This is a genomic window from Brevibacillus sp. JNUCC-41 (assembly GCF_014844095.1).
GTDB classification, from domain to species: Bacteria; Bacillota; Bacilli; order Bacillales; family DSM-1321; genus Peribacillus; species Peribacillus aracenensis.
Window position 1 is genome coordinate 1,614,803 of the sequence record NZ_CP062163.1, and the last position, 57,671, is coordinate 1,672,473.

Sequence of the window (57,671 nt, forward strand, 5' to 3'; positions counted from 1 at the left end):
ACGGCGAATCCAGCAACCGCTGCGAGCACGGAGAATTTCCCCCAGCCCCCTTTAGCGGGTGCATCATTTTCCTGGTGCTTTGTCAGCATAATTCCGAATAGCATCACGATCGTGATTGCCCCTGAATAAATAAGGATTTGGACAATGGCGACAAACTCGGCTGAAAGCAACATATAAATGCCTGCAATGCCCAAGAAAGTAAAAACAAGTGCAATTACCATGTGCACCACTTTTGTTAACGTAATCAGCAGCACCCCGCCCAATATCGCGACGAGTGCCAAACCAATAAAGGCAATTAATTCACCCGACAAGCTCATACTTTATTCACCTTCCGGATATTTTCATCATTTTCATCCAGCCATTCCAGATTTTTAAATAGATGATCACGGCTATACTCGGCCAGCTCGAATTGGTTCGTCATCACGATCGCTTCTGTAGGGCAGACCTCCGTACATAAATCACATAAAATGCAAATCTCGAAATTGATGTCATACGTATCGATGATTTTCCCTTTTTTCGATGGGTCCGGATGTTTCTTACCAGTTAATTGAATACAATCCGTTGGACAAATCGTCACGCATTGATTGCATACAATACACTTTTCAGGATAGAATTTTTGGATTCCTCGGAATCGGTCAGGGAGCGGAAGCGGCTCATTAGGGTAGTCATAGGTCACTTTTTTCCTCGTCAAGTTCTTTAATGTATAGGTTAAACCTTTTGCTAAACCAAGCATATAAATCCCTCGCTTTCCGACCAGCTTATGTTTCTAAAAAAAGTTAATCAATTCTTTTATTAGTGCCGTCAAAAATATATTTGCTAATGCAACCGGAAGCAGTACCTTCCATCCGAATTCCATCAATTGGTCGGCCCTTATACGAGGAAAGGTTACACGAATCCAGACCAATACATAGAATACGGCACTGAACTTCAGACCGAACCAGATGGCATCCGGAATAAAATCCAAAAACGGAATAGAATTCCATCCCCCTAAAAATAATACAGTGGTTAGAGTTGCCATTGCAAACATATACACATATTCGGATAACATGAAGAAGGCCCATCGAAATCCAGAGTATTCAACATGATAGCCTGCAACAAGTTCGGATTCCGCTTCCGGAAGGTCAAAAGGAACCCTGTTCAACTCGGCAACCGCTGCAATAAAAAACACGATAAACGCAATCGGCTGAAGAAAAATGAACCAAACCTTTTCCTGGGCTGCAACTATATCATTCAAGTTTAAACTTCCTGTTAGAAGAACGATTCCGACTAGCGACATCACCAAGGGGATCTCATAAGATATCATTTGCGCGGCTGCCCTCATTCCGCCAATCAAAGAATATTTATTATTGGATGCCCAACCCGCAGTGACGATTCCGATGGTCGATATACCGGAAATCGCAATATAATAAAGCAGTCCGACACCTATATCCGCAAATTGAAAGGCATTGGTGAACGGCAAGGTGGCAAGGACCATGAAAGCAGGAGCAAAAGCAATTACCGGGGCTAAAATATATAACGGCTTATCAGCTTTTTTTGGTATCGTATCTTCCTTGATCAGGAGTTTCAAAACGTCAGCAACCGTCTGCAAGAGACCCCATTTCCCCCCAATTTGGTTTGGGCCGACACGCATTTGCATGAATCCCATGATTTTTCGCTCTGAAAGGATTCCATAGGTTACAAACCCTAATACGACGAACAGGAGCAGGACTGCCAGACCAAAAAAAATGCCAAAATTCAGTAGGCTTGGAGCGGAGTGGAGAAGATCCTTGATCATTTATCCATCAACCTCCCCTAAAACGATATCGATTGCACCTAATATCGTTATCAAGTTCGCCATATTTTCCCCTTCCAATAATTTCGGTAGAATTTGCAGATTATAAAATGAAGGTCTGCGAAATTTCAAACGGTATGGCTCCTTTTTCCCTTCACTCGCGATATAACAGCCTATTTCTCCTCTTGGCGATTCAATTCGGACAAATGCTTCACCCTTGGGAACCTTTATTATTTTAGGAACCTTAGCAAGGATCGGCCCTTCTGGAAATTGCTCAACCGCCTGCTCGATGATTTTCAGTGATTGTTCGATTTCCTCCATTCTACAGTGATAGCGTGAAAACGCATCACCCTCTTCCCTTGTAGGAACATCGAATGTGAACCTGTCGTAAATGGAATATGGCTCATTTTTTCGTAAATCCCATTTCACACCTGTACACCTTAAATTGGCACCGCTAAGCGAATACTGCAGGGCTTCCTCCTTCGTATAGATGCCCACCCCTTTAACCCGATTAACAAAGATTTCATTCCCTGTCACAAGCTCATGGTAACCGGCAAGCTGCTCCCTCATATAAGGGACAAACTCGGCAACCTTCGCAATCCAGTCTTCAGGAGCATCCCATTTCACACCTCCGACACGCATATAATTGAATGTAAGGCGTGCCCCTGACAATTCAGTCAATAAATTAACGATCATTTCACGTTCTCTAAATGCGTAAAGGAAAGGGCTCGTCGCACCTATATCCAGCAAGTATGTACCCCACCAGACAAGGTGGCTTGCCACTCTGCCCAATTCCATTGCGATAACCCGCAAATATTCTGCCCTTTCGGGGATTTCCACCCCCATCATTGTCTCAACTGCATGGCAAAGCACATAATTATTTGTCATTGCCGCCAGATAATCGAGCCGATCGGTATATGGGATTATTTGTGTATATTGCAGATTTTCCGCTAGTTTTTCCGTACCGCGATGCAAATACCCAATGACAGGTGTTGCCTCTTTTATAATTTCACCGTCAATCTTGATGACAAGCCGAAAAACACCATGTGTACTCGGATGCTGCGGCCCGACATTGAGAAGCATTTCTTCGGTCCTTAACATTGGGCTTACACCTCCACATCATAAGGCTGGTAATCTTTTCTAAGGGGGTACCCTTTCCATTCTTCACCAAGCAAAATCCGCTTTAAATCAGGGTGTTCATAAAAGTTAATACCTAATAAATCATACGCCTCACATTCTGGCCAATTTGCTCCTGCCCATAATGGGACCAATGATGGAATAACAGGGGAATCCCTATCAAGTTTCACCTTCAAGGCAACTGATTGGTTCATTTTGAATGAATGTAAATGTACATAGATTTCCATATGGGTTTCAAAGTCCGTACCATGAAGTTCAGATAAATACGAAAAGTTAAGCTGTTCATCGTAGCGCAGAAATTTTGCTATTGAGAAATATGTATCCTGACTGGCCACTAAAGTGGGTACATCTTTTGATAATCTATTAATATAGTGCTCTAATAATGCCCCTTGTCCTATATGGCTCTCAATAGCAGAAACAATTTGATCGAGTTTCGACTGATTTGGGGAAAGTTCGCTAGGGGTGTTAATTTCCTCGCTTTCCTTTACAGCAGTCCTGTTCTTCGCAGCCGCCGCTTTCGCTTTGGCAGCGGCGGCTGCCTTCGCCTTGGCCGCAGCTGCCGCCTTTTGCTTCGCTTTATCCATTTCGCCTTCCGGCTTTTCCTCCGCCTCTTCTTTCGCCTGTTTTCGGGCCATTGCTGCTGCCTTCGCCTTAGCCGCAGCTGCCGCCTTTTGCTTCGCTTTATCCATTTCGCCTTCCGGCTTTTCCTCCGCCTCTTCTTTCGCCTGTTTTCGGGCCATTGCCGCTGCCTTCGCCTTGGCCGCGGCCTCCGCCTTTTGCTTCGCTATATCCTTTTCGCCTTCCGGCTTTTCCTCCGCTTCTTCTTCTTTCGCCTTTTTTCGGGCCATTGCTTCAGCCTTCGCCTTGGCCGCGGCCTCCGCTTTTTGCTTCGCTTTATCCTTTTCACCTTCCGGCTTTTCCGCCGTTTCTTCTTTCGCCTTTTTTCGGGCCATTGCTTCAGCCTTCGCCTTGGCCGCGGCCTCCGCTTTTTGCTTCGCTTTATCCTTTTCGCCTTCAGGCTTTTCCGCCGTTTCTTCTTTCGCCTTTTTTCGGGCCATTGCTTCAGCCTTCGCCTTGGCCGCGGCCTCCGCTTTTTGCTTCGCTATATCCTTTTCGCCTTCAGGCTTTTCCGCCGCTTCTTCTTTCGCCTTTTTTCGGGCCATTGCTTCAGCCTTCGCCTTGGCCGCGGCCACCGCTTTTTGCTTTGCCAAGTCCTCCTTTTCACTCATCTATATCACCCGCTTTCCGGTTTTCGCTTCGTAACGGATTTTTTCTTTTAATTTATTGATCCCATAAATAAGTGCAGCTGGATTGGGGGGACAACCCGGTATATATACATCGACAGGTACAATTTGATCTACCCCCTTGACCACTGAGTAAGAGTGAACATAAGGTCCACCAGCAGTTGCACAGGATCCCATTGCAATAACCCATTTCGGTTCTGGCATTTGTTCGTATAATCTACTTATTATTGGCGCCATTTTTTTCGTTACCGTTCCTGAAACAATCATGACATCCGATTGTCTGGGTGATGTCCGAAAAAATGAACCAAAGCGGTCCAAATCATAATGGGAGGAACCGACACCCATCATTTCAATTGCACAACATGCCAAACCGAAAGTCATTGGCCAGAGTGAGTTACTTCTAGCCCAGCCTTTTATTTGCTCAAGTGTGGATAAAAAAATGCTATGGCGTATTTCTTCCATTTCTTTGGGGGTAAGTTCATCCAGCTTCAATTCCACTTTAACACCTTCTTTTTCCAAGCGTAAATTAGCCCAAGCATTAGGATCAGGACAAAAAACAGCATTTCAATCAATGCAAACAGTCCGAGTTCATCATAGGCAACCGCCCATGGGTAAAGAAAAACCGTTTCTACATCAAATATGACGAACATCAATCCGAATAGATAATACCTGACATTGAATTGAACCCTTGAATCCTGAAAAGGCTCGATCCCACTTTCATACGTCGTATATTTCATATCTGTCGGCTTATAAGGCCTTAGCAGTCTACCAAGAAATAAAGCGATCACAGGTAGTAAAATGCCGAGACAAAGGAAAACAAATACAATTAAATAATTATTTTGGTAAATATGCAGCTGTCCCATGTTCATCTCCCTTTATGGATAAATCATGTTAAATGGGTACGATTCAAATTTGCTTGTCTTCTTTTTGGATAGCGTTTTAAATATTATGCAGGGTAACACTCTTTTAGAAGCAACGTGAAAGGAGGGGATATGAAGTAATAAATGTAAGCGTATACATTATAACATTAGGATAAAATCATGTCGACGAGTTAAGGTTTAAAATGGAAAATACTTTACTCTATAATTCGACCTTTTTTTACTAATTCCTATATTAAATGCCAATAATCCTCAAAAACCTTTTGAATAAAAAAACACCTGATCTTACCACGAATGGTTTGATCAGGTGTTTTCATAAATTAAAGTTATCGCATTTCTGCAATTTGGATTCGGTTGATGGCACGTTTAAGCGCTAAGTCAGCTCTTTTGGCATCATTTGATCCATCATTGTTCTGCAATCTTTGTTCAGCACGGGCTTTTGCTGCTTGAGCGCGTGCAAGATCGATAGTTTCAGCTCTTTCAGCAGATTGAGCCAAAATGGTTACCACATCAGGGCGAACTTCCAAGAAGCCACCATTTACAGCTACATAGTCTGTGTTGCTTCCATTCTTAAGACGGACAGCACCAATGGTAAGCGGGGCTACAGTTGGAACGTGTCCAGCCATGATTCCCAGCTCACCGCTTTTAGCTTTAGTGCTTACCATTTCAACTTCTGCATCATATACTGGGCCATCGGGAGTAACAACATTGACTTTAATGGTCTTCATTTCATTCCCTCCTAGGTCCCTTTAATTAAGCCATTTCTTTTGCTTTAGCAACAACTTCTTCGATGCGGCCAACTAGACGGAAAGCATCTTCAGGAAGTTCGTCATATTTTCCAGCTAGGATATCTTTGAATCCTTGGACTGTCTCTTTAACTGGTACATAAGATCCTTTTTGACCAGTAAATTGTTCAGCCACGTGGAAGTTTTGTGACAAGAAGTTTTGAATTCTACGAGCACGGGCAACGATTACTTTTTCGTCTTCGCTTAACTCGTCCATACCCAAGATCGCAATAATATCTTGAAGTTCTTTATATTTCTGTAAAGTTGATTGAACTTGACGGGCCACTTCATAGTGCTCAGCTCCAACGACTTCTGGGCTAAGAGCACGAGAAGAAGATGCCAATGGATCAACTGCTGGATAGATACCCATTTCAGAAAGCTTACGCTCAAGGTTAGTTGTTGCATCCAAGTGAGCGAAAGTTGTAGCTGGAGCCGGATCCGTATAGTCATCGGCAGGTACATAGATCGCTTGAATAGATGTAACAGAACCTTTATTAGTTGAAGTGATACGTTCTTGTAATTGACCCATTTCTGTAGCAAGCGTTGGTTGGTAACCTACCGCTGAAGGCATACGGCCTAGAAGGGCAGAAACCTCTGAACCTGCTTGAGTGAAACGGAAGATGTTATCGATGAAGAAAAGAACGTCTTGTCCTTGTTCGTCACGGAAATATTCAGCCATTGTCAAACCACTTAGAGCTACACGCATACGTGCACCTGGTGGCTCGTTCATTTGTCCGAATACCATCGCTGTTTTCTTAATAACACCAGAATCAGTCATCTCGTAGAAAAGGTCATTTCCTTCCCGAGTACGCTCACCTACACCAGCGAATACAGAGATACCGCCGTGCTCTTGTGCGATGTTATTAATAAGTTCTTGGATAAGTACAGTTTTACCTACACCAGCACCACCAAAGAGACCGATTTTACCACCTTTGATGTAAGGAGCAAGTAAATCTACTACTTTAATACCAGTTTCAAGAATTTCAACTGTTGTTGATAAGTCCTCAAAAGTTGGTGCTTGTCTGTGAATTGGATCACGACGCACCTCTGCTGTAAGTGGTTCAAATAGGTCAATGTTTTCCCCTAATACGTTGAAAACGCGGCCTAGAGTCACTTCACCTACAGGAACGGAAATTGGAGCTCCTGTATCAACAGTCTCTGCACCACGAGTTAAACCATCAGTGGAAGACATTGCTACAGTACGAACTGTATTATCACCTAGTTGAAGGGCCACTTCAAGAGTTAGTCCTGTACCAGACGCTGTATTTTCGATTCTTAACGCGTTATAGATCTTAGGAAGTTGTCCGTCTTCGAATTTCACGTCAACAACCGGACCCATAACTTGAGTAACGCGTCCTATATTCATCGTTTTCCCTCCTAACGTTGCTTATAACGACTATCGAGATTATGGAACGGCCAAGCTTCGTCCGGGCTGACCGTCCCCTTTTATGATTTTATTCTAAAGCTGCTGCACCGCCGACAATTTCCGTGATTTCTTGAGTAATTGCGGCCTGACGTGCACGGTTATATTGCAATGAAAGCGAGTCGATCAATTCTTTCGCATTATCGGTTGCATTTTTCATTGCAGTCATACGTGCAGAGTGCTCACTCGCTTTACCATCTAATAAAGCACCATAAATTAAACTTTCTGCGTACTGAGGTAGTAATACCTCAAGAATTTCTTCTGCATTCGGTTCGAATTCATAAGAAGTCAATGCTGCATTGGAAGTATTAAAGTCAGCTAAAGGAAGGACTTGCGTTTCCGTTACATCCTGCTGGATTGGGCTGACATAATGGTTATAGTACATATAAAGCTCATCACACAGTTCATTTAGATACAAATTCACTGTTGATTTAGCAAGGGAGCTAATGTCAGCGAAAGACGGCTGATCAGGAACCCCAGTTACTTCAAGCTCTACGTGCATATTACGGCTGACAAAGAAATCACGGCCAACCCTTCCGATTGCGATAATGACGAACTCATCATTGGATTTATGGCGTTCAAGAATAGTTTTATGAACGTGGCGAAGGATGCTACTGTTGTATGCTCCTGCCAATCCGCGGTCCGATGTTATTACCAGGTAACCGGTTTTCTTCACTGGACGTGAGACAAGCATTGGATGAGATGCACCCGTACTTCCGTTCGCAATACTTGATACTACTTCTTGAATTTTTTCCATATATGGAACATATGCCTTAGCATTAGCTTCAGCACGGTTCATTTTAGAAGCAGATACCATCTGCATCGCTTTTGTAATTTGACTCGTCTTTTTCGTTGAAGTAATCCGAGACTTAATATCGCGTAAAGAGGCCATTCATTCTCACCACCCTTTATAAATTAGTTAGACCTTATTATTCAGAAATAACGAAGTTCTTTTTGAACTCGTTAATTGCAGCAACGATAGCAGCGTCTTCAGGAAGACCTTTAGTTGTGCGAATGTGATCTAATAATTCCGGATGAGAACGATCTAGGAACACATAGTATTCTTCTTCAAAACGAAGGATATCCGATACTGGAATATCATCTAGATGACCTTTAGTCAATGCATAGAAAATCATGACTTGTTTTTCAACTTTAATTGGTTTATTTAGATCTTGCTTAAGAACTTCAACTGTACGAGCACCACGGTTAAGTTTTGCTTGAGTAGCAGCATCAAGATCAGAACCGAATTGAGAGAAAGCTTCCAATTCACGATAAGAAGCTAAGTCCAGACGTAATGTACCCGCAACTTTTTTCATTGCTTTAATTTGTGCAGATCCACCAACACGGGATACGGAAAGACCAGCGTTAATCGCAGGACGTACACCTGAGAAGAACAAATCGGATTGTAAGAAGATTTGTCCGTCTGTGATGGAAATAACGTTTGTTGGAATGTAAGCAGAGATATCGCCTGCTTGTGTTTCAACAAATGGAAGCGCAGTAATTGAACCGGCACCTAAAGTGTCATTCAATTTAGCTGCACGCTCAAGTAAGCGGGAGTGCAAGTAGAATACATCCCCAGGGAATGCTTCACGACCTGGAGGACGGCGAAGAAGCAAGGAAAGTTCACGGTATGCTGATGCTTGTTTAGAAAGATCATCATATACCACTAAAACGTGCTTGCCAGCGAACATGAACTCTTCACCCATAGTCACACCAGCATATGGAGCTAGATATAAAAGTGGTGCTGGTTGAGAAGCTGATGCAGATACAACAATTGTGTAATCTAGTGCACCATTTTTACGTAGTGTCTCAACTGTTCCACGAACTGTTGATTCTTTTTGACCAATAGCAACATAAATACAGATCATGTCTTGGTCAGCTTGGTTAAGGATTGTATCGATCGCAACTGATGTTTTACCAGTTTGACGGTCACCAATGATTAACTCACGTTGTCCGCGTCCGATTGGCACTAGAGCATCGATCGCTTTAATCCCTGTTTGTAATGGTTCATGAACAGATTTACGGTCCATAACACCTGTTGCAGGGCTTTCGATTGGACGAGTTTTTGTTGTGGCGATTGGACCAAGACCATCTAATGGTTGTCCTAGCGGATTCACGACACGTCCGATTAATTCTTCTCCAACTGGCACTTCCATGATACGGCCAGTACGGCGTACTTCACTGCCTTCTTGAATGTCTCTGAATGGTCCAAGAATAACAACACCTACGTTATTTTGCTCAAGGTTTTGTGCCAATCCCATTGAACCATTAGAAAATTCTAAGAGCTCCCCAGCCATTGCATTATCTAAACCATGAACGCGAGCGATACCATCACCAACAGTGATTACTGTACCTACATCGCTTACTTTAATTTCCGACTGATAGTTTTCAATCTGCTTTTTAATCAGCGCACTGATTTCTTCAGCTTTGATGCTCATGAATTTCACCCCTATCTGTGAATATTAACCTAATAGTTGTTTGCTAAGGCGATCAAGCTTCCCGCTTATCGTGCCGTCATAAATACGGTTACCGATTTGAAGTTTGATGCCGCCAAGAATATTGCTATCCGTAACATTAGTGATACGCAAATTACGTTTGCCGATTTTTGCAGCAAAAGCTGAAGACACAGCTTCCGCTTCAGCTTCAGTTAAAGGATTAACTGTATAAACAGTCGCATCCGCTACTGAATTTTCTTCATTCGCAAGTTCAATGAACTCTTGTGCCATAGCAGTCACTTCACCTGTTCGATGACGTTCCACCATTAACATTACAGTATTTTGAACCGAAGACGAAAGACTTGCAAATGCATTTGCAAGCAATGTATTTTTTGCATCGCTAGTCATTTTAGGATGAGCCAAGAAGTTCAATAGCTCTTTATCATTTGTGAAAACTTCATTCACTATGCGAAGCTCTTCTTCAAGTTGGTTAATGAGATTTTGCTCTTTCGCAATTTGGAAAAGAGCTACAGCATAACGTCCTGCTACAGTTATATCGCTCATTTACCTTCTCCTGCCTCTTGAATATATTCATTGATTAGTTTTTCTTGATCAGCTGATGAAAGTTCTTTCTCAATCACCTTAGAGGCGATCATAACAGATAATGAAGCTACTTGCTCGCGTAAGGCGGCAACTGCTTTTTCTCTCTCTTGAACGATTTCACGTTTTGCTGATTCTTTAACACGCTCAGCCTCTGCACGCGCTTGTTTAATGATATCTTCGCGTTGTGCTTCGCCTTGCTGCTTAGCATTCTCTATAAGTTGTCCCGCTTCAGTACGAGATTGTTTTACGATTTCACGCTGTTCTTCTAAATATTTCAGTGCTTCTTTTCTACTAACTTCAGCTGCTTCAATTTCATTCGCAACATGCTCTTCACGTTCTTTCATGATGCCCATTAGCGGACCCCATGCAAACTTCTTAAGCAACGCTAACAAAATAATAAAGATTACAAGCTGGTATATGATATCCCCACCATTAAATGCTTGACCAAGAACATAATTGCTTGTTAACACGCTCGGTTCACTCCCTTCATGAGATTCACTATTGAAGTTCTGTATTTTCGATTGACAGTATCACTGTCATAAATGTCATTTAACACAGAGCAATGGCGAAGGTTCTCCTTGGATCATCTTCGCCATTATTGAACTTTTTCAAGTTATCTTATTTACCCATTACAATAAACGCGATAACTACAGCGATGATTGGAAGTGCCTCAACTAACGCAATACCAACGAACATTGTAGTTTGAAGCATACCACGAGCTTCTGGCTGACGAGCCATTCCTTCAATTGTACGCCCTACGATAAGACCATTACCAATACCCGCACCTAGTGCACCTAATCCAACTGCGATAGCAGCAGCTATAAGACCTAAAGAACCTGTCATGATAAATTTCCTCCTTGAAATGTTGTTTTATTTTTTCATCAATATAATGTTCATAATGAACAATATTTATAATTAATGGTCGTCACTTACTTTATGGGAAAGATAAACCATCGTTAACATAGTAAAGATAAAAGCTTGAATGGAGCCGACAAAGATACTAAATCCTTCCCAAGCTAACATTGGTAATGCAGCAGTGGCTGCACCCACAACACCACTTGTTCCTAGTCCAGCAAGTAAAGTTAGTAGTAACTCACCCGCATAAATATTCCCGTAAAGCCGCAATCCTAGAGTTAACGTATTAGCGAACTCCTCAATAATCTTTAACGGAAACAAGAAACCCATTGGTTGGACATAAGTCTTGGCATAATTTTTCATGCCTCTCATCTTGATACCATAATAATGAGTTAAACCCAATACCATAACTGCCAAGGTTAAAGTTATTGCTGGATCAGATGTAGGTGATTTCCACCAAAGTTCATGTCCTATTACAATTGAGAACGGCAATCCTAACATGTTTGAAACAAATACGTACAAAATTAATGTCATTCCCAACATAAGGAACTGACCACCCGTACGCCAATCCATATTGCTGTTGATGATGTTTTTCACAAAATCCATAACCCATTCGATAAAGTTTTGGATTCCTGTTGGCTTCATCGCAAGTTTTCGAGTTGCTGCTACAGCAATAATGAAGACAATGAGACTTGCGATAGTCATCATAAGAACATTAGCCAAGTTGAAATGTATTCCAGTATCCATAAATTCCCACATAGGGGCTTCATGATTCAACAGTATTCACCTCTCTTCTTTACTACCTACGTATGTTTTGCATAAAATAATCTATCATAATGACAAAGTAAACTGTCATTAATCCCAATACCACGCAGACCACTTGAAACTCGTCAGGATATCTCAATGCAATAATTGCAGCTAAACCCGCTACAGACATTCTAGTTAAACTACCAAGGGAGCGCGTTTTCTTGCCCTCGGCAACCTCTTGGGCGAACTTTTTGTTCTTTTTGACCATTGACCAGAATATAAATAGGCTGAAGGCAGTTCCAAGCAATAATCCTTGGAAGACTGAATCATGTGAAGTGAAGCCCACCCCGAGTATATAAATACCCATTAAATACAACATGTATTTTAGCTGCCTATTGAACATTTTTTCCAATTCTAGCATTTTGTCATGTAATCTCCCTAGAAATATTGTAGTATCTGTGTTTAGCTAGGGAATTTGCCCGTAACAAGTCCAAATAGAAGGTCAAAAACCATCTTCTATTTGACACGTTATTAACGTATGAAACCCCTCTCATTTTACATCCTTAGTTAGCATACAATAGGCTAGAATCATTGTCAATGAGTGGTTAGTGAAATTTGTCACAGGTTTGTAATTATTAACGAATTGTTCACAAATTATCTTTTTTATACTATTGACATCCATTTTATTTTACTTATTAACCTCTATTCACTCAATAAGTAACGTCTTTTCTATCCGATCTTCCCTTCCACCCTTTCTCGCAAAAATTATCGCTTTATACACACCTTTAGGCGGTAAGTTCTTTTTCAATACATCTTTTTTGATCAAACCGGAAGGTGCCGATTTGGACCAATCCAAATATCCAGCGAATTTCAAGCTATCTTCCTCATAAAGGGCAATACCGAATTCTTCAGCCCCGCGCGGAAGGTACATTTCGTATCGATATGTGCCTTTCTGGTCCCCTTGGCCAAAATCGAATCCCATTATCCTTGGGTAATCAGGCTCTTCTTTTACATATAAATAAGGAAGGGATATTTTTTTGGTTCCTTCCATTATTATGAGGTATCCATCAAAGACTCCTTTTTTAAGCTTGGCTGGGTTGACCTGAAGCCCCACTTTTATCCGTTTTTTCTCCTTCGGATTCAAAGTAAGGGATTTTGGCAATTCCCAAGTAAGTCCCGTCTCTTTCAATGGAACCATGAAGGAGTACTTCCTCATTTCCGTTCCGGTATTTTCTATGACTATCGTTTCATGATGTTCTTCAATTCCTTCTTTTTTCGTATACATCCCAAAGGACAATGAGCTCGGACTCAAGAGCGTGTCCGCTTTTAATGCTTCGTCGACCTGGATGCGTCCAGCCCCCTGTTCGTATGTGTGATACAATTGATTCGTAGATTTCCTTAATGGTTTGGAAGTGCTCATCAATGCAGATTTCACTTGCTCAGGATTCCATTCGGGGTGTTTTTGCAGGATTAAGGCGCATGCTCCTGCAACATGCGGTGCGGACATACTTGTTCCATCCAAGGACATATATCCTTTAGGGATGGTACTTTCAATTTCCACTCCCGGTGCCAATACGTCAGGCTTTATTCCCCATGAGACGGTTACCGGGCCCCTGGAGCTAAAATCTGCGAGCTTATCCTGCTCGTTCTTATAAACAAATTGAACGGTTTTGCTCTGTCCTTGCTCCATGATTTGCTTTAGCTGCAATCCATCTCTTCTATTAATAGAAGCAGCCGGGATGTTCATTTCTTTTTCCAAGCTTCCAGTAAAGGTCCCGCTTGTATTATTATAAACAATTACCCCCTTTGCACCTGCCTTTTCTGCATTGGATACTTTCTGCTGGAAGGTAAGAGTGCCACGTTCCATCAACACAATCTTATCCCGAACATGTTTCAAGTCCTCTTCATTGCCCAGCCCCCCAAATATGACATCCTCGGAAAACGTCAGGTTCCATTTTTTAGAGCCTTGAAACAAGGTTAAATGCGATTGATGCTTTTTCGACCCAAGCCCGTAAATCATATACGGAACCCTTAAGGGAGGAGTCGATGCCCCAACGGAAATCGCTTTTTCCGCTGTTCCGGGTGAGCCTACGGTCCATACAGCCGGACCGGAATTCCCGTTGGATGTCACGGCAACGATGCCGCTTTCCACAGCCTTATTCAATGCAAGGGAAATAGGTAAATCAGGGCCATTTACGTTATTGCCAAGAGAGAGATTCAATACATCCACCTTATCCTTCATGGCTGACTCAATAGCCATCAAGACTTGGTCTGTATCTCCTGCACCGCCTGGTCCCAAAGCTCGATATGCATATATCTCCGCTTCTGGTGCAACGCCTTTCATTTTTCCATTGGCTGCAATGATGCCCGCCACATGAGTCCCATGTAATGTATCCAGGTCGCCTTGATTTTTGGTTTCCATCGGATTTTCATCACCATCTACCAGATCCTTCCCTCCTTTATAAGCACGTTGCAAATCCGGATGTGTATAATCGATGCCGGTATCTATGATTCCTACTTTTACCCCTTTCCCGGTAATCCGGTGATTCTCCTTATCAAAGAAACCCCTGGCCCTTCCCCCTCCTATGTATGGGACACTTTTATCCAACACCGCTTGATAAACGGATACTTCCGTTACAGCCTGAATTTCATCCTCCTTTTTGAGTTGTTCTATCTCATTCATTTTCCCCTGAACGGAAAATCCATTCAGGGCAACTGAATAAACATTCCTTAATTGAAGGGACGGATATTTTTCAATCAGTTTTTCGATTTTTTTTCGTTGAAACACCTTATCCATCGTGACAACAACCGTTACTTCCTTAGATTCAGATAGTTTTGGTAAAGGCGGCAGAATGACGGATGCAAATCCCTTTTCATTTTGATAAATAAATATAAAAAGGAAAACAAACACTATAAACGTTTTCTTTCCCAACATAATCATCCCCTTAGCAGTTATCTTTTCTCAACAACCTTGGAGTATGCAAATAAAAAAAGGAAAAGCGCATGGCTTTTCCTTTTTTATAAGTCAAATCTAGCTGGCGGCATGTCTGCTTGCTTAAAATAGTAACGGATGGCTTCAGCGATGCGGACCGAAGCATTTCCATCCCCATAAGGATTGGAAGCTTTGGACATTTTTTCGTGCATCTCTTGATCGGTAAGCAATTCATGTGCCAAGTTATATATGTTTTTTTCATCAGTCCCCGCCAGTTTTAAGGTTCCAGCAGCAATCCCCTCAGGACGTTCAGTCGTATCCCTTAAAACTAGGACAGGTACACCAAGTGACGGTGCCTCTTCCTGGATTCCTCCAGAATCAGTCAAAATCAGATAGGCTCTTGAAGCGAAGTTGTGGAAATCCAATACATCCAGCGGTTCAATCAAATGAACCCGCGGATCGTCCCCGAGAATCTCGTTTGCCAATTCCTGAACAAGCGGATTTAAATGGACAGGATATACTACTTGAACGTCATCATGCTCTGCAATGATTCTCTTTACGGCCCTAAAGATATTCCTCATGGGTTCTCCAAGGTTTTCCCTGCGATGGGCGGTAAGCAAAATGAGCCTGTCTTCTCCAAGTCCATTTAAAACCGGGTGGGAATATGTGGAACGCACAGTAGTTTTTAAAGCATCTGTTGCCGTATTCCCCGTCACGAAGATATTATCCTTCTTGTTTTCGTTAAGCAGATTCTCCTCCGCTTTCGATGTCGGCGCAAAATGCAAATCTGCCATAGTACCAGTAAGCTGCCGATTCATCTCTTCCGGATAGGGGGAATACTTATTCCATGTGCGCAGCCCCGCTTCAACATGCCCAATGACAATTTGATTATAAAAAGCTGCCAGACTTGCGACAAACGTCGTGGTTGTATCACCGTGTACAAGAACAATATCAGGTTTAGCTTCCTTCATTACTGAATCAAGACCATTTAATGCTCTTGTTGTAATGTCAGCAAGCGTTTGCCTTTCCTTCATTATGTCCAAGTCATAGTCCGGCTGTATGGAAAATAGTTCGAGAACTTGATCTAACATTTGCCGATGCTGAGCCGTAACAGCAACGATCGGCTTGAAATTTTCTGGGTGTTTTTGAAATTCGAGTACTAAGGGAGCCATTTTGACAGCTTCTGGTCTCGTTCCGAAAATGGTCATGACTTTTATCGGTTCATTCATTCGTGACACCTCAGTTTCTTTCCTTATTTTGTGCCGAATAAACGATCTCCCGCGTCTCCAAGACCTGGAACGATATACCCGTGTTCATTCAGTTTTTCGTCAAGACCCGCAATATAAATATCAACATCAGGATGGGCTTCTTTCAATGCCTCTACACCCTCTGGAGCTGCAATCAAACACATGAATTTAATATTGACTGCACCGCGCTTTTTAATGGAATGGATCGCTTCGATGGCTGATCCGCCAGTGGCTAACATCGGGTCAACGACAATGCATTCCCTTTCTGCCAAATCGCTTGGCATTTTGGCATAGTACTCCACCGGTTTCAATGTTTCAGGATCACGGTAAAGTCCAACATGTCCGACCTTTGCAGCAGGAATCAGCTTAATGATCCCGTCCACCATCCCTATGCCTGCACGTAAAATCGGGACGATACCCACTTTTTTACCAGAAAGCATTTTCACTTTCGCTGTGCTTACAGGCGTTTGGATTTCCACTTCTTCCAGTGGCATATCCCTCGTGATTTCAAATGCCATCAATGATGCAACTTCATCCACTAGTTCACGGAATTCTTTTGTTCCTGTATTTATATCACGTATATAGGCTAATTTGTGTTGAATTAACGGGTGATCGAAAACATAAACTTTTCCCATTTAGCATCTCTCCAATTCCATTGCTTAGTTTTGCGCTTTTTTATGATTTCCCTAATCGAATAGAAAAATTTTCGTGTCTTTTAAAATTCACTTCAACCTATTTTACAGAAAAAAGGTTCAATCTTCAATAAAGGTTTAGATGTCAGACCTATTTTCACTATTCGGATTCTTCTAACACCAGCCTTACAATAAGATAAAAAAAACCGCTCCCTTTAAAAGGGAGCAGCTACGATATTACAATGAAGGATATAATTCAAATTTGCTCGCTAATGATTCAACACGCTGTTTTGCTTCTTCAAGTTTAGCTGCGTCTTCATTATTTTTCAAAACAAGTCCGATGATTGCAGCTATTTCATCCATGTCTTCCAATCCGAAGCCACGTGATGTCACCGCCGCAGTCCCAATGCGTATACCGCTGGTAACGAATGGTTTTTCCGGGTCATAAGGAATCGCATTTTTGTTCACGGTAATACCAATTTCATCCAAAACATGTTCTGCGATTTTTCCCGTTAATCCAGTAGAGCGCACATCAAGAAGAATCAAATGATTGTCCGTTCCATCAGAAACAAGGGTGAACCCTTCTTTCTTCAAACCTTCGCCCAAACGTTTAGCATTATCGATGATTTGTTGTGCATATACTTTAAATTCATCTTGAAGCGCTTCGCCGAATGCAACAGCCTTAGCGGATATAACATGCATCAACGGGCCGCCTTGAATTCCAGGGAAAATGGATTTATCGATTTTCTTACCGAATTCTTCTTTACAGATGATCATCCCTCCGCGTGGTCCGCGAAGTGTTTTATGAGTGGTTGTCGTTACAAAGTCAGCATAAGGAATCGGGCTTTGATGTAATCCAGCCGCAACCAAACCTGCAATATGCGCCATATCGACCATTAAATAAGCCCCGACTTCATCTGCAATTTCACGGAATCGCTTGAAGTCAATTTCCCGCGGATATGCACTCGCACCCGCTACGATCAATTTAGGTTTGTGCTGACGCGCTTTTTCCAATACATCATTGTAATCGATACGGTGATCTTTTTCGTCTACACCATATTCAACAAAATTATAGTTAACGCCACTGAAGTTAACTGGACTTCCATGTGTTAAGTGACCTCCATGCGAAAGGTTCATCCCAAGCACTGTGTCTCCAGTTTGAAGAACAGTAAAGTAAACGGCCATATTGGCTTGAGCTCCAGAGTGGGGCTGTACGTTCACATACTCCCCTCCGAAAATTTCTTTCGCACGCTCACGCGCTAGATCTTCAACGATGTCTACATACTCACATCCGCCATAGTAACGTTTTCCAGGGTATCCTTCCGCATACTTATTAGTCAAGACCGATCCTTGTGCTTCCATGACAGCTTCACTCACGAAGTTTTCAGAAGCAATAAGCTCAATTTTACTTCTTTGACGCCCTAATTCCAGTTGAATTGCGTTAAACACTTGCTCATCTTGCTTTGCTAAACGATTCATTCCGTAATTCCTCCTCAAATTGTGCGTGATTCGCTTTTTAGTATTTATGTGCAACATGCCTTCAAAAAAGCATGAAAAAGCCTTACCAATAGTTATTAGAAAATTCTACTCCATTTTAACATGTCTAATTTAGAAGTGATAGTCTAATTTTATCGAACGTTAAATGTTTTTTCTTTTAATAACGTTCGTATTTAACATCAAAATTATGCTAATTAGCTCTTTCACCCTATATTTCATAAGCAAAATCACTATTCTATTAGCACTATAAAGTGGCTTTACGATTTCGAACTCATTCAATTAAAAAACAGCATTCTCCATCCGAGAAATGCTGTCCCCCTTATCCATTAAGTACAACTCTTATTATCAGAAATGTCCTGATAAACGGCCCGCTCCCCGCCAATCAGTTTCGGACGTGTTTTTGCCATGGTCACATGTGCATGCCCTATTTCTTTAATGGCAGAGCGAATCGGAACCGCCACATGCTTCAGATGCATGCCAATGAAGGTGTCCCCAATGTCAATCCCCGCATCCGCTTTAATATGCTCGACAACGACAGCATCCTTCCATTGCTGATAGGCATACGTCGCCATCGATCCCCCAGCTGTTCTTACAGGTACAACAGAAACTTCTTCATAATCATATCGAACCGCGGTTTCCCTTTGTAAAACCAAGGCCCTGTTTAGATGTTCACAACATTGATAGGCAACCTGAACACCCGTTTTCCCTTGAAAATCCCTAACTACGGAAAAAATCATCCCTGCAACATCGAGCGTACCTTCAGTACCGATCCTTTTCCCGATCACTTCACTTGTACTGCAGCCGATCACTAGTAGCTGTTTCTCTTTTAAAGCTGTCTGTTCTTGAAACTCATGTAAAAGTTCCCGAAACTGGTTTTCCCATATCCCAAGCTCATTTGAAAATGTAGCATCACTTCTCATGAAAACGCATCCTTTCAATAAAAAAACTTGCTATCGGTAGAAAAGGGTTCTCTCCAAAAAACCATAGAAATTAGTTATGTTTACCTTCATACTCCGCAATCTTACCGATCCTGTTTTGATGACGCCCGCCTTCAAATTCCGAAGTCAGCCATGTTTGGACAATTTCCCTGGCCAGACCCGGGCCAATGACACGTTCCCCCATCGCTAACATATTGGTATCATTATGCTGACGGGTCAATTTCGCACTATAGACATCATGAACCAATGCACATCGTATTCCTTTGACTTTATTGGCAGCAATGCTCATTCCAATTCCTGTTCCACAGATTAAAATACCCCGATCGAACTCACCCCGCGCCACTTTTTCAGCAACCGGCAAGGCATAATCAGGATAATCCACCGACGTACTGCATTCACAGCCAAAATCCTCAAATGGAATCTGTAACTCATTCAATAAATTCCTTATTTCTTCACGGATATGTATACCACCATGATCCGAAGCAATCGCAACTTTCATCATAATCCTCCTTAGCTTTCTCGTTTGATTTTATTGTGTCACAAAATTATGAAAAGATAAAGGATGTCCACCCTTTTTCCCCGCAAAGAAGCAGGAAACCAACTCGGGCTTCCTGCAGTAAAATGTCAAGTGTGAAAGCGGGTAAGGGTCCTGTTAACCCTTTTCCGCTTTAACTTTAAAATTTCCATTGCCGATTTTTCGACATTTTCCACGACTAGAGCTTATTCGCTTGTCCTGGCCGTCACTTCTTCCGCTCCAGCAGATGCTTATTCTGCAATGGCAGCCTTGAGACTGCCTTGATTCTTACACTTTGCACTGACGGTCAACAAGCTTAGTAATATCTTTTTACTTCAGCGACCACATTATGTACCCGTTCATTCTTTAAGCCTTTTGACTAATTCTTCTATTAATTCCTGCAGCTCCCTGAACGTTTCCCGGTAAATGCCTTCAGAACCGCCAAACGGATCTATTATATCTCTATCATATTTATCCTCAATAACGAATTCCTTTAAAGTAAAAGTCTTATCGATCATCTGGGGGTATGCACGGGTAATGGCAGATTTATGCCCTTCCGTCATGGTGAAAATATGAGTTGCCCATTCCATTTCCTTCTCGGATAAGGGCGTTGAATGATGATTATGCACTATGTCATTTTCAACCAATACATTTTTAGCATGCAGCGAAGCATCCTGGCCTGATGAAGCATACACGCCTGCGGACTTCACTTCAACACCCGCAATATTCTTATGTTTCAGTATCGCTTCTGCCATCGGGCTTCTGCATGTGTTACCTGTACATACAAATAATACTCGGATCATTTTAACGCCTCCTTTTTTATTCATTATAAGCTATCGCCCGTTTATTATAGTCAAAAAAATCACTCTCATTATGTCCGAAGAAAAATAAAAACCGCTCCAGTAATCGGAACAGTTGAGGAAGGAACGATATGAATTCAAGCGGATCAAAAAGAGAACAATAATTTCAATCCAAACGCACACAGGATGCTTCCGCCAAGAATCTCACTATACACGCCAAGCAAGCCCTGCATTTTTCTACCCAGTAAAAGGCCAGCCCACGTTAATAGGGTGGCTGCAAACCCAAAACAAAGAACGGTTAAAATCGTTTTTGCACCGTAAATTCCCAGTGTCAATCCTACCGAGAAGCTATCCAGGCTTACCCCTATGGCAAAAATGAATAGACCTTTTCCGACAGGAGCCAGCATCTTATTTTCCCTGGCACCAGCTCCATCCTTTTTACCAGGGATAAACATCTGTATACCAAGAATGATCAGCAATAGACCGCCAGCGTATGTAGCAAAGGTCCCGAATTTTTCTGAAATGAATCGGCCCGCCCCCATTCCAAGCAAGGGCATCCAAATATGAAAAATACCTACTGTTAGCCCTATAAAAAGTATTTGCCTCAACCTTAGCTTAAACATTCCCATTCCAAGGCCAACTGAAAAGGCATCCATTCCCAGCGCGAATGCCATTAGCAATAAGGTGATGATTTCTCCAGCAAATGTATTCATTCAAATCCCCCTCGGACGTGCCTACTACATGTTATGCATGTCCGAAAAGAAATAGAAGGATAAATCAGTTCTTATTACACATGTTCCTTGATGATTTGATGACCTGCAGCCTTCTCAAGCCGGTTCATGACCGCCGCTCCTATTCCATGGTCAGGAAACATTTCACTAAAAATGACATCGACCTCCAGCTCGTCAAACTGTCTTAAAGCATCATATAAGCCTGTTGCAACAGTATGTAAATCCGCTAATGAACCTGGGACAACCACATAATCCGCCTTATAATCCTGTTGATGTTCGTAAGCCGCTATGATGCCCACCTTTAACCCGTCAGTTCTTTTTGCATCCACAAGCTGCTGAAGGAAAGTTTGATTACCCTTGACTAAATATAGGGGGGCCTTCGGAGCATAGTGGGTATACTTCATGCCCGGGGCTTTTGGCGCTGTTTCCTGATTCTTCAACGCGACATCTTGCCTGACTTCACCTATTACCGCTTCCAGCTGTTCCAGGGTCACCCCGCCAGGCCTTAAAATAACAGGTACTTCCACAGTGCAGTCAAGTACTGTGGATTCTAAGCCCACACCCGTAGTCCCGCCATCGACTATACCTGCAATCCGGCCCATCAAGTCATCTTCAACATGTTTCGCTGAAGTGGGGCTTGGTTTCCCGGAAGTATTTGCACTTGGAGCCGCAATGGGCAAATCACTTGCACGAATAAGGCCTAGGGCAACCTGATGATCTGGCATCCTGACAGCCACTGTGTCCAATCCAGCTGTCACAAGGTTTGATAGCTGGCCCGGTTTTCGTTTCATGATCAAAGTCAAAGGACCCGGCCAAAATTCTGCCATCAGCTTCTTGGCCTGTTCCGGAATCTCTTCTACAATATCTGACAACTGGTCATCGGAGGCTATGTGAACGATCAAAGGATTATCACTCGGACGCCCCTTCGCTTCAAACACTTTTTTGACTGCCTCGTCATTTTTGGCATTCGCCCCCAGTCCATAAACAGTCTCTGTAGGAAAAGCCACCACTTGATTTGCCTTTAATAATTCAGCTGATTTTGTAATCTGGGGATAACTTTGTAAATTATCCACATTTTTATCCACTGACCAAATTTTCGTTTTCATCTTGAACACCATCGCCTTTTAACGTTTCTTATTTTATATAATTGCTTTTATATGAACGATATTCTCAAATTATTGTAATAAATTCACTTTAAGATACTTTGAAAGTATAAAAGAAGTATTCACATAATTCAAGTGTTATCCACAAATTGGGGATAACCACATCGAATCCGTGGATAAGTTTGTGGATATTAATGATTAATGACAGACTTTTTTGATTTTTTGTTAATAACCCTGTGGATATGTTTACGAAATTATCTGATTTTAAAAAAAGAGGGCATCTGCCCCCTTTTTAAAATAGATCATTGAAGATTTCTGCAAACAGGGACTTCACTTCCACCTCAGGCTCCTTTTCCCCTTCATATAATTGTTGACCTTGTTTATCTGATGCCGCAAGTTCAACCTGGTTTTCTTCAACATTCCCATCAATGGTTTTTTTCGTCACTTGTTCCTTGTCTTTTACTTCTGTCACTTCTTCCTTTACTTCCGGCTCTGTAACCTTTTCTTTTAGCGTTCCTACCGATACTTCTCTTACGCTCTCCTCCACTACCTTTTCTTCAACCACTTCCTCGGGCTCTTTTTCCTTTTCAACCAGCACTTCTTCTTCAACTTCTTCCGCTGCAACGGGCTCACCCTCTTCATTTGTTGCAGCATGCGCCTTCCCTTCCGAATTCAACGATCCTTCACCCTCATCCTCGACAATCGGACTTTGACTTACAGCCGTCCCATTTGAAAAATCCAGGAAACATAATGGGGGAAATAGAACACACCACCAATTTGCGCCTTCCCCTTCCCCAAGCGTGATAATCACCGCTTCATAATCCCCTGCCGGATATAAATACTGCCCGTAGAGTTTTGTCGGAAATTCCGCTTGTCCAAAATCCACTTTAACTGACTGCTCCATACCCTGTTCCTTTATAACTGCCTCAGCCGTCGCTTGGATATCCGGCAGATGCGAGGTGATCACATCCCTCGCTTCATCCAAAGAAGTAAGTTCCTCGACCCACTTTGTGATATCTTCATTTACCTCATCCCTAATCAGCCGTTTAACCGCTTGATCCTTTTCTGCATCACTATTAGCAAGTATCCGCAGACGAATCGCCTCATCCGGGATCACCTTCGTATCTTCTGCACCGACCATCTCCGCTTTAGGCATATATATACTTACGATCGTTCCTATAGTTAAGATTAATAGATAAATAATGGCTAAATGTTTAGTTTTCATCGCCTTCGCCCCCTCACATGAATTAGTCTCACCATTTTCCAGCTATCTTAAACTAGTAAAAAAATAAAAAATGTTGATAGCTGGAAATATAGATTCCAAAGGATAATGAGGATGGTTTCCATAAAAAAATCCGTCTCACATAGGAAGACGGATCACTTTAATACAGCGAAGACCATTCGATCTTTTTCATTAATGTCATTTGCAATGGATACTTCTGCAGCAGGAAAGGCTCGCTTCAATAAATCGGCAACCGCCTCACCCTGTCCAGTACCCACTTCAAAACCGATCAGCCCAGGCACCTTCATGATCAGAGGTAACTGTTCCATAAAGCGGCGGTAAAAATCCAGCCCATCGATACCGGCAAATAATGCACGATGCGGTTCATGACCTGTCACGACTACTGACATTGATTCATGATCATCATCTGGTATATATGGCGGGTTCGATAAAAGGACGTCCACCTTCTGTTTTTTGTTTATGAAAGGCAAAAGCAAATCACCTTGCGTGAACTCCACTTCGGCACCAAGCGTTTCGGCATTTTTCCGCGCCACCTCAAGCGATGGTTCCGCTATGTCCGTGGCGGTCACCAATAAGTTTGGCTTTTCAAGTTTCATTGTTATGGCGATTGCGCCGCTGCCGGTCCCAATATCAGCTAAACAAAGCTTCTGTCCCTCCATAAAAATGGCTGGGATTTTACGTAAAGTATAATAAATCAATTCTTCTGTTTCAGGTCTCGGTATGAGCACTTCTTCATTCACAAAGAAGGTCCGTCCATAAAATTCTTCATGGCCGATAATATATTGGATGGGCGTTCCCTCAGCATGCAGCTCAATAGCGGCCTTAAATTGCCCAAAAACCGCTTCACTAAGCTCATCATGAAGGTTGGCCAGCATTTGGGAGCGAGTTTGTTTTAAAAAGTGCTGTAACAGAATTTCCCCAGCATTGGCATCACGATCATTTTCCTTTAAAAAAGAAGAAGCCCATTTAAGGGCTCCGAACACTTTCACGGCAGAGTTACTCATCTGCATTTTCCAGCCTTGAAGATTGGTCTTCCATGATTAATGCATCAACGACTTCATCCAATTTACCTTCCATGATTTGATCCAGTTTTTGAATCGTTAAACCAATACGGTGGTCGGTAACGCGGTTTTGCGGGAAGTTATAAGTGCGAATCCTTTCGGACCGATCGCCCGTTCCAACGGCAAGCTTCCTATTTTGATCATATTCCGCCTGTACTTCGCGATGGATTTTATCGTACACCCTGGCGCGCAAAACCTTCATTGCTTTTTCTTTGTTCTTGATTTGTGATTTTTCATCTTGACAGGATACAACCGTATTAGTCGGAATATGAGTCAAGCGCACCGCCGACATTGTCGTATTGACACTTTGCCCTCCAGGACCGCTTGATGCAAAGGTATCGACACGTACATCCTTATCATGGATTTCAACTTCCACTTCCTCAGCTTCAGGTAATACGGCAACCGTGGCTGTAGATGTATGAATCCGTCCGCCTGATTCAGTTTCAGGTACCCGCTGAACGCGATGTGCTCCATTTTCGAACTTCAATTTTGAATAAGCACCATTTCCATTAATCATGAATATGATTTCCTTGTAACCGCCAAGCCCTGTAGGACTAGCTTCAATGACTTCGGTCCGCCAACCTTGCACCTCGGCAAAACGGCTATACATTCGGTATAGACTACCCGCAAATAAGGCCGCCTCATCTCCGCCTGCTGCTCCGCGGATCTCCATGATCACGTTTTTATCATCGTTAGGGTCCTTCGGAATAAGCAATATTTTCAGTTTACCCTCAAGGCCTTGTATGGTCTCATCAAGTTCATTGATCTCTTCTTTTACCATTTCACGCATATCCGCATCAAGTTTCTCCTCCATCATAGCTTTCGCTTCCTGGAGTTGCTCACGAACCGCTTTATATTCCTTATAAGTCGATGCGGTCTCTTGAATGCTGGATTGCTCCTTAGAATATTCCCTTAGCTTCTTAGAGTCATTAATGATCTCCGGGTCACTCAATAGTTCATTCAATCTTTCATATCTATCTTCTACTGCTTGTAAACGATCAAACAAATTATTCACCTCATAAATTTTCCAAAACATCTGAAACGAATTGGAAGTAATCCATCTCTTCTAACTATAAATAAGTACTTAGTGCCCCAGCTCAGTTCACTTCTAGGTTAATTATAGTATAGGTGAATAATCAACGTCAAAGAGGATTCAAAAATGTCGTTATTTCTTTAATTTGACATCTAAATTATATTGTGGCACAACCCTGTTTATCATGCCTTGTATTCGCTGCAATTCCTCATTTCTTTCTTTTTCCGTCTTGATTTTGCCTTTATCATGGACTGTAACATGTATGGTATTTCCATTAAACCAAACGGAGCCCGCCTCATAATTAGTTTCCGATTCGATGACTTCGCGGATTTTATCAATTTGCTGCCCCATGGATGGAGAATTATTGGATGTATGATGAGGTGTGTTGAGGACCTGATCTGATGGTCGTTCCGTTTCATTGTCCCAATCCTTATTGGATACCTGATTTAAACCCTTGCCAACAAAATCCCTGCCATCACGGGATTGATCCCCATATTCCGAATCATTATTTATTGCATTGTCATTTTGGCCGCATGCCGTTAGTACAGCAAACAGAAAGGCCGTCATAATAAGCAGTTTCGATTTCATATTTTTTCCCTCCATTTTGACTGGTTAAGAAGAACATTTCCCCGTTAGCCTGCCCAAAATGGGGCAATATTCATCTTTTATTTCCCTTCCATGTATTGGTCATGCAACCTCCAGCAGTTTTTCCGCCCCTTATAATCATTCCCAACCATTTCTTCATAAAAAAAGCACCCTACGATCTCAGTGGATCATAGGGCACCATCATTCAAATATGTTCTTTAATCCCAACAGCCTGCTTACCCGGAACTTCGTGATGATGGCGGCAGCGGGGCTCGTATGATTCCGATGCACCCACAAGGATGATCGGCTCATCATAGGAGGCCGGCTCCCCATCTATCAATCGCTGTGTCCTGCTCGCAGGCGATCCGCACACTTCACACACAGCCTGCAGCTTAGTCACCGATTCTGCAAGCGATAATAGAACAGGCATAGGACCGAATGGTTCACCTCTGAAATCTTGATCGAGTCCAGCCATGATCACTCGATAACCGCTGTCCGCAAGATGCTGGGCAACCCCGATAATTTCATGATCAAAAAATTGCACTTCATCTATTGCAATGATATCCAGGGGCTTGTCCAAATACTTAAAAATATCCGTTGAATGGGCAATCGGTTTTGCCATCACAGAAGAGCCATTATGTGATACGACAGCCTCTTCCGCATAGCGATTATCAATAGCTGGTTTAAATACAGCTATTTGCTCTTTAGCAAATTGAGCACGGCTGACTCGTTTAATCAATTCCTCAGATTTACCTGAAAACATGCTTCCGCAAATAAGCTCGATCCAGCCTGTTTGTTTCATTACATACATGGAAACAGCTACTCCCTTCCACCTGTCGATCCCTTGGCCATAATTGAAGTCGACCCGGCTTTATATAAATTCTTACTTGTTTATGGAAAAGAAAAAACAGGCAAGAAAAATACTTGCCTGTTTTTTAAAAAGTCCGGCTTATTTAATACCGTATTTTTTGTTGAAACGATCAACACGTCCGCCAGCTTCAGCGAATTTTTGACGACCAGTATAGAATGGGTGGCATTCTGAACAAGTCTCAACTTTGATCTCTTCTTTAACTGAACCAGTTTCAAAAGTGTTTCCGCAAGAGCAAATTACTTTTGAAAGCTTATAATTTGGATGAATTCCAGTTTTCATTCTTTTCAGCTCCTTATGCCCTGAATCATTCGAAACAGAGTTATATACTTCAAGTTGAGGGAATAGCACCCTCACATTTATTGTAAAAACACATGAACTCATTATAACAACTTAAGACTAGTTGTGCAACTGTTTGTTTCTTACAGGGTTTAAGAACGTTTTACGCTCGCTGGCCCCTTTTTCATTTCTGTCATCTCTTCATCCAGCTTACTGAAAAATTCTTCATTACCCTTTGTCTGTTTTAGACGGCGAAGGAATTTCTCCGAGAAATCAGGTGAATCTGACATCGTTTTCCTAATGGCCCATAGTTTATCCAGGCGATCCTTCGGAATTAACAATTCTTCTTTACGAGTGCCCGAGCGACGAATATCGATTGCCGGGAAGATGCGTCTTTCGGCAAGTGCACGATCTAAATGCAGCTCCATATTGCCCGTACCTTTAAATTCTTCATAAATGACATCGTCCATTCTTGAACCCGTATCTACCAATGCTGTAGCAAGGATTGTCAGGCTGCCGCCTTCCTCGATATTCCTCGCCGCACCGAAAAAGCGTTTTGGACGGTGGAATGCAGCAGGGTCAATACCCCCTGATAGTGTACGCCCGCTCGGCGGAATGACAAGGTTGTATGCACGGGCAAGCCGGGTGATGCTGTCCATTAATATGATGACATCCCGTTTATGCTCCACAAGGCGCATGGCTCGTTCCAATACCAGCTCAGCCACCTTGATATGGTTTTCCGGCACTTCATCGAAAGTTGAACTTACCACGTCTCCTGCGACGGAACGTTCAATGTCCGTCACTTCTTCCGGGCGTTCATCGATCAACAGCACAATCAATTCCGATTCGGGATGGTTTGTGGTTATCGCATTGGCGATTTCCTTGATAAGCATCGTTTTACCGGCTTTTGGCGGTGCGACAATCAGACCACGCTGCCCAAAACCGACCGGTGCCAGCACATCCATGATCCTGGTCGATAAGTTCTTCGGTGTCGTTTCCAGTTTAATTTGCCTGTTTGGATACAGCGGCGTTAAACCCGGAAAGTGGACACGCTCTTTAGCCGATTCCGGATTATCGCCATTGACTGCTTCGACATGCAGCAATCCATAATAGCGCTCGTTTTCTTTTGGAGGCCTTACCTTACCGGACACTTTATCTCCATTTCGCAAATCGAACCTGCGGATCTGTGAAGCAGAAATATAAATATCCTCCGAGCTTGGAGAATAATTAATTGGACGCAGGAAACCAAAGCCCTCTGAAGGTATGATCTCTAAAACGCCCTCCATGAATAGGAGACCATCCTGCTCAGCTTGTGCTTTCAGGATAGCGAATATAAGTTCCTTTTTTGAAAGTTTGCTGTAATAGGAAACTTTATATTCACGCGCGTGCTCATATAGATCCTTTAGTTTCATGTTTTCTAAATTAGAAATAGTTAAATTCATTATGACACCACACTTTTATTAATTAAACGTTTTCACCCATACTGAAAAAGAAATGGTTTGTTAGATGGAAGAAAAACCTCAATCCATGTACCCGACCAGAGTTTTCTTAGAAAGGATGATACATTTTTACATGTAAAGAAGAAAATTATTTGAAGGCTTCTTGAAGTTTGGAGTGAAAGGGCAGATTTTCAATTTATTAATAGTAGACCAAGCTTTATTTTACTTTTTTTATTTTAATTATTCAACTTAAATTTTTTTAAAGAGAAAGCGAGCGATGAAACCGCTCGCTTTTTAAAAGTGATTTTTCTAAAACACGCTATCAGTCAATCAAGCCATTCGGTTTAATCTTAAGACTGTGACGCCCATCAATGAATCGAACGGTACCGGATTTAGCACGCATGACCACGGATTGTGTTTCACCGTAATGTCCTTTAAATTGTACACCGCGTAAAAGTTCTCCATCAGTCACACCTGTTGCAGCAAAAATTGCGTCATCTCCGCGAACAAGGTCTTCCATTCTGAGGACTTTTCCTAAATCAAGGCCCATTTTTCCACAGCGTTCCACTTCTTCATCGCTATGAGGAACAAGCTTACCCTGAATTTCCCCTCCAAGGCATTTCAAGGCAACGGCTGCAATAACTCCCTCTGGAGCCCCGCCAGAACCGAATAAGATATCGACACCGGTAAGATCGAAGGCCGTATTTATGGCTCCCGCTACATCTCCATCGTTGATCAACTTGATACGTGCCCCCGCCTCACGAAGTTCATGAATGATCTTCGAATGACGATCACGGTTCAATACTGTTGCAACCACGTCTTCGATATCTTTATTCTTTGCCTTGGCTACCGCTTTCAGATTGTCCAAGACGGAAGCATTGATATCAATCTGGCCAACAGCCTCGGGTCCGACAGCTATTTTATCCATATACATATCCGGGGCATGAAGCAAGTTCCCCTTATCGGCTATCGCCAATACAGCCAATGCATTCCAGCCGCCAGATGCAACGATGTTCGTTCCTTCCAAAGGATCAACAGCAACATCCACTAGCGGCCCAAGACCAGTACCAAGTTTTTCGCCAATATAAAGCATTGGCGCTTCATCCATTTCCCCTTCACCGATTACAACCGTTCCTTGCATGGGAATAGTATTGAAAACATCCCGCATTGCAGTTGTTGCTGCATCATCTGCTTCGTCTTTCTTTCCTCTTCCCATCCAACGAGCTGAATTCAGTGCCGCCGCCTCTGTTACGCGGACAAGCTCCATCGATAAACTTCTTTCCATTTCCGGTTCCCCCTCATGTACACTAGCATGATTTATTTATATATTAGTATAACACATTATATCATATATAGTAACACAATGAGGTAACAAGAAAAGGGATCAGCTTTTAAGCTGCTCCACTTCTTCTTGCGTCATTTCTTCACGCCAAATCGTCGCTCCCAAACCAGAAAGTTTTTCAACAAGATGGCTATATCCGCGATCTATATGTTCAAGCCCAGTCACTTCCGTAATCCCCTCAGCCATTAAACCAGCGATTACAAGAGCTGCTCCGGCACGTAAATCGCTTGCCTTCACTTTTGCCCCATGAAGTTGGACAGGACCATCGACGATGCCTGCTCTGCCCTCGACTTTGATCTTCGCATTCATGCGTCGCAGTTCATCAATATGCTTAAACCGTGCCCCGTATATCGTATCGGTCACCATGCTAGAACCGCTTGCTTTTGTTAAGAGGGAAGTGAAAGGTTGCTGAAGATCTGTTGGGAATCCAGGGTAAACCAATGTCTTGATATCAACGGCTTTATATTTTTCTCCCGGTGAGACAAATATCTGGTCATCACCCGCTTCAATATTAATCCCCATTTCCCTCAATTTGGCAGTCAATGACTCCAAATGCTGGGGAATGACATTATCGATTAGAATCCCTTCACCAACAGCAGCGGCTAAAATCATGAAAGTACCGGCCTCAATCCGATCCGGTATGATCGTATGCTTGCACCCATGCAAACTTTCCACACCATCAATACGAATGATATCCGTTCCTGCACCCTTTATTTTCGCTCCCATATTGGTCAACAGTGTGGCAACATCGATGATTTCCGGTTCTTTCGCGGCATTTTCAATCACAGTGCGGCCTTTGGCCAAAACGGCGGCAAGCATGATGTTGATCGTTGCCCCTACACTAACGACATCCAAATATATGCGTGCTCCCCGGAGCTCGTCCGCCCTAAGGTAAATGGCTCCTTGTTCATTCGTCACTTGAGCGCCTAGTGCTTCGAACCCCTTAATATGCTGATCTATCGGACGGGGTCCTAAATGGCAGCCTCCAGGCAAGCCGATCACTGCCTTTTTGAATTTACCAAGCATTGCCCCCATCAAATAATAAGAGGCACGTAACTTCTTGACCCTTCCATTGGGGAGAGGCATTGAAATCATCCTGCTTGGATTGACTGTCATTTCTCCTTCATCAAAGGATACCTCACCGCCAATTTCCTCCATTAACGCTTTCAGCATCTGTACATCCGAGATATCAGGCAGGCCTTCAATCGTTACGGGAGAGTCCGCTAAAATTGTTGCCGGAATAAGGGCAACCGCACTATTTTTTGCTCCGCTGACACGAATGCTTCCCTTTAAAGGATAGCCACCGGCAATTTTAAGTTTTTCCATAATAAACTCCCTTCCACGCTAAGCACTTAGAAGCTACTTTCAAAAGTAATATTTTACCACAGGAAAATTGCATAATCCGACAACATTTACTATCTAGTTCTTTAGTTTACACAAAAGTAGAAAATTCATGTAAAAAAAAGATAAAAATTTCTAATTTATGTTAATTTTATTAAAAAGGTGCAATCTATAGCGACTTAGCGGCAAGGCATTATGCTTCAGTACGTGAATTCCAATCGTTCAAGAAAGCTTCAATCCCTTTATCCGTTAATGGGTGGTGGAATAATTGCATTAAAACTTTATAAGGGATTGTTGCAATATGTGCCCCTTTAAGAGCCGCTTCTGTAATATGCATTGGATGGCGGATGGAAGCTGCAATGATCTCAGCATTGATATCATGGATCGCAAATATGTCGGCAATATCCGAAATTAAATCAAGTCCATTTTGGCCGATGTCGTCCAAGCGTCCTAAAAATGGCGATACATAAGTTGCTCCTGCCCTAGCTGCCAATAAAGCTTGGTTGGCACTGAAAATAAGCGTGACATTCGTTTTGACACCTTGTTTTGTAAGTGCTGAAACAGCCTTCAAGCCGTCTGGGGTCATTGGCACTTTAATCGTGATATTAGGTGCAATGGCAACGAGTTCCTTGGCTTCAGCCATCATTCCTTCAAAATCAAGCGCAATGACTTCAGCAGAAACGGATTCTTTAACAAGGCTTGTGATTTCTTTTAGCCGGTCATGGAAAGAAACTCCCTTTTCTCTTGCAACAAGGGACGGGTTAGTCGTAACGCCTGCTAAAACGCCAAGTTCGTGCGCTTGTTTGATTTCTTCCATGTTTGCTGTATCTATAAAGAATTTCATAAAATATCCTCCGTATGTAATCGATTTTTTATTTCCCTATATGCCTCTGAATTCTAATTGTTCTAAAAATGGAGCCCGGATTCAGCCCTGCATCTAAAAGAAACCATTAGGGGGGAGCCCCCCCAATGGGAATATAGCCTTTATCATCTTACATTTAAGGGGATGGAACCCTTATGTTACGTTTCTAAATTATGCTTTGCCGTTTGAACCGAATTCACGTATTTTGCCGATGACAGTTTCTTTAATGGCTTCACGGCCAGGTACCATGTATTTACGTGGATCGTACACTTCAGAATCATTATTCAAAATTTCACGAACCGCTTTTGTGAACACAATTTGATTTTCCGTATTCACATTGATTTTTGATGTTCCAAGTGAAATGGCTTTTTGGATATCTTTCGTGGGTATGCCTGTACCGCCATGAAGAACAAGTGGTTTCTTCGTTAAATCACGTACTTCTTCCATTTCTTTATAGCCTAGGTTAGGTTCACCTTTGTATGGTCCGTGAACGGATCCCAAAGCTGGAGCAAAACAGTCGACATCCGTTTCTTTAACTAACTGTTCACATTCTTGAGGGTCTGCATATACGACTCCATCAGCGATTACATCATCTTCTTGTCCGCCAACCGTGCCCACTTCCGCTTCAACCGAAACATTCCGTGCGTGAGCGAATTCGACAACCTTCTTGGTTGTTTCGATATTTTCATCGATCGGATGATGTGAAGCATCGATCATTACTGAAGTGAATCCGGCTTCGATAGCTTCCTTACATTTATCAAAACTTGAACCATGGTCAAGGTGAATCGCCACAGGAACAGTGATTTTCATGTCTTCCAACAATCCTTGAACCATCATGACAGTCGTTTTAAAACCACCCATATGACGGGCAGCACCTTCGGAAACACCAAGGATGACTGGAGATTTTTCTTGTTCTGCAGCGGCTAAAATAGCTTGAGTCCATTCAAGGTTATTAATATTGAATTGACCTACTGCATATTTTTCATCAAGAGCTTTATTAAGCATATCTTTCATAGAAACTAAAGGCATTTGATTTCCTCCTACTAGTGGATGTTATGATTTTTAAAGTTAATTCTTTCTAGATATTCCCTAAAAACAAAGTAGCATACGCTTATAAATCAGAATATCTCTCCTCTTTTAGGATATCAATACATCAAAAAAACAGCAACAATTAGCACTATTCCATGCCTCAAATTTTATTCCAAAAAAACACGGCCCATCTAAAAAAAGATAGCCGCGGCAATTTCCCCGTCAATAATATTAAATTTTCAAGACCGTTAACTTGATTGAATCGGTAAGTATTCTCGAACGGCCTTTCTAATATCATCAATATCAAACGGCTTTGCAAAATGTGTCATTGCCCCTAAATCCTTTGCTTCCTGAATCATATCAAGTTCACCATATGCCGTCATGATGATAACCCGGATGTCCGGATCGACGACTTTCATCCTTTTCAAGATCTCAATGCCATCCATTCCCGGAATCTTCATATCCAGCAATACCAGATCAGGTGAATGATTATTTAGCACTTCCAAGGCTTGAATGCCATTAGCCGCTTGAAATGTTTCATACCCTTCTTTATGTAAAACCTCGTTCAATAAAATACGAATCCCGAATTGATCATCAACAATCAATATTTTCCCTGGCATTTTATCACCTCTCCCCTTCCCGATTCATCAATAAAATATATTAGCCTATTCGGCCATAATACCCGAAAAAGGGTAGTTACATAGATTGCGTTAAATCACTTGAGGTCCAACGCATTTATTCCATCATGATTTCTATGTTCATATTCGATAATTGTAACAAAATTCCTGCCTTATGGCTAAAAGGAATTTCAATTTTTTTGTTTTTTCGACCGATTTAGTAAATTCAGTCCTTCCGGGTCAATAGCCCTGAAACCTGTCAATGCAAAGGAAAGTCCATTATAATAAGTATATTATTTTTTAAAGGAGTCCCTGATCATGTTAAAAATTTTCTCGACACAGATAAGCGGTTTATTTAAAAAAATGATTGAAAATGAGGCATTTGAAATGGAGGATGCCGGACGCTTGCTCGCTCAGGCTGCGGTTGGGGACGGTTCTGTGTTCATTCATGGTTTTGGTGAAATGCAGGGCGTCACTGCCGAGGCTTTGAATGGGGCAGAACCCTTTCCCAAGGCAAAAAGATATGAATTAGGAGAAACCATTTCCAGGGAAGATCGATTTCTTATATTCAGCCGCCATTCGGCCGATTCTGAAGCATTGATGCTGGCAAAACAACTCAAGGAAAAAGATATACCATTTGTTGCAGTTTCTACATCCGTCCCTTCTGAAGAAGATTCTCTTTTGGAGTTGGCTGACGTTCATATTGATCTACGCATCCAACGGGGATTGATTCCCGATGAAACTGGAAATCGATATGGGTACCCTACCCTCATTGCCGCTCTTTTCGCTTATTATGGGATTAAATTCACTCTTGAAGAAATCATAAAAGAATATGAAGATGAAGAATGATGTCTTCATCCAAAACAAAAAAAACAGCCACATGGGCTGTTTTTTTATTTATTAAAGGTTTTTGCCGTGCTTTAATGACATACCGACAAAATCACGGAATAGCGGCTGCGGACGGTTAGGACGTGACGTGAATTCCGGATGGAATTGAGAAGCCACAAACCAAGGATGATCTTTTAATTCAATGATTTCAACTAGACGACCATCTGGACTTGTACCGGAGAACACGAATCCTGCCTCTTCCATAGCTTGACGGTAGTGGTTATTGAATTCATAACGGTGACGGTGGCGTTCATAAACGACCTCGTCGTTGTACGCTTCGTACGCTTTAGTTCCTTCGATAAGCTTACATGGATACAGACCAAGACGCAGTGTTCCGCCCAAATCTTCTACATCCTTCTGCTCCGGAAGAAGATCGATGATTGGATCTGGAGTATCTTCCTTAATTTCAGCTGAATGCGCTTCTGGCAATCCCAGGACGTTGCGTGCATACTCGATGGACGCCAACTGCATGCCTAAGCATATTCCGAAGAATGGTTTTTTTGTCGTGCGGGCATATTCGGTCGCTGCAATTTTCCCTTCAATTCCACGATCTCCAAATCCGCCAGGGACGAGGATTCCATCTGCATCTTGAAGAAGTTCAGCAACATTTTCTTTAGTTACGTCTTCGGAATTCACCCAGTCGATTTCAACATCTGCATCAAATGCGTAACCAGCATGCTTAAGTGCTTCCACTACAGAAAGATAAGCATCTTGTAATTCAACATATTTTCCGACTAAGGCGATTTTCGTTTTCTTCGATAAAGAAGTCACCTTTTTGACTAGTTCCTTCCAATCTTCCATATCCGCTTCGCCACAGTCCAATTGCAAGTGGTCACAAACGATTTGGTCCATATTTTGTGCTTGGAGCGCAAGAGGGATGGAGTAAAGTGTATCCGCATCAAGACATTCGATAACGGATTTTTTATCGATATCGCAGAATAAAGCGATTTTATCCTTCATATCTTGTGAAATCGGGCTTTCTGTACGTGCAACGATGATATTTGGCTGAATGCCCAGACTGCGTAATTCTTTTACACTATGCTGTGTCGGTTTTGTTTTCATTTCACCAGCAGCTTTGATGTAAGGAACCAGTGTACAATGGATATACATAACATTATTGATGCCGATATCACTCTTGATTTGGCGAATCGCTTCAAGGAATGGAAGAGATTCGATATCCCCTACAGTACCGCCAATTTCAGTGATGACTATATCAGCATTCGTTTCATTGCCTGAACGGAAAACGCGTTCTTTAATTTCATTCGTGATATGGGGAATGACTTGAACCGTTCCACCTAGATAATCGCCACGGCGTTCTTTCCTAAGGACGGTTGAATAAATCCTTCCTGTAGTCACATTACTGTGTTTACCAAGGTTGATATCAATGAAACGCTCATAGTGTCCCAAATCCAAATCCGTTTCAGCACCATCATCCGTTACAAACACTTCACCATGTTGATATGGACTCATCGTACCAGGATCCAAGTTAATATAAGGGTCAAACTTCTGGATCGTAACATTCAATCCCCTATTTTTTAATAATCTACCTAAAGAAGCGGCCGTTATCCCTTTTCCCAAGGAAGAAACTACTCCACCTGTCACAAAAATATATTTTGTCATCTTATATCCTCCTATAGAATGTTTTCTTCCAATTCTGTTCTTCATATCATTGAATCGGAACCTGAATCGAATCTTCCGCCACATGGGCGGTTAAAAGCTAAAAAACCGTAAACCAGTACAAACCATTAATCACTTAAAGGTCTTTAGAGAGAGTCATGCAGGATACATGAACAAGAATAAATTTCCTTAAATGACGTAAACATAATAATGTTCTCTATAGTTTTTACAATTCTACGAGAAATCATTTTTAAAAATAAAAAAATGATGTCATTTATTCATTCCATCATTAAAAACAAAAACGCTCCGCTTACAATAAAAGTAAGGGAGCGATATAATTTAATCATTGTGTCCTTTTTTAAGGAGCCCAAAAATGATTCTACAAATTTCGCCTCAAAAAGTCAAGGGCGATTATTTATTTCTCATCCTCTTCATCCAAGTCATCTGCGTCTTCATCTTCATCTTCATCTTCATCATCTTCCAGGACAAATGCATCATCTTCGATTATTTCTTCTTCCAGATCGTCGTCATCATCCACGTCATCATCCAAAAGCACTTCGTCGATGACTGGAGAACCTAGAATATCATCATCGTCGTCATCTTCATCCTCGTCCAGATCATCGATATCTTCTTCAAAGTCAAGGTCTTCGTCTTCCAGTTCATCGAAATCGTCGATAACGACGGCAGCCTTTTTGGCTTTCTTTTTCTTTTTAGGTTTTACAACATGTACGACTTCTTCTTCAATTTGGTCAACCGGGTACCATGTTTTCAATCCCCAGCGGTTATCTCCAAGTGAAGTGAAACGGCCATCCACATTTAAATCCGTATAGAATTGTGCAATTTTCTTTTCCACTTCCGCTTTAGATAAATGGTGCAGCGAAGCTAATTCACTAATTAAGTCTTTAAATGGAATCGGTTCATTTCTTTCCACTAACAAATCATATGCCATCTCTATCAAGGACATTTCCAACAATTGCTCTTTTGAGTATTGTTTTAAACTCAAATTCCGCACTTCCCTTCTCTATTCAAACACTGAATTCCGTGTTTTTTCACATAAAAAAATAATCTAAAACAGTATTTCGATAAAATAACGACAATTCCTGCTAGACATATACTCCATTATAAACAATCTAAATGGGTTTATGCTAGTTCTATATGATACTTTCACACATTTACCTAATTGTCTATCATTCAAAGGAAACCAAAAGGTATAGATCATTCCTTTTTCTTTTTGGATTTCTGATGATAGGCTGCAGTAAAAAAGACAACCGTCAGAATAAAAAAAGAAATGGCGCCCAGTTGATGCTCATACAGTTCAAATAAAAAAATGATGGCAAGAATGTAACCTATGATTAATCCAATCATTTTCAGGTTCATTTCCTCAACTCCAATAGGGCTGATTCTTCATTTTTGCCCCTTTTCCAAATAATTATAAGGTAAAATCTTCATTTTGTTAAAAAAGAGGGGAATTATTTAAAAAAGAGGCCCCTAAACGTTCGGGCCCCTTCTTGATTTACATATTCCTTCGATATTGACCGCCTACATCATAAAGCGCCCTCGTTATCTGACCCAGACTGGCCACTCTCACGCAGTTCATGAGTTCGGCAAAGATATTTTCCCCATTCATTGCTGCCAATTTCAGTTTAGTTAGCGCCTCATCCGAGAACTCCTTATTTCTTTCCTGGAATGCCCGGAGATTCATGATTTGCCCTTCTTTTTCATCCTTTGTTGCACGGGCAATTTCCATGCTATTCACCGCTTCTTCGGAAGGAGGATTTGGATTCAAATACGTATTGACACCAATGATCGGCAATTCTCCCGTATGCTTTTTCATTTCGTAATGCATCGATTCATCCTGAATTTTCCCGCGCTGATACTGCGTCTCCATTGCACCCAGGACACCGCCTCGATCGTTGATGCGATCGAACTCTTGCAGGACGGCCTCTTCAACCAGATCCGTCAATTCCTCTACGATGAAGGCACCTTGCATCGGGTTTTCATTTTTTGAGAGACCATGCTCCTTTGTAATGATCATTTGTATGGCCATTGCGCGGCGCACGGATTCTTCGGTAGGCGTCGTGATGGCTTCATCGTACGCATTAGTATGCAGGGAGTTACAGTTATCCTGCAGTGCCATTAAAGCCTGAAGCGTCGTTCTGATATCATTAAAATCAATTTCCTGCGCATGAAGGGAGCGCCCAGAAGTCTGTATATGGTATTTGAGCTTCTGGCTACGGTCATTCGCACCATATTTATCCCTCATGACTGTCGCCCAAATCCTTCTCGCCACCCTCCCGATAACCGTATATTCCGGGTCGAGTCCATTTGAGAAGAAGAACGACAAATTCGGGGCAAAGTCATCAATATTCATTCCTCGACTTAAATAATATTCGATGTAAGTAAAGCCATTCGCTAATGTAAAGGCCAGCTGTGAAATGGGATTGGCACCCGCTTCTGCAATGTGATAACCGGAAATGGATACAGAGTAGTAGTTCCTGACTTTCCGATCGATGAAATATGCTTGAATGTCCCCCATTAACCTTAAAGCAAATTCCGTAGAGAAGATGCATGTATTCTGACCTTGGTCCTCTTTCAGAATATCCGCTTGAACAGTTCCGCGTACCGTTTGAAGGGTATAAGCCTGCACTTCTTCAGCTTCGGCTTCAGTAAGGGGACGGCCCAACTCTTCTTCTTTCCGTTGAATCTGCTGATCGACTGCAGTATTCATATACATGGCCAAAATGATTGGTGCCGGTCCATTGATGGTCATGGAAACAGATGTTGAGGGGTGGCAAAGGTCAAAGCCTGCATACAGCTTTTTCATGTCATCCAACGTACAGATGCTGACTCCGCTTTCCCCTACCTTTCCATAGATATCAGGCCGGTGATCAGGGTCCTCGCCATATAAAGTTACAGAATCGAAAGCCGTACTAAGCCGTTTAGCGGTATCATCCTTTGACAAATAATGAAAACGCCTGTTGGTTCGGTCGGGCGATCCTTCACCGGCAAATTGCCGCTTCGGGTCTTCCCCTTCACGCTTGAATGGAAAGACTCCCGCTGTGTAAGGAAAGAAGCCCGGAACGTTTTCACGGAATACCCACCCTAAGATCTCTCCATAATCCACGTATTTAGGAAGTGATACTCTCGGAATCATTAAACCTGATAAACTTTTGGTTTTCAGCTTTGTTACGATTTCTTTATCCCTGACTTTCGTTACAAACTGCTCTCCTGCATACTTTTCTTTTAAATCCATCCATCCAGAAAGGATTTTTTTAGATTCAGGTGATAAATTCAAAGCGGTTTCCTTTTTCAATTTTTCTAAAGAAGACACCATCTCATCGTTGTTATCATTTTCCTTAATTGCATCAATTGCCCCTTCAAGCTGGAAAAGCCTCCGGGCAATACGTACCTGGTCAGCCGCACGCTTATGATACGATCTGACCGTATCACTGATTTCACGTAAATAATACCGACGGTCATTAGGAATGATGACATTTTGCTTGTAAACATCCGCTTCTTTCGAAAAGGACGTACTCCAAACCGTCCCTGATTTTTCATTAAGCTTTTCAATCAGGGCAGCGAATAATGCATTGGTGCCCGGGTCATTGAATTGGGAAGCGATCGTACCGTATACTGGCATTTCCGATGGATCTTGATCAAAAAGTGTACGGCTCCTTTGGTATTGCTTTTGAACTTGGTTTTTTGCATCCTCGGAGCCTTTGCGTTCGTATTTGTTAATGACTATCAAGTCTGCATAATCAATCATATCGATTTTTTCAAGTTGAGAAGGTGCACCGAATTCACTCGTCATTACATACATGGATACATCGCATATTTCTGCAATTTCTGCATCTCCCTGACCAATTCCGCTCGTTTCGACGATGATTAAATCGAAGCCAGCTGCCTTCACGACTGAAATGGCATCTTTTATCGCCAAAGACAACTCACTTTTTGAATGGCGCGTGGCTAGGCTCCTCATATAAACGCGCTCTGAAAAGATCGAGTTCATCCTGATCCTGTCACCCAGCAGGGCACCGCCCGTTTTCTGTTTGGTCGGGTCCACAGATAGGATGGCGACTCTCTCGTCTGGAATTTCGTTAATGAACCTTCGTATCAATTCATCCGTCAATGAACTTTTTCCAGCGCCGCCAGTCCCTGTAATTCCTAGAACGGGAACCTTCTTTTCGGAAGTCTTGATCTGCTCAAAAAGACTCTCCACCGCTGCCGCTGATTCCTGTAAAACATCGAGTCTATTTTCGGCAAAGGTAATAAATTGGGCAATGGCATTTGTTCCCCCAGCAATCAATTCATCAAAACGTTCTTGTAAAGATGGTTTGACTGTCGAGAAATCACATTCCTCCATCAATACGTTTATCATTCCTTGAAGCCCATATTCCCGTCCTTCATCAGGCGAAAAAATACGGGCAATCCCATAATCATGCAGTTCTTTAATTTCCCTTGGGATGATGACCCCGCCGCCCCCGGCAAAAATCCGAATGTGCTCGGCTCCCTTTTCCTTCAGCAGGTCATACATATATTTAAAATATTCCACATGTCCGCCTTGATAAGATGACATGGCTATGCCTTGAACATCTTCCTGGATGGCCGCATTCACGATCTCTTCTACCGAACGATTATGACCTAGGTGAATAACTTCCGCCCCGCTGGACTGAAGGATTCTCCTCATTATATTGATGGATGCGTCATGCCCATCAAATAAACTCGAAGCTGTGACGAATCTAATATGGTTCTTCGGTTTATACACCTCAACTGTACTCATATAGCTCCTCCTTATTGAAACTTATTTATATCAGTGCTTTTTGGAACCCGATACATTTTGAATCAATAATTGCGTCTGCAGTTCAACATACTCTTGAAGCGTATACTGTTTATGCAAAGCCCATCTTCTAAAACTCCACATCTGTCCCTGAACGAAAATGTTATGTGAAACAAGGCTTATTTGTTTTTCCGTTAACGAGAGCTCCCCATTCTCGACACATTTCGTTATCACTTTTTCGAACATGCCAACCATACGAATTTCTTTGTTCAGAACATATGGTAAAGCATCTTTCGTCAGGGCCTTCACTTCCTGATACATGACCAGCACTTCGTCCTGCATATCATCCATCACTTTATAAAAATAGGCGATCGTCAGCTTCAAACTTTCAAGTGTCCCGTCACTCTGTTCTATTTCTTTCTGAAGCTTTTCCTGGACTTCATCATAGATAAAGTCACAAACGAGATATAATATATCTTCCTTGGTTCGGATATATTCGTATAACGTGCCAATACTAAAGCCTGCAGCTTTGGCAATTTCCCTGGTAGTCGTACGGTGAAATCCCTTTTCCTTAAAAAGGGTAACTGCTCCTTTAATCATTTGTGTACGCCTTTTTTCAACCAGCCGCTCATCCTTTACAGATGCAAGAACCTCTCTTTTTTCCATTTCCAAACTCCTTTTGAAAGCCCGTTATTCAATTTTCAAAGACATTCTGAAGAAATTGAAAAGGGAATTCCGGTAAAGGCAGTGCCTCATCGGAAAACCTCAGTTTCAACCTTATTTAGTAACCATACGTGAGATGACCAGCTTTTGAATTTCCTGTGTACCCTCGTAAATCTGGGTTATTTTCGCATCGCGCATATACCGCTCCACTGGATAATCCTTTGTATATCCATAACCCCCGAAAACCTGCACGGCCTCCGTCGTCACTTTCATTGCTGTATCACCAGCAAAAAGTTTGGACATCGCCGATTCTTTTCCATAAGGAAGGCCCACTGATTCCAACCACGCTGCCTGATAGGTTAATAGCCTTGAAGCCTCAACACCCGTTGCCATATCCGCCAATTTAAAACCGATTCCTTGCTGTGCAGAAATTGGCTTGCCGAATTGGACGCGCTCTTTTGCATAATCAACCGCGGCATCCAATGCACCTTGGGCTATGCCTACAGCTTGGGCTGCAATTCCATTACGGCCGCCATCAAGCGTCATCATCGCAATTTTAAAGCCTTCTCCTTCTTTTCCAAGGAGATTTTCTTTAGGCACTCGACACTCATCAAAGATGATTTCCGTGGTCGGTGATGAACGGATTCCAAGCTTCTTCTCTTTTTTACCAACACTGAAGCCTGGGAAGTCCTTTTCAATGATAAAAGCACTCGTTCCTTTTTGTTTCGATTCAGGGTCCGTCAATGCAAAGACGACATATGTATCCGCGATCCCGCCGTTCGTAATGAAGATTTTTGAACCGCTTATGACATATTCATCACCTACAAGCTTTGCAGTCGTCCTCATACCGCCTGCGTCTGAGCCTGAGCTAGGTTCAGTCAGTCCGTATGCACCGATTTTTTCACCCTGTGCCATCGGGCGAAGGTATTTTTGTTTTTGGTCTTCAGACCCAAATTTATATATTGGCCATCCTGCGAGCGAAGTATGGGCTGATAAAGTCACCCCAGTGGATGCGCAAACGCGGGAAAGTTCCTCAATCGCTATGCAATATGCTAAGTAATCGCTGCCGATTCCGCCGTATTCCTCAGGCCATGGAATCCCAGTCAATCCAAGCTCAGCCATTTTATCGAAGATCTCACGGTCAAATCGTTCTTCTTCATCCCTCTCGGCAGCGGTCGGAGCCACTTCATTCTGGGCAAAGTCGCGCACCATTTTCCTGATCATTTCATGTTCTTCCGTTAGTTTAAATTGCATGAATATGCCCTCCAAATTTTTCGTGATTATAGATTCTTACTGATGACCATTCTCTGTATTTCGCTGGTACCCTCATAAATTTCAGTTACCTTTGCATCCCTGAAATAGCGTTCAACCGGATATTCGGTTGTATATCCATAGCCTCCGAACACTTGGACCGCTTCTATCGCCACATCGACAGCCGTTCTCGAAGCGAATAACTTAGCCATTGCCGCCTCTTTACCGCACTTCGATCCCTGCGAGCGTAAATAAGCCGCCCGATAGACCAGTAGCCTCGAAGCCTCTATGCCCGTTGCCATTTCGGCCAGTTTGAAACCAACTCCTTGTTGTTGTGCAATAGGTTTGCCGAATTGCACCCTGTCTTTTGCATATTTGACAGCATGTTCCATGGCACCCTCAGCAATTCCCAGCGCTTGAGCGGCAATCCCGATCCTTCCAGCATCCAGGTTGGCCATTGCGATCTTAAAGCCCTCACCTTCTTTGCCAAGGAGATTGGCTGTAGGGATTTTCATATCCTCGAACGTTACCTGCACGGTGCTCGAGCCATGAAGGCCCATTTTACGTTCATCTTTGCCGATGATTAAGCCCGGCGTCCCTTTTTCCACGACAAAAGCAGAGATTCCCTTGCTTCCCTTCTGAGGGTCGGTTGAAGCAAAAACAATAAACACATCCGCTTCCCCGCCATTGGTGATAAAAACCTTGGACCCATTTATTCGATATTCTCCGCCTTCCTTGACTGCCACTGCCTTCGATTTCAAACTCGCAGCATCGGAACCTGAGCTTTGCTCAGTCAAGCAAAAGGCGCCTAAATATTTACCAGCGGCTAACTTGGGCACATACTTTCGCTTCTGCTCTTCCGTTCCAAAATAAACGATTGGATTTGTTCCAACAGAAGTATGTACGGACAGTATGACACCGAGAGTGGGACTTACTTTGGAAATCTCATTGATGGCAATGATATAAGACATGAAGTCCATACCCGCGCCACCGTATTCTTCTGAAATCGGAATTCCCATCAAACCAAGCTCACCCATTTTTTGCAGAATCGCTTTTGGAAACACGCCTGTTTCCATTGCCTCGATATGAGGAGTGATCTCTTTCTCCGCAAAAGCGCTTACCATTTTCCGCATCATTTCCTGTTCTTCTGTAAACTTGAAATCCATCCTTCATCCCCCCATAGCTGCACATCTTTCCATGATTAGTTATATTCGTAAAAGCCCCGTCCTGATTTCTTGCCTAGCCACCCAGCTTTTACATATTTCCTTAACAGCGGACACGGTCGGTATTTATCGTCTCCCAGCCCTTGGTGAAGGGTTTCCATTATATACAAGCACGTGTCCAGCCCAATGAAGTCAGCTAGAGTAAGCGGGCCCATCGGATGGTTCATTCCCATTTTCATTACGTCGTCGATCGCCTCTTTAGTAGCTACGCCCTCATATAGTGTATAGATGGCCTCATTGATCATCGGCATTAAAATCCGATTAGCTACAAAACCTGGAAAATCATTGACTTCCACCGGTACCTTGTTCAAGGATTCAGCCATCTTTTCGACTTCTTTATAAACTTCATCCGATGTAGCAAGGCCTCGAATGACCTCAACCAGCTTCATGACTGGAACGGGGTTCATAAAATGCATGCCAATTACCTTTTCCGGCCTTTTCGTGGCAGCGGCTATCTCGGTTATCGGAAGCGAAGAAGTATTGGAGGCAAGAATGACGTGTTGCGGTGTGATTTCATCCAGCTCGGCGAATATTTTTGTTTTTATTTCCATGTTTTCCACCGCAGCTTCAATCACTAAATCTACCTCAGCCGCATTTTTCAAATTCGTCGATGAAGTCAACCGGGAAAGGATTGCATCTTTCTCCCCGGATTCCATTTTCCCTTTTTCAACCTGACGGGAAAGGTTCTTGGTAATTGTCCCTAACCCCTTTTCCACATATTCAACTTTTAAATCGTGTAAAAGAACTTCGTAACCGCTCATTGCACAGACCTGGGCAATGCCAGATCCCATCTGTCCCGCACCAATGACCATCACTTTTTGAATGCCCATGAAAATCCCCCCTCATTTATCTATGAAACTATTATCCTTCCTTAGGCACTTCAATTAAAATGGCATCTCCTTGACCGCCGCCACTGCAGATCGCTGCGATGCCCAATCCCCCTCCGCGGCGTTTCAGTTCATGCATCAGCGTTATGATGATGCGGGCACCACTCGCCCCGATTGGGTGACCTAATGCTACAGCCCCTCCATTAACATTCACTTTTCCCGGCTCGATGTTGGCAATTTTCCCACTGGCCAGTGCAACCGCTGCAAATGCTTCGTTCACTTCAAACAAATCAATTTCCTCTATCGATTTATCTGTCTTCTTAAGGAGTTCATTTATGACCAAACCTGGCGTTTTAGGGAAGTCCTTTGCTTCCACCGCTACTTCTGCATGACCTAAAATATAGGCAAAAGGTGTTTTCCCTTCTTTTTCCGCACGTTCCTCACTCATCAATACGAGTGCACCTGCCCCATCATTGACACCTGGTGCATTACCTGCCGTAATGGTCCCCTCATTATTGAAGGCTGGACCTAATTTAGCTAACTTCCCGGCAGTTGTATCTTTTCTAGGAGCTTCGTCATGTTCGATGGTAATTGGTTCGCCTTTTCGTACCGGCACCTGTACGGAAATGATTTCTTCTGCGAGAATACCGCCATCGATTGCCTTTATCGCTTTTTGATGGCTCTCGTAAGCCCAGCTATCTTGTTCCTCACGGGTGATTTCAAGATCCTCGGCAGTACTGTTTCCGTAAGTCCCCATATGGACGCCCGTAAAGCTGCAGCTTAGTCCATCCGAAATCATCGTATCCCTCAGTTCCCCATCACCCATCCTTAGTCCCCACCTTGCTTTCGGAAGGATATAAGGCGCATTGCTCATCGATTCCATTCCGCCGGCAACAATGATTTCTTCTTCTCCTAAGCGAATGATCTGATCAGCCAATGTGACGCTGCGAAGTCCTGATGCGCATACTTTATTAATGGTTTCCGTTTTCACTTCCCAAGGCAATCCAGCATGTCGGGCCGCCTGACGGGACGGTATTTGGCCTTGGCCTGCTTGAAGCACGTTCCCCATGATGACCTCGTCTACCAGGCCGCCTTCGATCCCTGCCCGAACAAGTGCCTCTTTGATCGCTATTCCACCAAGTTGTGATGCCGTCAAACTGCTAAGACCACCGCCAAATTTACCAAAAGGTGTTCTCACACCGCTAATAATCACTGTTTTCGCCATCATTATTTCCCCCTATAAGTAACATTGATTGAACGCTCGCTCAATTTGGAGTAAAAAAAATAGTGTTGTAAGCGCTTTATAATATATTATATTACACATTATTCTCAAAAATGAAAATATTTAGTTTATAAAATTTGAAAATATTGCCTGCTTCCATTTGATCTAACCATTTAGAAGAAGCAGGCAATTTAAAATTAAGAGGCAATCGATTTATTTTCACCAATGACCGCTTTTTCCAGTAGTTCAGCTACATCATACGTTTTAACATTTTCCTCAACTTCTTTTGCTTTCGTCCCATCAGATAGCATGGTCAGGCAATAAGGACACCCTGAACTGATCACTGTTGGACTGACGGCTAGCGCTTGTTCGGTACGGGCCACATTAATGCGGTTTCCTGTTTCCTCTTCCATCCACATCAAACCGCCTCCAGCTCCACAGCACATTCCCTTCTCGCGATTACGCTCCATCTCAATAAGTTTCACACCATCGATGGACTGCAAGATTTCACGAGGCGGGCTGTAAACTTCATTGTACCTTCCCAAGTAACAGGAATCGTGAAATGTAATCGTCTCATTCACGGGATACTGAGGCACCAACCTGCCTTCACTGACAAGTGTGGCTAACAGTTCAGTATGATGGTACACTTCCGCTTCCAAGCCAAAATCCGGATACTCATTCTTAAAGATATTGTATGCATGCGGATCGATCGTCACGATTTTCTTGATTTCATTCTTCTGGAATTCTTCTATATTTTTCATTGCAAGCTCCTGAAAGACAAACTCATTACCCAATCGACGCGGAGTATCCCCTGAGTTTTTCTCCTTATTTCCGAGAATTGCAAATTTGACGCCCGCTTCATTCAATAGTTTAGCAAAGGAAAGGGCAATCTTCTGGCTACGGTTATCGTACGATCCCATTGAACCTACCCAGAATAAATACTCGAATTCTTCGTCTGCCTTTTTCAATTCCTTCACGGTAGGTATGCTGACATCTTCCCGAAGGCTTCGCCAATCTTCCCTCTCTTTACGGTTCAGTCCCCACGGGTTTCCTTGACGCTCAATATTCGTCATGGCACGTTGCGCATCGGGATCAAGTCTGCCCTCTGTCAACACTAGGTAACGGCGCATATCGATGATTTTGTCGACATGTTCATTCATTACCGGGCATTGATCTTCACAATTCCGGCATGTAGTACAAGCCCAAAGCTCTTCTTCCGTTATGACTTCGCCAATCAGGCTCGGACTGTAAGCCTCGGTTGCTGCAGCAGATTCCTGCGCCCCCTGTGCGGCACCAGCCAAAGCTATCTTATTTCCCTTCGTATTCCCAAAAACAAAAGATGGCACCCATGGCTGCTTCGTTGTAACGGCAGCGCCTGTATTTGTTAAATGGTCACGCATCTTGATTATGATATCCATCGGTGACAGCATTTTACCGGTGCCTGTAGCCGGACACATATTCGTACAGCGCCCGCACTCCACACAGGCATAGAGGTCCACCATTTGGTACTGCGTCAAATCTTCAATATATTTGGCACCGTAATATTGGTTGCCTTCTTTGTCGAAAACCTCTTCTTCCAAATCAACCGGTTTCAATTTCCCCGGATTGTCCAGCCGGTTCAGGAAAACATTTATTGGACCGGCAATCAAGTGTGCATGCTTAGATTGCGGGATATAAACAAGGAAAGATAATATGATCAGTAAATGCAGCCACCAAGCTACATAAAAAACGACTGTTGCCGCTGTTGACCCCATCCAGCCGAATAGGAAAGCGATGCTTGATGCGACTGGCTCTGACCAAGTTGCATCGTGTCCATGCCAGATCATTCCCATTCCATTCCCCAGTAATACGGTGATCATGATACCGGTGATGAAGATGACAACCAAACCTGCTTTGAAATCCCTTTTCAAGCGAACGAGCTTTTCGACATAACGGCGGTATGCCGCCCACAGGATTGCAACAAGAACGGTAAGCGTCACAATTTCCTGAAAAAAAGTAAAGGCTGGATAAACAGGGCCAAACGGTAAATGCCACCCCGGTCTTAAGCCTTTAACGAAAAAGTCAAGTGCACCAAATTGCACTAAAATGAAACCATAAAATAACATGGCATGAATGATCCCGCTCTTTTTATCTTTAAAGAGCTTCTTCTGTCCAAATACATAAACCCCTATTTTAACAAGACGATCTTTCACACGGTTATCAAATTCCACTTTTTTGCCAAGTTTTATATAAGCTATACGGGTCTTTATCAAGTAGACAAACAAACCGGCGGCGTAAGCGGTTACAAGCAGGAATGCAACTAAGTTGATCCACAGTAAACCATTCATTTCCATGCAGACTTTCCCCCTCTTTAGTAAATTGCAAAATGCCAGGTACCTTTTTGGGAAATTTGGCATTTTTCTGAAATTTAATTAATTCCATTATATAATGAATGAGCATTCAGTCAACTTTTTTCTTTCTAAAACCATTTAATTTTTCTGCATCTTAATATTATAATTCGACAGTTTCTCGTATTACCCTTCTTCATTCTAAAAAAATGAAATCCTCTCCCCACTTTTTAATGGTTACTAACAGGGAATTAGAGCCAAACTAAATATAATCATTTAGGGGGGATTTTTTTGAAGATAATCACTACGATTGCCTCTATATTTTTATTGATCTTCTCTTGGTGCTGGGTTGATTTCAAGATAGGGCATAAGCGTTATTTGAAGCACGCAACCAACATAAAATACCCGACTCGGAACAGCGACATGACTGTATTCACATCAGGGAAACTCCTGTTTGATGATTACATGAAGGAAGTAGAGCAAGCTAAGGATTCAATCCATATTCTTTTTTATATTGTAAAAAATGATAAATTCAGCAAGGACTTTTTGAAGTTACTACAATCAAAAGCGGAAGAGGGCGTGGAAGTGCGTCTTTTAGCCGATTGGGTAGGAAGTAAAAAGATGTCCCGCCAAATCATTCAGGAGCTAACTAAAAGCGGTGTTCATTTTTCTTTCAGCTTTAAGCCGAAACTCCCCTTCCTTTTCTATACAATACAAAAAAGAAATCACCGTAAGATTACGGTGATAGATGGAAAAATCGGCTATCTTGGCGGCTTTAATATCGGTAAGGAGTATATAAACCAAGGGGAGAAGCTGAACCCGTGGAGAGATTACCATTTAAAACTGACCGGGGAAGGGGTAAAGGACCTTCAGGAAGTCTTCCTCTCGGATTGGTTCTATGATACAAACGAGGATTACAGAGGAACGCCTGCTTATTTCCCGACATTGACTCCCGGAACGCAGGCACAGCAGTTTGTCGTCACGAATGGCAGTGATCTTGAACAGTCACTTACACACATAATTCGGCAAGCCACTAAAAAAATCATTATCGGGACTCCATATTTCATTCCCAGTGAAACTTTATTTCAAGAATTAAGGGAAGCACTTGCACGCAATGTCTCCGTTACGATCATCGTACCTGAGATTTCAGACCATGCCCTTGTCAAGGAGGCTTCTTTTCCCTATTTCCGGGTACTAATAAAAGAAGGGGCTGAAATCATGCAGTTTCAAAGAGGGTTCTACCATTCTAAAGTGATTCTGATCGATGATATAATGTGTGATATCGGTACGGCTAATTTTGATAAACGCAGTTGTTTTTTAAATAGTGAAATCAATTGCATCGTATTTGACCGGACATTCATAGAAGATGTAGAAAAGGAGTTGGCGGTGGACCTAGCCGAATCCAAGCCGCTAAACGGGGACGCGCTTTCCAACATCAATGTAGTCCGTTCAGCAAAAGAATCGCTTGCTGCCATCCTTTCTCCTTTTCTTTGACATCCAGTTCCTCAAGGAGAAAAATATAATGAAAATAAGATTTGGATTCGTATCCAATGCCACCTGTTTATGGGAAGCTTCTCCGGCTAAGACACTTACTTACAAGCGATATAGTTCACTTGGCGCCGAAAAAGGAATGGAAAAACTCCTGGATGTGACAAGGCAGAACATTGAAAATACCTTAAGGGTCCTTCAATATAACACGGCACACCAAATAGAAATATACCGGATGTCCAGTTCCATTGTTCCTTTAGCCACACATCCCGAACTAGAATGGGATTTCGTTACACCTTTAAAAAAGGAGTGGAAACAGCTTGGCGATTGGGCCACTGAACACAAGATGAGGATCAGCTTTCATCCCAATCAGTTTACTCTGTTTACCAGCCCAAAACCCGAGATTACACAAAATGCCGTAAAAGATATGGAGTTCCATTATAAAATGCTTGATGCAATGGGCATTGCGGACACCTCTTTCATCAATATCCATGTCGGTGGGGCCTATGGTGATAAAGAGTCCGCCCTTGTAAGGGTTCATGACAACCTTAAATCGCTGCCTATGCACGTCAAGGAAAGAATGACTTTTGAGAATGATGATAAAACCTATACAGCATCTGAAACCCTGAGCGTATGTAAGGGGGAAGGCATCCCACTTGTATTCGATTATCACCATCATCTCGCAAATCTTTCAGATGAGCCGCTTAACGAACTGCTCACCGAGGTATTCACCACTTGGAGACAAGCAGGAGCGGTACCAAAGATTCATATTTCATCCCCAAAATCGGCAGGTGCATTTCGCTCGCACGCAGATTATATCGATTTGGACTTCATCATGCCCCTTTTTAAAGTGCTGAAGGGTCTTGGACAGGACGTCGATTTCATGATCGAGGCCAAGATGAAGGATCGGGCAATGTTGCAGCTGATTGAAGATATAGCTAAGGTTCGTGGTGTAAAAAGGGTAAGCGGCGGTGCCGTCGAGTGCTAATTAACCTAAAAAAAAGCGGCTTGTTTCGTTAGAAACAGCCGCTTTTTCCATTACATTTTTTCCGGTGCCGATACCCCGATGATGGCTAATGCATTCTTTAAGGTAATTTGGACGGATTTGACCAGTCCTAAACGCGCCTTACTTCTTTCCATCTCTTCAACATCCAAAACCTTATCTGCATTGTAGAAACTGTGGAATGTAGAAGCCAGGTCAAATATATAATTCGTCATGCGGTGAGGCATCCGTTTTTCGGCTGCTTCCGCAATTGCCTGCGGGAATTCTCCTAATTTCTTCAAAAGCTCCACTTCTTTTTCAGTAGCCAGGGCAGAGAAATCAGTGACGCCCTCATAGCTGATCCCTTGTTCCACACCTTGGCGTAAAATGCTAGAAATCCGGGCATGGGCATACTGTGCATAATAAACCGGGTTTTCATTGGACTGTGAAACTGCAAGATCCAAATCGAAATCCATATGAGTATCCGCACTTCTCATCGCAAAGAAATAACGGGTTGCATCGAGACCCACTTCATCAATAAGGTCACGCATCGTAACTGCTTTACCGGTACGCTTACTCATCTTCATTTTCTCGCCATCCTTGTACAGGTGAACAAGCTGGATGATTTCCACTTCAAGCTGCTCGCGTTTGTACCCCAATGCTTCGATCGCCGCTTTCATACGCGGTATATAGCCGTGGTGGTCTGCACCCCAGATATTGATCAGCGTTTCAAAGCCGCGCTCCAATTTATTACGGTGATAGGCAATATCCGGTGTCAGATATGTGTAAGACCCATCCTGCTTAATAAGCACCCGGTCTTTATCATCGCCTAGTTCAGTAGAGCGGAACCATGTAGCCCCATCTTCCTCGTAGACATGGCCCCTGTCCCTCAACACTTTGAGTGCCTCATCAATTTTACCGTCTTGATATAGAGATGTTTCGGAGTACCATACATCGAATCCGACACGGAAATTAGCCAAATCCGTTTTCAGTTTTTCCATTTCATATTTCAAGCCATACTCACGGAAAAATTCAAAACGTTCCTTTTCATCGGCATTTACATATTTATCCCCAAATTCACTGGAAAGCGTTTTACCGATGCCAATGATATCTTCGCCATGATAGCCGCCCTCCGGCATATCCTTTTCGAGGCCAAGTGCCTGGAAATAGCGGGCTTCTATGGAAATGGCCAAATTATTAATTTGGTTTCCTGCGTCATTGATATAGTATTCACGTGAAACATCATAACCTGCTTTAGATAGGACATTACATAATGTATCACCTACTGCTGCACCACGGGCATGACCAAGGTGAAGATCACCGGTCGGGTTCGCGGAAACGAACTCCACTTGGATTTTTTCGCCTTTACCAAAGTCACTTTCCCCATATGCTTCATCCACTTTCAAAATGACAGGAACCAATTCTGTCAAATAGGAATTATTCATGTAGAAGTTGATGAAACCAGGTCCTGCAATCTCAATTTTTTCGATGGATGCTTTTGAGTTGTCAAAGTTTTCGATGATTGCCTCTGCTATCATCTTTGGCGCTTTCTTTGCAATCTTCGTTAATTGCATGGCCATATTCGTGGAATAATCTCCGTGTGTCTTATCTCTTGGCAGTTCCAATACAACATTTGGAATCTGCTCTTCCGTTGCCAACCCAGCTTTAATGACTGCCGCTTTAATCTCTTCTTTCAGTTTTTCCTGTACCTCTTTTACTATATTCATGCGCTATGCTTCCTCCTTGTAGGAAATCGTCATCTCATATTGACCGGGTTCGCTTCCCTGCATATGTAACGTATATTTAAGGACAAGTTTCCCTTGTTTGGTCTGTTCATCCCATTGATGATGTATCTTCTTCGCGGTCGTCCGTAATCCTAACCTGCCATATATACTTTCATAATGTCCATTTGTCGCTTCCTGCAGGCGGAAAAGCTGCCTCATTTTAATGGCGCCATTTCTAAGCAGGATCGTTTCATCCGGTTTGTGCTTGATGGTCGTTTGTGTTTGACCGGCTTCATTTTCCTCTTTATATTGCAAATATAAATCTGCACCTTTATACATTTTTGTACCAAATGTCACCAGCTCATACGTTTCCGTTTCTGAGCCGTGCATGATTTTTGTCTGTAAAGTCACTTTAATAGCATGCTTATCTATATCATGAAGAGTCAAAGCTACACTTCCTTCATCATGTCGTTCTTAACTTTATAAGTATAAATATTCTTCAAGGAAGTTTCAACTTGGAGCGGAAAATAAAGTGTAAAACCAAAAGTGTGGGGATAAACTGTCGAAATCATGTTGTTGCCATTCATTTGATTTTAACGCAATAATGACTCATTGGGGCGGAATTATTCAAAAAGGGTCCTTCAGTATAAAATTCTTTTCCTGAATGGATAAAAAAAGACCATTCCCGCAAAAAAAACGGGAACAGTCAAGTCTTCCATCATTAACCTTTTTGAACCCAACCTAGAATCATTTCGCGAATCAGCTTGCTCGCCGTGTTCGCAGTTTGCTCGGATGGATCATAAATCGGTGCCACTTCTACTAAATCGCAGCCGACTACATTAATCTCGGACCGTGCTATCTCATGAATCGAAGCCAAAAGCTCTTTGGAAGTGATGCCTCCACAATCAACGGTTCCTGTCCCTGGCGCGTGCGCAGGATCAAGAACATCGATGTCGATCGTCACATATACAGGACGACCAGCTAACTGCGGCAGTACTTCTTTCAGAGGTTCAAGAACTTCAAATTTAGAGATGTGCATGCCATTTTCTTTTGCCCATTGGAATTCTTCCTTCAAACCGGAACGAATGCCGAAAGAGTATACATTTTTCGGGCCGATAAGTTCTGCGGATTTACGGATGATGGACGCATGGGAAAGCGGCTCCCCTTCATAATCCTCACGTAAATCTGTATGGGCATCCATATGGATTATGGCCATATCGGGATACTTTTTGAACATGGCTTTAATGACTGGCCATGTGACAAGATGTTCCCCTCCCATGCCCATTGGGAACTTACCTGCATCCAACACGCTGTCGACAAATTTTTCAATCATATCGATACTGCGCTGCGGATTGCCGAATGGTAATGGAATATCCCCGGCATCAAAGAATTTAACTTCCTCTAATTCACGATCTAAATATGGACTGTACTCTTCCAAACCAATCGAAACTTCACGAATCCGGGTAGGGCCGAATCGAGAACCCGGACGGAAACTTACCGTCCAGTCCATCGGCATGCCGTATAGTACAGCTTCTGATTCCTCAAAAACAGGGTGGCTTTTAATGAATACATTGCCTGAATAAGCTTCATCGAATTTCATGGTCCATGCCTCCCTTATTTCACTAAATCTTGAACGAATTTAGGCAGAACGAATGCTGCTTTATGAAGTTCTTTTGTATAATATTTAGTCTCCATTTCATGGAAACGATCTTCAGTCACTTCTAATGGATTATATTTTTTCGACCCGATCGTGAATGCCCAAAGGCCGCTTGGATATGTCGGGATATTCGCTAAATACAGGCTGGTGATTGGGAATATTTCTTTCACATCTCGTTGTACATCGCGAATTAAGTCCGCTTTAAACCAAGGGTTGTCGGATTGTGCCACAAAAATCCCGTCTTCTTTCAAAGCTTTGGAAATCCCGGCATAAAAACCTTTTGTGAATAAATTGACAGCAGGTCCGACAGGTTCAGTCGAGTCAACCATGATCACGTCATATTCATTTTCACTTTTGGCGATGTGCATGAAACCATCCCCAACTTGTACGTCTACACGCGGATCTTCAAGCATGCCTGCAATTTCAGGCAGGAATTTCTTTGAGTATTCGATAACTTTCCCATCGATATCAACCAATGTAGCTTTTTTTACGCTTGGATGTTTTAGGATTTCACGGATAACTCCTCCGTCCCCTCCGCCTACAACCAAAACGTTTTCTGGATTAGGATGGGTAAATAAAGGAACATGGGCTACCATTTCATGGTAAACGAATTCATCGCGCTGTGAAGTCATTACCATGTCATCCAGCAATAGCATATTGCCCCACTCTTCCGTTTCAATCATATCAAGCTTTTGAAACTCGGTTTGCTCCGTATGTAAAGTACGATTCACTTTCATCGTAATACCAAAATTCTCTGTTTGTTTTTCAGTAAACCAAATGCTCATTTATTAACGCTCCTTTTCCATTTCATATTGTCAGTTACCTTATAGGTTCCCCAAAATCGGTATAGTCATTAGCTAGAAAAATTATAGACGAATCTAGCAGAATTGCAAGATAAATTTCATAAATGCAGTTCTTATGTTTAAAATTTTCTTTTTTTTCCATAATAGTAATAGATACTAGATTCTTACCTGATAAGAGAGGTGAAAGCAATGGAATTGATTCCAAGCGAACGATTTAAAAGGACAACTAAATATGTACGGGCCATCATCATCCTTGCCACAATCGGGCTCACGATACTCTTTGTATTGCTTCTCTCCTTACTGATTTATGCAAAAATATTAGGTCCTCCCCCTTTGGTCGTACCGCAGTCCACTCTCTATTATAGTGATAATGGAAATGTGATCGGTGAAACTGATAATGGCCAGAAACGTTATTGGGCCGGAATGGAGTCGATTTCACCACAGCTCATCCAAGCGACTGTCGCCGTTGAGGACCGCCAGTTTTACACTCATAATGGATTTGATATAAAGCGGATCGGCGGTGCCATCCTTGCTGATATTAAGGCAATGTCCAAAGTCCAGGGTGCAAGCACCATAACCCAGCAGTATGCCAGGAACCTGTTTCTTGGGCATGACAAAACGTGGTCGCGTAAGTTTAATGAGGCTTTTTATACGATACGTTTAGAAATGAACTACTCCAAAAAGGAAATTCTAGAAGGCTATTTAAATACGATTTACTATGGCCACGGCGCATATGGAGCCCAAGCTGCAAGTCAATATTACTTTGGCAAGGATGCCAAGGATTTGACTCTTCCTGAAGCGAGCATGCTGGCCGGAATACCAAAAGGGCCGTCAAACTATTCACCATTGGATAACTTTGAAAAAGCGAAATCCAGGCAGAAAGTTGTCCTGCAAGCCATGAAAAACAAAAACTACATTTCAGGAAAAAATATTGCGGAAGCGTTACGGACATCCCTTACATTAAAGGGCGAGCACGGAATGGTCACCAATAAGACCGCTCCCTATTTCCAAGATGCCGTCAAACAAGCTTTAAAGTCCCAGCTTCATTTGGATGACCGGACGATCGAGCTCGGCGGGCTTAAGGTCTATACTACTCTGGACGAAACCCAGCAGGATGCCGCCGAAGAGGTTCTTTCCAATACCATACCCAAATCTTCAGGCATTCAAGCCTCGATCGTGGCAATGGATCCTGATTCCGGGGAGGTCCGTGCGCTCGTCGGCGGTAAAGATTATTCCGAGTCGCCATTCAATCGAGCTACACAGGCCGTTCGCCAGCCTGGTTCAACCATGAAGCCATTGCTATATTATTCAGCGCTGGAGAACGGGTTCACACCGTCCACCACCTTAAAGAGTGAGACAACTACATTTTCTTTCGATGATGGTCACTCATCTTACACACCGCATAATTACAACCATCAATATGCGGAAGGCGAAATCACGATGGCCCAAGCCATTGCTCTTTCCGATAATATCTTCGCCGTAAAAACGCACTTGTTCCTTGGGGAACAGACATTGGTCGATACGGCGCATCGTTTCGGAATCACGGCAAAGATGGATGCGGTTCCTTCCCTGGCACTCGGTACGTCGGGTGTAAGGGCGATTGAAATGGTGAACGCATATAGCATTCTGGCCAACGGCGGCAAGAAGGTTAAGCCCGTGTTTATCAAAAAGGTTGAAAATCAAAAAGGTGAAGTGATTTTTGATGAAAATGAGAAACCGGAACAGATTTTGGATGAGGACAAGGCATTTGTCATGACCCAGATGCTAACAGGTGTTTTCGATAAAACCTTAAATGGCTATACGAAAGTGACCGGCAGCACCATCAGTTCCCAGCTGACCCGCCCATATGCCGGCAAATCAGGCTCCACCCCGACGGATAGCTGGATGATCGGTTACACACCGGAGCTTGTAGCAGGAGTATGGACTGGATATGATCAAGGCAAAAAGATCGAGATCCCTGCTGAAAAAGGCTATGCAAAGAAAATCTGGGCTTCCTATATGGAAAAGGGTCTAGAAGGGAAACCGGCAAAATCGTTTAAGGAAACCAAAAACGTAATCGGGGTGAAGGTAAATCCCGTAAGCGGAAAATTGGCCACAAAGGATTGTCCTGTCTCAAGATTGACTTATTATGTTAAAGGAACCGAGCCTGTCGAATACTGTGCCGAGCACTTTAAGGGTGAGGATCCGAAACATGCCCCAAAAGAAGAACATAAAAAGGCCCCGTGGTACAAAAAAGTCTTAAAACCTTGGG

The 57,671-nt window shown here is 42.7% G+C and carries 55 protein-coding genes (2 of these 55 running past the window's edge); 4 read left to right on the plus strand and 51 right to left on the minus strand.

Translation table 11 applies throughout. The features are described from left to right. From JNUCC41_RS07995 to JNUCC41_RS08175, 37 genes are all read right to left on the minus strand, one after another. A protein-coding gene (locus JNUCC41_RS07995; protein WP_192207245.1) for an NADH-quinone oxidoreductase subunit J crosses the window boundary here: on the minus strand, positions 1-317 show its 5' portion. The gene continues 202 nt to the left of window position 1, outside the view; the window shows 317 of its 519 coding nt (coding positions 1-317); its start codon is at positions 315-317; its stop codon lies off the left edge, out of view. Beyond that, the gene (gene nuoI, locus JNUCC41_RS08000) at positions 314-733 is read right to left on the minus strand and encodes an NADH-quinone oxidoreductase subunit NuoI (protein WP_048685828.1); all 420 of its coding nucleotides are present in this window, start codon (positions 731-733) and stop codon (positions 314-316) included. The genes JNUCC41_RS07995 and nuoI overlap by 4 nt, the downstream gene beginning before the upstream one ends. Before the next feature lie 33 nt (positions 734-766). Next, entirely contained in the window at positions 767-1,774 is a 1,008-nt protein-coding gene (gene nuoH / locus JNUCC41_RS08005) for an NADH-quinone oxidoreductase subunit NuoH (RefSeq protein WP_192207246.1), read from the minus strand. Then, positions 1,775-2,872, minus strand: a complete 1,098-nt coding sequence (locus JNUCC41_RS08010) for an NADH-quinone oxidoreductase subunit D (protein WP_192207247.1) — start codon at positions 2,870-2,872, stop codon at positions 1,775-1,777. 5 nt (positions 2,873-2,877) lie between these two features. Next, a complete protein-coding gene (locus JNUCC41_RS08015) occupies positions 2,878-4,137 on the minus strand; it encodes an NADH-quinone oxidoreductase subunit C (RefSeq protein ID WP_192207248.1) in 1,260 nt (419 codons plus the stop codon). Next, positions 4,138-4,614, minus strand: coding sequence for a NuoB/complex I 20 kDa subunit family protein (locus tag JNUCC41_RS08020; protein ID WP_179086075.1), 477 nt, complete (start codon positions 4,612-4,614; stop codon positions 4,138-4,140). A gap of 26 nt (positions 4,615-4,640) precedes the next feature. Next, complete coding sequence (locus JNUCC41_RS08025; RefSeq protein ID WP_076368347.1) at positions 4,641-5,015, minus strand: NADH-quinone oxidoreductase subunit A; 375 nt, start codon at positions 5,013-5,015, stop codon at positions 4,641-4,643. Positions 5,016-5,356: 341 nt separating this feature from the next. Then, positions 5,357-5,758 carry a F0F1 ATP synthase subunit epsilon gene (locus tag JNUCC41_RS08030; RefSeq protein ID WP_034315803.1) on the minus strand — a complete coding sequence of 134 codons (402 nt, stop codon included), beginning with the start codon at positions 5,756-5,758 and terminating at the stop codon, positions 5,357-5,359. Between the two features lie 25 nt (positions 5,759-5,783). Beyond that, complete coding sequence (gene atpD / locus JNUCC41_RS08035; RefSeq protein ID WP_192207249.1) at positions 5,784-7,181, minus strand: F0F1 ATP synthase subunit beta; 1,398 nt, start codon at positions 7,179-7,181, stop codon at positions 5,784-5,786. Between the two features lie 88 nt (positions 7,182-7,269). Beyond that, the gene (locus JNUCC41_RS08040) at positions 7,270-8,130 is read right to left on the minus strand and encodes a F0F1 ATP synthase subunit gamma (protein WP_192207250.1); all 861 of its coding nucleotides are present in this window, start codon (positions 8,128-8,130) and stop codon (positions 7,270-7,272) included. A gap of 37 nt (positions 8,131-8,167) precedes the next feature. After that, complete coding sequence (gene atpA / locus JNUCC41_RS08045; protein ID WP_034315812.1) at positions 8,168-9,676, minus strand: F0F1 ATP synthase subunit alpha; 1,509 nt, start codon at positions 9,674-9,676, stop codon at positions 8,168-8,170. A 24-nt stretch (positions 9,677-9,700) separates the two neighbouring features. Next, positions 9,701-10,237 carry a F0F1 ATP synthase subunit delta gene (locus tag JNUCC41_RS08050; RefSeq protein ID WP_192207251.1) on the minus strand — a complete coding sequence of 179 codons (537 nt, stop codon included), beginning with the start codon at positions 10,235-10,237 and terminating at the stop codon, positions 9,701-9,703. Beyond that, complete coding sequence (gene atpF / locus JNUCC41_RS08055; protein WP_192207252.1) at positions 10,234-10,746, minus strand: F0F1 ATP synthase subunit B; 513 nt, start codon at positions 10,744-10,746, stop codon at positions 10,234-10,236. The genes JNUCC41_RS08050 and atpF overlap by 4 nt, the downstream gene beginning before the upstream one ends. Positions 10,747-10,894: 148 nt before the next feature. Continuing rightward, positions 10,895-11,119 carry a F0F1 ATP synthase subunit C gene (gene atpE / locus JNUCC41_RS08060; protein WP_034315818.1) on the minus strand — a complete coding sequence of 75 codons (225 nt, stop codon included), beginning with the start codon at positions 11,117-11,119 and terminating at the stop codon, positions 10,895-10,897. A 72-nt stretch (positions 11,120-11,191) separates the two neighbouring features. Next, the gene (gene atpB, locus JNUCC41_RS08065) at positions 11,192-11,908 is read right to left on the minus strand and encodes a F0F1 ATP synthase subunit A (protein ID WP_192207253.1); all 717 of its coding nucleotides are present in this window, start codon (positions 11,906-11,908) and stop codon (positions 11,192-11,194) included. A 22-nt stretch (positions 11,909-11,930) separates the two neighbouring features. Further along, the gene (locus tag JNUCC41_RS08070) at positions 11,931-12,299 is read right to left on the minus strand and encodes an ATP synthase subunit I (protein WP_192207254.1); all 369 of its coding nucleotides are present in this window, start codon (positions 12,297-12,299) and stop codon (positions 11,931-11,933) included. A gap of 285 nt (positions 12,300-12,584) precedes the next feature. Further along, positions 12,585-14,813, minus strand: a complete 2,229-nt coding sequence (locus JNUCC41_RS08075) for a S8 family serine peptidase (protein ID WP_286182401.1) — start codon at positions 14,811-14,813, stop codon at positions 12,585-12,587. 83 nt (positions 14,814-14,896) lie between these two features. Next, positions 14,897-16,039, minus strand: a complete 1,143-nt coding sequence (gene wecB / locus JNUCC41_RS08080; RefSeq protein WP_192207255.1) for a non-hydrolyzing UDP-N-acetylglucosamine 2-epimerase — start codon at positions 16,037-16,039, stop codon at positions 14,897-14,899. A gap of 23 nt (positions 16,040-16,062) precedes the next feature. After that, positions 16,063-16,692: a uracil phosphoribosyltransferase gene (gene upp / locus JNUCC41_RS08085; RefSeq protein WP_034315825.1), complete on the minus strand. Its 630-nt coding sequence runs from the start codon at positions 16,690-16,692 to the stop codon at positions 16,063-16,065. Between the two features lie 234 nt (positions 16,693-16,926). Next, on the minus strand, positions 16,927-18,168 hold the full coding sequence (glyA, locus tag JNUCC41_RS08090; protein ID WP_192207256.1) for a serine hydroxymethyltransferase: 1,242 nt from the start codon (positions 18,166-18,168) through the stop codon (positions 16,927-16,929). A 344-nt stretch (positions 18,169-18,512) separates the two neighbouring features. After that, positions 18,513-19,106: a TIGR01440 family protein gene (locus JNUCC41_RS08095; protein WP_192207257.1), complete on the minus strand. Its 594-nt coding sequence runs from the start codon at positions 19,104-19,106 to the stop codon at positions 18,513-18,515. Positions 19,107-19,176: 70 nt separating this feature from the next. Continuing rightward, the gene (rpiB, locus tag JNUCC41_RS08100) at positions 19,177-19,623 is read right to left on the minus strand and encodes a ribose 5-phosphate isomerase B (RefSeq protein WP_192207258.1); all 447 of its coding nucleotides are present in this window, start codon (positions 19,621-19,623) and stop codon (positions 19,177-19,179) included. Positions 19,624-19,997: 374 nt separating this feature from the next. Then, entirely contained in the window at positions 19,998-20,441 is a 444-nt protein-coding gene (locus JNUCC41_RS08105; protein ID WP_192207259.1) for a low molecular weight protein arginine phosphatase, read from the minus strand. Between the two features lie 143 nt (positions 20,442-20,584). Continuing rightward, positions 20,585-21,151: a manganese efflux pump MntP gene (locus JNUCC41_RS08110; protein WP_192207260.1), complete on the minus strand. Its 567-nt coding sequence runs from the start codon at positions 21,149-21,151 to the stop codon at positions 20,585-20,587. A 74-nt stretch (positions 21,152-21,225) separates the two neighbouring features. Further along, on the minus strand, positions 21,226-22,275 hold the full coding sequence (locus JNUCC41_RS08115) for an L-threonylcarbamoyladenylate synthase (protein ID WP_192207261.1): 1,050 nt from the start codon (positions 22,273-22,275) through the stop codon (positions 21,226-21,228). Between the two features lie 289 nt (positions 22,276-22,564). After that, complete coding sequence (gene spoIIR / locus JNUCC41_RS08120; RefSeq protein WP_192207262.1) at positions 22,565-23,497, minus strand: stage II sporulation protein R; 933 nt, start codon at positions 23,495-23,497, stop codon at positions 22,565-22,567. 152 nt (positions 23,498-23,649) lie between these two features. After that, the gene (gene prmC, locus JNUCC41_RS08125) at positions 23,650-24,504 is read right to left on the minus strand and encodes a peptide chain release factor N(5)-glutamine methyltransferase (RefSeq protein WP_192207263.1); all 855 of its coding nucleotides are present in this window, start codon (positions 24,502-24,504) and stop codon (positions 23,650-23,652) included. Positions 24,505-24,511: 7 nt separating this feature from the next. After that, positions 24,512-25,582 (minus strand): peptide chain release factor 1, encoded by a 1,071-nt coding sequence (gene prfA, locus JNUCC41_RS08130; protein ID WP_192207264.1) that lies wholly within the window; start codon positions 25,580-25,582, stop codon positions 24,512-24,514. Positions 25,583-25,741: 159 nt separating this feature from the next. Next, a complete protein-coding gene (locus JNUCC41_RS08135; protein WP_192207265.1) occupies positions 25,742-26,197 on the minus strand; it encodes a hypothetical protein in 456 nt (151 codons plus the stop codon). A gap of 202 nt (positions 26,198-26,399) precedes the next feature. Then, positions 26,400-27,005, minus strand: a complete 606-nt coding sequence (locus JNUCC41_RS08140) for a thymidine kinase (protein ID WP_034315845.1) — start codon at positions 27,003-27,005, stop codon at positions 26,400-26,402. Between the two features lie 138 nt (positions 27,006-27,143). After that, positions 27,144-27,344 carry a 50S ribosomal protein L31 gene (gene rpmE, locus JNUCC41_RS08145; protein WP_034315847.1) on the minus strand — a complete coding sequence of 67 codons (201 nt, stop codon included), beginning with the start codon at positions 27,342-27,344 and terminating at the stop codon, positions 27,144-27,146. A gap of 149 nt (positions 27,345-27,493) precedes the next feature. After that, complete coding sequence (rho, locus tag JNUCC41_RS08150; protein WP_228467574.1) at positions 27,494-28,783, minus strand: transcription termination factor Rho; 1,290 nt, start codon at positions 28,781-28,783, stop codon at positions 27,494-27,496. Between the two features lie 319 nt (positions 28,784-29,102). Beyond that, positions 29,103-30,065, minus strand: coding sequence for a class II fructose-bisphosphatase (gene glpX / locus JNUCC41_RS08155; RefSeq protein ID WP_192207266.1), 963 nt, complete (start codon positions 30,063-30,065; stop codon positions 29,103-29,105). A gap of 99 nt (positions 30,066-30,164) precedes the next feature. Beyond that, positions 30,165-31,448, minus strand: coding sequence for a UDP-N-acetylglucosamine 1-carboxyvinyltransferase (locus tag JNUCC41_RS08160; RefSeq protein ID WP_192207267.1), 1,284 nt, complete (start codon positions 31,446-31,448; stop codon positions 30,165-30,167). 208 nt (positions 31,449-31,656) lie between these two features. Further along, positions 31,657-32,307, minus strand: coding sequence for a fructose-6-phosphate aldolase (fsa, locus tag JNUCC41_RS08165; RefSeq protein WP_034315855.1), 651 nt, complete (start codon positions 32,305-32,307; stop codon positions 31,657-31,659). 189 nt (positions 32,308-32,496) lie between these two features. Then, complete coding sequence (locus JNUCC41_RS08170; protein ID WP_192207268.1) at positions 32,497-33,354, minus strand: class II fructose-bisphosphate aldolase; 858 nt, start codon at positions 33,352-33,354, stop codon at positions 32,497-32,499. Positions 33,355-33,602: 248 nt separating this feature from the next. Continuing rightward, the gene (locus JNUCC41_RS08175; RefSeq protein WP_034315860.1) at positions 33,603-33,974 is read right to left on the minus strand and encodes a response regulator; all 372 of its coding nucleotides are present in this window, start codon (positions 33,972-33,974) and stop codon (positions 33,603-33,605) included. 315 nt (positions 33,975-34,289) lie between these two features. Between JNUCC41_RS08175 and JNUCC41_RS08180 the strand changes: the two genes are divergently transcribed. Further along, positions 34,290-34,820 (plus strand): DUF2529 domain-containing protein, encoded by a 531-nt coding sequence (locus JNUCC41_RS08180; RefSeq protein ID WP_192207269.1) that lies wholly within the window; start codon positions 34,290-34,292, stop codon positions 34,818-34,820. Between the two features lie 51 nt (positions 34,821-34,871). Here the strand turns inward: JNUCC41_RS08180 and JNUCC41_RS08185 are convergent, their stop codons facing one another. The 10 genes from JNUCC41_RS08185 to JNUCC41_RS08230 all read right to left on the minus strand — a co-directional run bounded on the left by JNUCC41_RS08185 (position 34,872) and on the right by JNUCC41_RS08230 (position 48,766). After that, positions 34,872-36,479 carry a CTP synthase gene (locus JNUCC41_RS08185; protein WP_192207270.1) on the minus strand — a complete coding sequence of 536 codons (1,608 nt, stop codon included), beginning with the start codon at positions 36,477-36,479 and terminating at the stop codon, positions 34,872-34,874. A gap of 412 nt (positions 36,480-36,891) precedes the next feature. Continuing rightward, the gene (rpoE, locus tag JNUCC41_RS08190) at positions 36,892-37,479 is read right to left on the minus strand and encodes a DNA-directed RNA polymerase subunit delta (protein WP_192207271.1); all 588 of its coding nucleotides are present in this window, start codon (positions 37,477-37,479) and stop codon (positions 36,892-36,894) included. 212 nt (positions 37,480-37,691) lie between these two features. After that, entirely contained in the window at positions 37,692-37,853 is a 162-nt protein-coding gene (locus JNUCC41_RS08195) for a hypothetical protein (RefSeq protein WP_192207272.1), read from the minus strand. Positions 37,854-37,989: 136 nt separating this feature from the next. Then, a complete protein-coding gene (gene icmF / locus JNUCC41_RS08200) occupies positions 37,990-41,256 on the minus strand; it encodes a fused isobutyryl-CoA mutase/GTPase IcmF (RefSeq protein ID WP_192207273.1) in 3,267 nt (1,088 codons plus the stop codon). A 30-nt stretch (positions 41,257-41,286) separates the two neighbouring features. Then, positions 41,287-41,919 (minus strand): TetR/AcrR family transcriptional regulator, encoded by a 633-nt coding sequence (locus JNUCC41_RS08205; protein WP_098370208.1) that lies wholly within the window; start codon positions 41,917-41,919, stop codon positions 41,287-41,289. Positions 41,920-42,030: 111 nt separating this feature from the next. Continuing rightward, a complete protein-coding gene (locus tag JNUCC41_RS08210) occupies positions 42,031-43,170 on the minus strand; it encodes an acyl-CoA dehydrogenase (protein ID WP_192207274.1) in 1,140 nt (379 codons plus the stop codon). Positions 43,171-43,196: 26 nt separating this feature from the next. Further along, a complete protein-coding gene (locus tag JNUCC41_RS08215) occupies positions 43,197-44,333 on the minus strand; it encodes an acyl-CoA dehydrogenase (RefSeq protein WP_192207275.1) in 1,137 nt (378 codons plus the stop codon). 35 nt (positions 44,334-44,368) lie between these two features. After that, a complete protein-coding gene (locus tag JNUCC41_RS08220; RefSeq protein ID WP_192207276.1) occupies positions 44,369-45,220 on the minus strand; it encodes a 3-hydroxybutyryl-CoA dehydrogenase in 852 nt (283 codons plus the stop codon). Positions 45,221-45,251: 31 nt separating this feature from the next. Next, the gene (locus tag JNUCC41_RS08225) at positions 45,252-46,442 is read right to left on the minus strand and encodes an acetyl-CoA C-acetyltransferase (RefSeq protein WP_192207277.1); all 1,191 of its coding nucleotides are present in this window, start codon (positions 46,440-46,442) and stop codon (positions 45,252-45,254) included. A gap of 194 nt (positions 46,443-46,636) precedes the next feature. After that, entirely contained in the window at positions 46,637-48,766 is a 2,130-nt protein-coding gene (locus tag JNUCC41_RS08230; protein ID WP_192208094.1) for a (Fe-S)-binding protein, read from the minus strand. A gap of 291 nt (positions 48,767-49,057) precedes the next feature. Here JNUCC41_RS08230 and cls point away from each other — a divergent pair, with 291 nt between their 5' ends. Both cls and uvsE read left to right on the plus strand, forming a co-directional pair. Beyond that, positions 49,058-50,260, plus strand: a complete 1,203-nt coding sequence (gene cls, locus JNUCC41_RS08235) for a cardiolipin synthase (protein ID WP_192207278.1) — start codon at positions 49,058-49,060, stop codon at positions 50,258-50,260. 28 nt (positions 50,261-50,288) lie between these two features. Further along, on the plus strand, positions 50,289-51,242 hold the full coding sequence (gene uvsE, locus JNUCC41_RS08240; RefSeq protein WP_192207279.1) for a UV DNA damage repair endonuclease UvsE: 954 nt from the start codon (positions 50,289-50,291) through the stop codon (positions 51,240-51,242). A gap of 50 nt (positions 51,243-51,292) precedes the next feature. Here the strand turns inward: uvsE and argS are convergent, their stop codons facing one another. The 4 genes from argS to speE form a co-directional block, all read right to left on the minus strand. Then, a complete protein-coding gene (gene argS / locus JNUCC41_RS08245) occupies positions 51,293-52,963 on the minus strand; it encodes an arginine--tRNA ligase (RefSeq protein ID WP_192207280.1) in 1,671 nt (556 codons plus the stop codon). A 3-nt stretch (positions 52,964-52,966) separates the two neighbouring features. Beyond that, entirely contained in the window at positions 52,967-53,407 is a 441-nt protein-coding gene (locus tag JNUCC41_RS08250; protein ID WP_192207281.1) for a YwiB family protein, read from the minus strand. Between the two features lie 274 nt (positions 53,408-53,681). Next, complete coding sequence (gene speB / locus JNUCC41_RS08255) at positions 53,682-54,560, minus strand: agmatinase (RefSeq protein WP_192207282.1); 879 nt, start codon at positions 54,558-54,560, stop codon at positions 53,682-53,684. A 14-nt stretch (positions 54,561-54,574) separates the two neighbouring features. Beyond that, on the minus strand, positions 54,575-55,402 hold the full coding sequence (speE, locus tag JNUCC41_RS08260; RefSeq protein ID WP_192207283.1) for a spermidine synthase: 828 nt from the start codon (positions 55,400-55,402) through the stop codon (positions 54,575-54,577). A gap of 207 nt (positions 55,403-55,609) precedes the next feature. On the opposite strand from speE, the gene JNUCC41_RS08265 reads away from it, so the two are divergent. Further along, positions 55,610-57,671 carry the 5' portion of a transglycosylase domain-containing protein gene (locus JNUCC41_RS08265; RefSeq protein WP_192207284.1) on the plus strand. It continues 5 nt past the right edge of the window, so only the first 2,062 of its 2,067 coding nucleotides appear in the window; the start codon lies at positions 55,610-55,612; the stop codon falls past the right edge of the window.

Coding starts and splice junctions, on each gene's coding strand:
- JNUCC41_RS08175 (WP_034315860.1), bottom strand. CDS start 33,974: ATGCCAGGGAAAATATTGATTGTTGATGATCAATTCGGGATTCGTATT.
- atpE (WP_034315818.1), bottom strand. CDS start 11,119: ATGACAGGTTCTTTAGGTCTTATAGCTGCTGCTATCGCAGTTGGATTA.
- uvsE (WP_192207279.1), top strand. CDS start 50,289: ATGAAAATAAGATTTGGATTCGTATCCAATGCCACCTGTTTATGGGAA.
- JNUCC41_RS08180 (WP_192207269.1), top strand. CDS start 34,290: ATGTTAAAAATTTTCTCGACACAGATAAGCGGTTTATTTAAAAAAATG.
- JNUCC41_RS08010 (WP_192207247.1), bottom strand. CDS start 2,872: ATGTTAAGGACCGAAGAAATGCTTCTCAATGTCGGGCCGCAGCATCCG.
- JNUCC41_RS08015 (WP_192207248.1), bottom strand. CDS start 4,137: ATGAGTGAAAAGGAGGACTTGGCAAAGCAAAAAGCGGTGGCCGCGGCC.
- atpD (WP_192207249.1), bottom strand. CDS start 7,181: ATGAATATAGGACGCGTTACTCAAGTTATGGGTCCGGTTGTTGACGTG.
- icmF (WP_192207273.1), bottom strand. CDS start 41,256: ATGAGTACAGTTGAGGTGTATAAACCGAAGAACCATATTAGATTCGTC.
- JNUCC41_RS08160 (WP_192207267.1), bottom strand. CDS start 31,448: ATGGAAAAACTTAAAATTGCCGGTGGCTATCCTTTAAAGGGAAGCATT.
- JNUCC41_RS08095 (WP_192207257.1), bottom strand. CDS start 19,106: ATGAGAAGTGATGCTACATTTTCAAATGAGCTTGGGATATGGGAAAAC.
- JNUCC41_RS08135 (WP_192207265.1), bottom strand. CDS start 26,197: ATGAAATCGAAACTGCTTATTATGACGGCCTTTCTGTTTGCTGTACTA.
- JNUCC41_RS08185 (WP_192207270.1), bottom strand. CDS start 36,479: ATGACAAAATATATTTTTGTGACAGGTGGAGTAGTTTCTTCCTTGGGA.
- JNUCC41_RS08140 (WP_034315845.1), bottom strand. CDS start 27,005: ATGTATGTAATGAAACAAACAGGCTGGATCGAGCTTATTTGCGGAAGC.
- rpmE (WP_034315847.1), bottom strand. CDS start 27,344: ATGAAAACTGGAATTCATCCAAATTATAAGCTTTCAAAAGTAATTTGC.
- fsa (WP_034315855.1), bottom strand. CDS start 32,307: ATGAAATTCTTTATAGATACAGCAAACATGGAAGAAATCAAACAAGCG.
- speB (WP_192207282.1), bottom strand. CDS start 54,560: ATGAAATTCGATGAAGCTTATTCAGGCAATGTATTCATTAAAAGCCAC.
- spoIIR (WP_192207262.1), bottom strand. CDS start 23,497: ATGAAAACTAAACATTTAGCCATTATTTATCTATTAATCTTAACTATA.
- JNUCC41_RS08215 (WP_192207275.1), bottom strand. CDS start 44,333: ATGGATTTCAAGTTTACAGAAGAACAGGAAATGATGCGGAAAATGGTA.
- nuoI (WP_048685828.1), bottom strand. CDS start 733: ATGCTTGGTTTAGCAAAAGGTTTAACCTATACATTAAAGAACTTGACG.
- nuoH (WP_192207246.1), bottom strand. CDS start 1,774: ATGATCAAGGATCTTCTCCACTCCGCTCCAAGCCTACTGAATTTTGGC.
- JNUCC41_RS08170 (WP_192207268.1), bottom strand. CDS start 33,354: ATGCCTTTAGTTTCTATGAAAGATATGCTTAATAAAGCTCTTGATGAA.
- JNUCC41_RS08105 (WP_192207259.1), bottom strand. CDS start 20,441: ATGATCCGAGTATTATTTGTATGTACAGGTAACACATGCAGAAGCCCG.
- JNUCC41_RS08115 (WP_192207261.1), bottom strand. CDS start 22,275: ATGAAAACGAAAATTTGGTCAGTGGATAAAAATGTGGATAATTTACAA.
- JNUCC41_RS08220 (WP_192207276.1), bottom strand. CDS start 45,220: ATGGGCATTCAAAAAGTGATGGTCATTGGTGCGGGACAGATGGGATCT.
- JNUCC41_RS08225 (WP_192207277.1), bottom strand. CDS start 46,442: ATGGCGAAAACAGTGATTATTAGCGGTGTGAGAACACCTTTTGGTAAA.
- JNUCC41_RS08030 (WP_034315803.1), bottom strand. CDS start 5,758: ATGAAGACCATTAAAGTCAATGTTGTTACTCCCGATGGCCCAGTATAT.
- JNUCC41_RS08075 (WP_286182401.1), bottom strand. CDS start 14,813: ATGTTGGGAAAGAAAACGTTTATAGTGTTTGTTTTCCTTTTTATATTT.
- glpX (WP_192207266.1), bottom strand. CDS start 30,065: ATGGAAAGAAGTTTATCGATGGAGCTTGTCCGCGTAACAGAGGCGGCG.
- wecB (WP_192207255.1), bottom strand. CDS start 16,039: ATGAATGAACCGATAAAAGTCATGACCATTTTCGGAACGAGACCAGAA.
- JNUCC41_RS08070 (WP_192207254.1), bottom strand. CDS start 12,299: ATGCTAGAATTGGAAAAAATGTTCAATAGGCAGCTAAAATACATGTTG.
- JNUCC41_RS08020 (WP_179086075.1), bottom strand. CDS start 4,614: ATGGAAGAAATACGCCATAGCATTTTTTTATCCACACTTGAGCAAATA.
- upp (WP_034315825.1), bottom strand. CDS start 16,692: ATGGGAAAAGTTTATGTTTTCGATCACCCGTTAATTCAACACAAATTA.
- argS (WP_192207280.1), bottom strand. CDS start 52,963: ATGAATATAGTAAAAGAGGTACAGGAAAAACTGAAAGAAGAGATTAAA.
- atpA (WP_034315812.1), bottom strand. CDS start 9,676: ATGAGCATCAAAGCTGAAGAAATCAGTGCGCTGATTAAAAAGCAGATT.
- rho (WP_228467574.1), bottom strand. CDS start 28,783: ATGAATTTAACTATTTCTAATTTAGAAAACATGAAACTAAAGGATCTA.
- JNUCC41_RS08050 (WP_192207251.1), bottom strand. CDS start 10,237: ATGAGCGATATAACTGTAGCAGGACGTTATGCTGTAGCTCTTTTCCAA.
- rpiB (WP_192207258.1), bottom strand. CDS start 19,623: ATGAAAGTTGCGATTGCTTCGGATCATGGTGGTATACATATCCGTGAA.
- JNUCC41_RS08210 (WP_192207274.1), bottom strand. CDS start 43,170: ATGCAATTTAAACTAACGGAAGAACATGAAATGATCAGGAAAATGGTG.
- JNUCC41_RS08110 (WP_192207260.1), bottom strand. CDS start 21,151: ATGAATACATTTGCTGGAGAAATCATCACCTTATTGCTAATGGCATTC.
- JNUCC41_RS08025 (WP_076368347.1), bottom strand. CDS start 5,015: ATGGGACAGCTGCATATTTACCAAAATAATTATTTAATTGTATTTGTT.
- JNUCC41_RS08040 (WP_192207250.1), bottom strand. CDS start 8,130: ATGGCCTCTTTACGCGATATTAAGTCTCGGATTACTTCAACGAAAAAG.
- JNUCC41_RS08205 (WP_098370208.1), bottom strand. CDS start 41,919: ATGGAAAAAAGAGAGGTTCTTGCATCTGTAAAGGATGAGCGGCTGGTT.
- speE (WP_192207283.1), bottom strand. CDS start 55,402: ATGAGCATTTGGTTTACTGAAAAACAAACAGAGAATTTTGGTATTACG.
- JNUCC41_RS08195 (WP_192207272.1), bottom strand. CDS start 37,853: ATGAACCTGAAAATGATTGGATTAATCATAGGTTACATTCTTGCCATC.
- glyA (WP_192207256.1), bottom strand. CDS start 18,168: ATGAATCGTTTAGCAAAGCAAGATGAGCAAGTGTTTAACGCAATTCAA.
- JNUCC41_RS08230 (WP_192208094.1), bottom strand. CDS start 48,766: ATGAATGGTTTACTGTGGATCAACTTAGTTGCATTCCTGCTTGTAACC.